This is a genomic window from Plantactinospora sp. GCM10030261 (assembly GCF_042666615.1).
Taxonomy (GTDB): Bacteria; Actinomycetota; Actinomycetes; order Mycobacteriales; family Micromonosporaceae; genus KBS50.
Genome location: NZ_JBHTDD010000001.1, coordinates 617,951 through 673,954 on the forward strand (window position 1 = coordinate 617,951; position 56,004 = coordinate 673,954).

The window sequence follows — 56,004 nt, forward strand, 5'->3', positions numbered from 1 at the left end:
CCGCCTCCCGCTGACCGGTCCCCACCCGCTCGACCGCCTCGGATACGGCCGCCAGGTAGCCGTCGGCGTCCAGGGTCATCGGTCCCTCCCCTTACTCCGGTACTCCAACAATCTGTGACACCATCCCAGGTCACCGGTTACGGGTGATCCAGTCGACCGCGAAGTCGACCGCCGCCCGCTGACGCATCAGCCGGCACGCCGCGTTACCGACCCGTCCCGTCCGGACGGCGCCGGTGCCGTCGAACTCCGCCCCGAGCCGCTCGAAGTCGCTCTCGTCCAGCACCACGTCGGTCCACCACACGAACTCCTGGCCACCACCGGCAGCGCGGACCGCCGACCCGACCCGCTCGGTCGGCGGCGCCGGCTGCCGGTATTCGGCGAGGTGCAACGAGGTGTTCGAGCCGTGACCGGCGCCGAGCAGGAGCACGTCCGCGTCCCGCTCGTAGAGCCGGGCCAGCGGTGACGTCTCGCCGAGCATGGCGGTGCGGGCGTGACCACCCACGATCGCCTCGGCGGCCGGGCCGAGGGCGGCGAACGACACCTGTGGGTGGTTGCTGCGCATCGCTCCTGGCCAGGTCCGGACCTGCTCGGCCAGGGCACCCATCCACCGGCTCGGGCTGATCACCGGGTCGAAGGGCGGCATCTGCTCGCGGATGGCCGGCCAGTGTCGCTCGAAGACCGGCGGGTTGATCCACGACGCCGGATCGGTGTTGTGCGGGGTGTGCGTCGGCACCACCAGGGTGCCGTCCGGCCCCAGCACGTCCAGCAGCGCCTCGACCACCGCTCGGCTGTCACCGAGCACCCGCCCCACCGACCGCAGGGTAGCGTGCACGAGCAGCGTCCCACCTGGTCGTACGCCCAGGTCGCGAAGGTCGACGGCGAGTGACGAGCGGGTGTGCGGCATGCCGACGGGTGCCGGCCGGTCGCCCGTCACCGGCCACCGACCCGGTCGAGGATGACCTCGGCGAGCGCCGCCGGTGCCTCGTCCGGGATCCAGTGCGAGACGCCGCGCAAGGCCACGAACCGGTAGTCCCCGGCGACCTGGGCGGCGCACGCCGTGGCGGCGGTGCGGCCGATCGCCACGTCTCCGTCGCTCCACACGTAGCTGGTCGGCACCCCCACCGGACCGCATCCGGCGAGGTCCCGGCGCGACATCGCCCGGTACCAGTTGAGCGCGGCGGTAAGCGTTTCGCGGTCGCGCATCGGTTCCGCGTAGTCGTCCACCCGGTCCCGGCCGACCCCGGCGAGCATCCGGCGCAGTGCCGCCGCGTTCAGCGCCAGCAACACCGACTCGGCCTTGCCGGGCCTGCGGAACAGCGAGATGTACGCGGAGCGCGCCTTCTGCCCCGGGTCGGTGTTGATCGCGTGCGCGAAGGCGGCCGGATGCGGGACCGAGACGGCGGTGAGCGTACGCACGCGGTCCGGCTGCCGTGCGGCGAGCTGCCAGGCCACCATGGCCCCCCAGTCGTGCCCCACGACGTGCGCCGCCGGCACACCGAGGGCGTCGAGCACCGCGGCCGCGTCCGCCACGCACTCGGCCATCCGATAGTCCTCGACGGCGAGGGGCCGGGCGCCGGGCGAGTAGCCCCGCTGGTCCAGCGCGTAACTGCGCAGCCCGGCCGCGTGCAACGCCGGCAGCACCGCCGACCATTCGCCGCTGTGCTGCGGGAACCCGTGCAGCAGGAGCACCGGTTCGCCATCGGCCGGGCCGCCCGCGTACACGTCGAAGGTGAGCCCGCGCACGTCGAGCCGGATGTCGGGTGGGGAATCGGGCCGCATCGCGGCAGCCTACCGAGCGCCGCTCGGCGCGGTGCTCCGGCGCCGGACCACGTGGTGTCCGGGAGCACACCGCTGGCCAGGCTATCGGCGACGGTGCTAGCGTCGGCGGAGAAAACTTCATATCCGACAGGGGAGCGCGCAGCGCTGAGAGTGCGGGCGGGAGTCCGCAGACCCTCGAACCTGATCTGGGTAATGCCAGCGCAGGGAGTTCGGTCGATCTCCAGCCGCGCCGTGATCCGGGCCAACCGGACGCGGCGTGCGTCTTCTCCTGGTTCGTCGATGAACTGGGAGGCAAGATCATGAACAACAGGTGGCGTACCGTCGACATCGTCGTCGCGGCCGTGCTCGGCGTCGGTTTCGGCGTCGTCTTCTGGGCCTGGGGCCTGCTCTGGAACGGACCGGCGGACGCCATCCCGCTGCCCTTCCGGGCGGTCCTCTACGGAATGTGGCTGGTTCCGGCGGTGGTCGGCGCCCTGGTCATCCGCAAGCCGGGCGCGGCGTTCTTCACCCTCACCGTCGCCGCCCTGGTGTCGGTCGCGCTCGGCTCGTCCTGGGGCTGGACCCTGGTGCTCCAGGGACCGCTGGAGGCGGCCGCCGCCGAACTCGTTTTCGCGATCTTCGGCTACCGGGTGTACCGGCTGCCGGTGGGGCTACTCGCCGCCGCGATGGCCGGGCTGGCGGCCGGCGTATACGACGCCATCGTCTGGTACAAGGAGTTCTCCTGGCTCGCCATCCGGCTGCCGTTCATCGCGATCACCGTGGCCAGCTCCGTGGTCATCGCCGGGTTCGGCGGGTACGCCCTGACCCGGGCGCTGGCCAACACCGGGGCGCTGGACCGCTTCCCGGCCGGCCGGGAGCGGGCCGCGGTCTGACCAGCCCGCCGACCCGACGAACCCACCCGACTCGATGAGCCTGGTCGAACTGCGCGGCTTCGGCTGGCGGCACGCCGGCCGGAGGGCCTGGGCGATCCGCGACGTCGACCTGCGCGTCGAGGCCGGCGAGCGGGTGCTGCTGCTCGGCCCGTCCGGCGCCGGCAAGAGCACCCTGCTCGCCGCGCTGGCCGGCCTGCTCGCCGACGACTCGGGCGAGCACGAGGGCGAGGTCCTGATCGACGGCCGCCGGGCGAACACCCGGCGGGACCGGGTCGGCATCGTGTTCCAGGACCCGGAAACCCAACTGGTGATGGCCCGGGCCGGCGACGATGTGGCGTTCGGGCTGGAGAACCGGGGCGTACCGGCCGGCGAGATCTGGCCCCGCGTGGACCGGACGCTGCGCCGGGTCGGCTTCCGGTATGACCGATGGCGACCCACGTCGGCGCTCTCCGGCGGGGAACAGCAGCGACTCGCCCTGGCCGGTGCGTTGGCCATGCGACCGGGACTGCTACTGCTCGACGAGCCGACCGCCAACCTCGACCCGGCCGGCGGAGCGTTGGTCCGGGACGCGGTGGCGGCGGCGCTCGACCCGACGACCACGCTGATCCTCGTGGAACACCGGGTCGCCGAGGCGCTGCCACTCGTGGACCGGGTGGTCGTGCTGGCCGCCGGGGGCGGCATCCGGGCCGACGGGCCGCCGGCGAAGGTCTTCGACCGGTACGGCGACGAACTCGCGGCCGACGGGGTCTGGGTGCCGGGCCGCCCGCTGCCGGTCCGCCGGGCTCGCGCGGGCACCGGCGAGGTGTTGCTCACCGCCGACCGGCTTGGCCTCTCGCCCCGGCTGACGCCGACAGATCTGACGGTACGCGCGGGCGAGGCGCTCGCCGTCGCGGGACCGAACGGCTCCGGCAAGTCCACGCTGGCGCTGCTGCTCGGCGGCCTCCTCGCCCCGGGCACCGGTCGGGTGACCGCCAGCGCGGAGCTGGCCGGTCGGGACTCACAAACCGCACCGCACCGGTGGCGAGCCCCGGCGCTCACCCGGCGGATCGGCTCCGTCTTCCAGGATCCCGAGCACCAGTTCGTCACCGGCCGGGTCGACGACGAGCTGGCCCTCGGGCCGCGTCGGGCCGGGCAGCCCGAGGCCGCGGTCCGCGCCACGGTGGATGACCTGCTCACCCGGCTGCGGCTGGACCGGTTGGCCGGCGCCAACCCGTACACCCTGTCGGGCGGCGAGGCGCGGCGGCTGAGTGTGGCGACGGCCCTGGCCACCGCGCCCCGGCTGCTGATCTGCGACGAACCCACGTTCGGCCAGGACCGGCGGACCTGGGCCGAGTTGGTCGACCTGTTCGCCGGCCTGCGCGACGCCGGCCACGGCATCGTCACCGTGACCCACGACGTCGACTTCGTCACCGCGCTGGCCGACCGGAGGTTCGACCTCGGCGGATCGGAAACGCCCCCGGCCGGCCCTGGCGATGGGCCGGGCCCAGGCGACGGCGGCGGACCATGCCGGGGCGACGGTGGCGGGCCGGACCGGGGCGACGGTGCGGTCAACGGCGGCGGTGCGAGCCGCGCCGTGGAGGCCCGCCGATGACGATGCCGACGATCGGGACCACCGCGTCCACCGCGCCGCTGGCCCGCCGCAACCCAGTGGCCAAGCTGGCCGCCGCGCTGCTCTTCACCGTCGCGCTGCTCGCCACCCTCGACCCAATCACCCCGGCCATCGCCATCGTGATCGAACTCGCCGTCCTGCCGCTGTTCGGGGTGCGGTACGCCGAGTTGGTCCGGCGCGCCTGGCCGTTGCTGGTCAGCGCGCTCGGTATCGCCGTAACGCTTGTGTTGTTCGCCGCCGAACGGTCCGGAACGATGCTGTTGGACTGGGGGCCGGTGGCGGTGACGACCGGCGTGCTGTCCACGGCGCTGGCGCTCTCGCTGCGGCTGATCGCCGTGGCCCTGCCGGGCGTGCTGGTCTTCGCGAGCACCGATCCGACCGACCTCGCCGATGCGTTGATCCAGAACGCCAAGGCACCGCCGCGATTCGCGATCGGCACCCTCGCGGCATTCCGGCTGGTGCCGTTGCTCGGCCAGGAGTGGCAGATGATCAGCATGGCCCGCCGCGCGCGGGGGGTGGACTCCGGTCGCAACCCGCTGGCGGCGGTAAGGGTGTTCGGCTCCACCGCCTTCGGGCTGCTGGTCGGCGCTATCCGGCGGGGTACCCGGTTGGCCACCGCGATGGACGCCCGCGGCTTCGACGCCGGCACGCCGCGCAGCAACGCCCGGAGGCAGCACTTCGGTTTCGCTGACGGGTTGCTCGTCGTGGGGGCGGTGCTGCTGGCGGGCGGAGCACTCGTGGTCAGCGTGCTGCTGGGCACGTTCCGGCCGCTGCTCGGCTGAACCTCGCGTATCCGGCTGGCGCTCCGCTGCGACACCGTGCCGCCGGATGCGGGCCACCGGTCGGTTGCGGCATGGCTCAACTCGCCCGCGGGCTCCAGGACAGGCTCGGCTCGCCGCCGGCCAACTCGGCGATCTCGCCGGCCGGTGACTGGGCCACGTGCCACAGGTCGTTACAGTGCCGCTCGGCGATTTCGGCACAGATCTCCGCCGCCCGGCGGCGCTGCGGGTCGTTGAGATCGGCGGCGCCCAGCGCCACCACCATCTTGTCGCGGAGTTCCCGCATGCCCACCCCCGTGTGGCGTCCGGTCCTCCCCCGATCCTAGGGACGCCGCGGCGATCACCGGCCGGTCCGGGAGACCGCCCCGGAAAGTCCGCGTCCGACCGGATACCGACCAGACGCGGACTTCCGACCGTTGGTGACGGTCCGATCAGCTACGCCGGAAGGCGTACCGCCGTCCGGGCGCGGCAGGCCGGCCGCGACCGACCCCACCGCCGCGGCCACCCCGCACTCCCGGACCGTTCCGGGGCGCCAGGGCCGGGGCCCGGTCGGTCGGTGGCTCCAGCGACGGTGTGGCGAACGCCGGCAGATCGACATCGGGTAGTTCGATCTTCTCGCGGTCAAGGTGCACGGCGGGGCCGTCGGAACGGGAAGTCTTGTCGGCAGGCATCTGCGTCTCCTCGCGGGTGGGCCGCGCCCGCGACCGGGTCGCGGCAGGCTGAAGAGGGACCACCCGGACGTCTGTCGACGAACGAAAGCGAGACATGTGGACGCCCGGGTCATCGGTCCGCGTGGTGGTGCGTCGGGTCGAGAGACCCGGGCCAGGCGGACCGGACAGGAGAAGAGGGCATCAGTACCGCATGCGGATCATGTTAGCCGGCCGGCCGGCCGACCGCACCGACTTTTTCGCGGGATCAATCAGACCGGCGCAACGGGGTTCGGCAGCGCACCGCCGAACCGCCGGTCCCGTTGGGCGTACAGCTCGCAGGCGTACCAGAGGTGCCGCCGGTCGAAGTCCGGCCAGAGCGTGTCCAGGACGACCAGTTCGGCGTACGCGGACTGCCAGAGCAGGAAGTTGGAGAGCCGCTGCTCCCCGGAGGGTCGAAGGAAGAGATCGACCTCGGGGACCTCGGGGTGGTAGAGGTAGCGGGCGATGGTCTTTTCGTTGATCTTGTCAGGATGGATCTTGCCGGCCGCCGCGTCCCGAGCGATCGCCGCGGCGGCGTCGGCGATCTCCGCCTGTCCCCCGTAGTTGACGCAGAACTGGAGGGTGAGCGTCGAGTTCCGCCGGGACATCTCCTCGGCCGTCTGCAACTCGGAGATCACGCTCTTCCACAGCCGGCCGGCCCGACCAGACCAGACCACCCGCACGCCGAGGTCCACGAGCTGGTCACGACGGCGCCGGATGACGTCCCGGTTGAAGCCCATCAGGAACCGCACCTCGTCCGGCGAACGCCGCCAGTTCTCGGTGGAGAAGGCGTACGCCGACAGGTACGGGATGCCCAGCTCGATGGCTCCCTCGATGGTGTCGAAGAGGGAGAACTCACCCTGCTCGTGCCCCTTGGTGCGGGGCAGTCCGCGGTCCTTGGCCCACCGGCCGTTGCCGTCCATCACGATGGCGACGTGCCGGGGCAGCGCCTCGGTCGGCAGTGCCGGCGGGCGGGCACCGGACGGGTGGGGGGTCGGCTGTGCCGGCTGACGCCGCGTCCTCGATCGGATCACCCTGTCGTCCCCTTCGTCGTCGGTCCGCCCGCACGTCCCGGATCACCCCGTCCAGGATCGGCCCCCGACCGGCCGCGTCCCGGGTCACCGGTGGGGCCACCCCGGTCCACCAGCGGCAGCGAGCGTAACCCGCGCTCCAGGTGCCACTGCAGGTGCGCCGCTACCAGACCGCTGCACTCCCGGCGTACCCCGGCCTCGGCGGCGTCCGCCACCCGCCAGTCGCCGGAGGTGAGCGCGGACATCAGGTCGATGGTGGCGGGGGCCGGATGGGCCGCACCGGGCGGCCGGCAGTCCGGACACACCGAGCCACCGGCCGGGACGGAGAACGCGCCGTGCCGACCCGGCGTACCGCACACCGCGCAGGCCACCAGGGCCGGCGACCAGCCGGCCAGCGCCATCCCGCGCAACAGGTACGCGTCGAGGACCAGCGTGCTGGCGTGACCGCCCTCGGCCAGCGACCGCAGCGCACCGAGGGTGAGCAGGAACAACCGCAACGCCGGCTCCCGCTCCACCGGGGTCAGTCGTTCCGCGGTCTCGGCGATCGCGCTGGCCGCGGTGTACCGCGGATAGTCGTCCAGGAACCGCTTGCCATACAGGTCGATGCCCTCTACCTGGCTCACGGTGTGCAACGAGCTGCCGATGTTGCCCTCCGGATCACCGGCCAGTTGGAGATCCACATGTCCGAACGGCTCCAGCCGGGCGCCGAACTTCGACATGGTCCGGCGTACCCCGCGGGCGACGGCCCGCAGTCGGCCGTGCCGGCGGGTCAGCAGGGTGATGATCCGGTCGGATTCCCCGAGCTTCTGCACGCGCAGCACCACCGCGTCGTCGCGGTAGAGCTGGCGGCGGTATCCGGGCACGCTCTCATTGTCCCCTCACCGCTCCTCGGGGTCCGTCGTCAGGGTCCCGTTCGGGGATGAGCCCTGGATAACCCGGATGCCCCCCGGGCGCACCGGCCCGTAACGTCACCCGACATGAGCACACCACGGTTGGCGACCGCCGGCTCGGCAGCGCTCGCCCTGATCGCCCTGGCCGGCTGCGCCCAGTTGTCGGAGAAGCGCCTCGAGTTCAGCCGGACGGAACAGAGCAGGGTGGACACCGTTGTCATCGAACCCGGTGCCGGTGACGTGGTTATCCGCACCGGCCAGGTCACCGAGGTGGCGATCAAGCGAGTGGTCCGGTACCACGGCGAGGCGCCGCCCGGCACCACCTACCGCGTCGACGGCCCGACCCTGGTGCTGGACACCGACTGCGGCCGACGGTGCGTCGTGTCGTACGACGTCACGCTTCCCACTGGCGTGCCGGTGCGGGGCGAGAACGGCTCCGGAGACATGGAACTGAGCCGGATGCGAGAGGTGGACGTCAAGCTGGGCTCTGGCGACCTCACCATCACCGATGTCGCGGGACCCGTCCGTGGCGAGGTCGGCTCCGGCAGCATCACCGTCACCGGAGGCGAGGGCGAGGTACGACTGACCGCCGGCTCGGGCGACATCAGCGGTCGCGGCCTCGGCGCCGGCGCCGTCCACGCGGAAACCGGGTCCGGAGACATCAACCTGGACCTCGACACGGCCAGTTCGGTGACAGCCAACGCGGACTCCGGCTCCGTGGAACTCGCTGTCGCGACCGGCCGGTACCAGGTAGCGGTGTCGACCGGCTCCGGGTCACGCACCGTTCAGGTTGCCGACGACCCCACGGCAAGCCTCCGCCTGGACGTCCGAACGGGCAGCGGTGACGTCACCATCAAGAGCTCCGGGCAGGGCTGATCCGCTCAGCGCCGCGACACCCGAGCGCTGGCCAGGGGCGAGTCGCGGCCGTCGCGCAGCAGGGCTGACAAGTCGGGGGAATCCTCGGCGACGGCGCGGGGTCGCGGAACACCGACGGTTCTCGGACCCGGCACTGTCTCGCCACCGGAGCGCACGACCGGCGACCGCGCCCGAGCGGTCCCACCGCCGGGCAGCAGGGCCGGCCGGCGCTGCGCCGCCAGGTCCTCCACCCAACCGAACAGGAGCACGGCCAGGATGACCAGGGCAACCACGAGGGACAGTTGCCGGATGGCTCCCGGCCAGGTGTTCAGGTCCCAACCGAGCCGGACGGCCACCATGGCGAGCCCGATCACGATCGGCATGTGCCACAGATAGACGGTGAGCGCCCGGCGGTTCACCACGGTGACGACGCGCCCGAACCAGGCGGACCGGTCCACCCACGCGGCGCTGGTCGGCGCGAGCCCGAGCGTCAGCAGGATGAAGCCGGCCGACCAGAGCCCGTTGCCGAGCGGGATGTCGTTGAGATCGAATCCCCGCGGGCCGGGATGTGTGTAGATCCAGCCGAGACCGCCAGCGGCCAGCGCCAGGGCGACCGGCACCAGCACCCGGCGCGACATCCGGTGCAGCATCCCGTCGTGATGGGCGAAGCCGAGCAGCCACGCTCCGAAGTAGAGGCCGAACGCCCGCAGGGCCGACGGAGCGCTGGGGTACCCGAACTCGACCACCACGAGCAGCACGTACGGCGCCAGCAGCGTCGGCACCGGCCACCGGCGGAACAGCCAGAGGGCCACCGGTGAGGCCAGCACGAACCACAGGTAGTCACGCAGGTACCAGATAGTGCTGGTGGCCAGCGCGCCCCAGCCGTTCGACGGCGGATCCGCCACCGGGACCAACCACAGCGCGAGCCGCCAGTTCACCGCGAGCCCGGTGAGGAGCATGGCCGGCACGAGCAACGCGGCGAACATCCAGAGCGACGGCAACAGCCGCCGGAGCCGGCGCTGCATCGCGGTGCCGGCCGCCCGCACCGGCTCCGGACCGCACCGGTCGAGTGAGGCCGCCATCAACGACCCGGCCAGCGCGAACATCACCGACATGGCCGGAAAGACGACGGACAGGAACGCCCACCCCAAGGTGTGGTAGACGACGACTCGAAGGATGGCCAGAAACCGAAGTAAGTCGATGTACCGGTTGCGCATGACCCTGATCTGTGGTGGAACCTGGCCCCGGACCCAGGTTGCGGACAACATCGGTCGAGCTTTCCCTACCCGAACCCGACCCTGCCACAAACCCGCCTGAGGATCCGCTCAGCGTGACCTGGTCCACAACCCCCGTGCGGGTCCGATCGGTGGTCGGCTGATCGGTCAGAAGCCGAGCTTGCGGAGCTGCTTCGGGTCCCGCTGCCAGTCCTTGGCGACCCGGACATGCAGGTCGAGATAGATCCGGCCGCCCAGCAACTCCTCGATCTGCCGCCGGGCCCGGATGCCGACGTCCTTGAGCCGGCTGGCCCGGGCGCCGATGACGATCGCCTTCTGGCTGGACCGCTCGACGTAGACATCGGCGTAGATCTTGATGAGGTCACCCTCGGGGATCATCTCCTCGACCACCACGGCGATGGAGTGCGGCAGCTCGTCCCGTACCCCCTCCAGGGCCGCCTCCCGGATCAGCTCGGCGACCAGCACCTGCTCGGGTTCGTCGGTGAGCATGTCGTCCGGGTAGAGCTGGGGGGACGGCGGCAGGTGGCCCGTCATCACCTCGACAAGCGTGTCGACCTGGTCCCCGGCGACCGCGCTGACCGGCACCACATCGGCGAAGTCGCCGAGCTGCGCGACCGCCTGCAACTGCTCCACGAGCCGGGCGCGGCCGACCAGGTCGGTCTTGGTGACCACCGCGACGACGGTCGCCTTGAGGCCGGCGATCTCGGCCGAGATGAACCGGTCGCCGCGTCCGATCGGCTCGTCGGCCGGGATGCACAGGCCGATCACGTCGACCTCGCTCCAGGTCTGCCGCACCAGGTCGTTCAGCCGCTCGCCGAGCAGCGTACGCGGGCGGTGCAGACCGGGCGTGTCGACCAGGACGAGCTGGGCGTCCGGCCGGTGCAGAACGGCCCGGATGACGTGCCGGGTGGTCTGCGGCTTGCTCGACGTGATCGCGATCTTCTGACCGACGATCGCGTTCGTCAGCGTCGACTTGCCGGCGTTGGGCCGCCCGACGAAACAGGCGAACCCGGCCCGGTACGTCGACTGGTCGCGGGCCTGACGCGCGCGTCCCCCGCCGGTCTGGTGCGCCCGCCGCTCCCCGTTCACCTGTTCCCGCCTCCACCGGCGAGACCCGCTGGCCTCGCCAAACTACTCGACTACCGTGCCGAGCAGGCTACCGTCCGGAGCAGCGAGGTGGATCGGCGCCTCCACCGCGAGGTCCCGCACCGCGGCCTGCCCGGCCGCGTCCAGCGTCGACGCCTCGGAGACGACAGCCGCCGCCTCGAGTCGACTCGCACCCGCGGCCACCGCCGAGGCCACCGCCAGTTGCAGGGCGGTGAGGGTGAGCGACGGCAGCGCGACACTGGCGGCGGCGTACGTCCGGCCGTCCTGGTCCCGGACCGCGGCGCCCTCCACCGCGCTCACCCGGGCACGCGCGCTCCGGGCCAACGTGACGAGTTTCGCGTCCTCGGCGGGCAGCGTCTCGGGTGAACCCACCACCGGAACGGCTTCTTCGGATGTGTCAGGCATCGGCGGGTTGTCTCTCCTCGGACGGGTCGGGCGAGGTGCGGTCGGACGAGGCGCGGGACGTCTCGGGATCGGGCCCGGTATCCCGCGTACCCGGCTCGGCGACCCGGCGCACCAGCACCGAGTCGATCCGGTTGCGTCGGCCGGTCGTCCCCTCGGCGATCAGGTGCAGGCCGGCCACCTCGGCCGTCGCACCCGGGATGGGCACCCGACCGAGGGCCTGGGCGAGCAGCCCACCGACCGTCTCCACCTCGTCGGCGGGCAACTCGGTGTCGAACAGTTCGCCGAGGTTCTCCACCGGCAGCCGGGCGGTCACCCGGATCACACCGTCGTCGAGCCGCTCGATCGGCGGACGTTCCACGTCGTACTCGTCGGTGATCTCGCCGACGATCTCCTCAAGGATGTCCTCGATGGTGACCAGGCCACCGGTCCCGCCGTACTCGTCGACCACCACGACCATGTGGGTCCGCGCCGCCTGCATCTCCGACAGCAGGTCGTCGACCGGCTTCGACTCGGGGACGAACGTGGCCTCCCGCATCAGCTCGGCCACCGCCAGGTCGCTGTCGCCGCCCTGAACGTGCCGGACCACGTCCTTGAGATAGAGCAGGCCGAGCACGTCGTCCACGCTCTCCCCCACCACGGGGATACGGGAGAAACCGGACCGCAGGAACAGGGCCAACGCCTGGGTGAGCTTCTTGCTCCCCTCGATCCACACCATCTCGGTACGCGGCACCATCACCTCGCGGGCGATCGTGTCACCGAGCGCGAACACCGAGTGGATCATCTGGCGTTCGCCGTGCTCGACCACCCCGCGCTGCTCGGCCAGATCGACAAGCTCGCGCAGCTCGACCTGGGTCGCGAACGGCCCCTCCCGGAAGCCGCGCCCCGGCGTCACGGCGTTGCCGACCAGGATCAGTAGGGAGGCCAGCGGGTTGAGCGCCCGTCCCAGCCAGCGGACCACGGGTGCGGTGACCCGACCAACCGGGTACGCGTGCTGCCGACCGATCGTGCGCGGCGCGACACCCACCACCACGAAGCTCACCACGGTCATCGCGCCGGCCGTGACCAGCGCAGCGCGCCAGCCGGCCCCGAACGTGTCGACGGCGACCAGCGCCACGAGCGTGGTCGCGGTCAGCTCGCTGAGCAGCCGCAGCAACAGCAACAGGTTCACGTGCCGGGCCGCGTCGGCGGCGACGATCTGGAGGGTACGGGCGCCGCGGACCCCCTCCCGGGCCAGTTCGCCCGCGCGGGCCGGGGAGACCGCGGCGAGGGCCGCCTCGGTCATCGCGAACAGCCCGGCGAGGACGACGAGCGCCGCCCCGAAGACCAGCAGGTGGGCGTCGGGCAGGCCGGCCGTGACGCCGGCGGCGGCTAAGTGGTCGGGCATCACTGCGCCCGAGCCGCGCGCCAGCTCGACAGCAGGCGCGCCTGGAGACCGAACATCTCGCGCTCCTCCTCCGGCTCGGCGTGGTCGTAGCCGAGCAGGTGCAACACCCCGTGCACGGTGAGCAGATGCAGCTCGTCGGCGGTGGAGTGCCCGGCCGCCGCGGCCTGTTTCGCGGCCACGTCGGGGCAGAGGACGATGTCGCCGAGCAGCCCCGGCTCGCCCCCGGTGGCCTCGCCCGGCCCGTGGTCGACACTGCCCTCGTCCATCGGGAAGGCGAGGACGTCGGTCGGCCCGTCACCGCCCATCCAGCGATGGTTGAGTTCGGTCATGTATTCGATGTCGACAAGCAGCACGGACAGCTCGGCGAGGGGGTTGACCCCCATCTCGTCGAGCGCGTGCCGGGCGACGGCGAGCACGGCGTCGGTGTCGACGTCGGCGCCCGACTCGTTGGCGATCTCGATGGACAACTGGTTCCCCTGCTCCTAGCGACGCCGTCCGGCGCGGCCACCGTGCGCGGTCCGGTCCGGTACGGCGTGCACGCCCTGCCCCGACTCCCGCTCGGCGTCCCACTTGGCGTACGCGTCCACGATGTTGCTGACCAGTCGGTGCCGGACGACGTCGGCGCTGCCGAGCTGGGAGAAGTGCACGTCGTCCACGCCCCGCAGGATGTCCCGCACCACCCGCAGGCCGCTGGTGGTGCCGCCCGGCAGGTCGACCTGGGTGATGTCACCCGTCACGACGATCTTGGACCCGAACCCGAGTCGGGTCAGGAACATCTTCATCTGCTCGGGCGTGGTGTTCTGCGCCTCGTCCAGGATGATGAACGCGTCGTTGAGGGTGTTGTGCGTGACCAGGAAGTGATCGGTGACATACAGCGAATCCTCCGCCGCCACCTGGATGCACATGGTCTCCTGCACGCCCGCCGGGACGATCGAGTCGATGAAACGCATCGGTCGGCCGGTCCCGTGTTCCTCGTAGCGCTGACGCTTGCGGGACAGGCGGAACGGCGGGACGCCGTCCGGCAGCCGGATCTCCACGACGTAGGCGTCGGCGCGGTATGGAACCGGGCGTCCGTTCGCCAGGCCGGGCCGGCGGCCCTCGGCCCGGCGAACGTGCCAGGACGCGACCCCGCCAAGCGACTGCACCAGGTAGATCACGTCGTCCCGGAGGCGGGCGGAGGTCGTCGAATACTGCACTCGGCAGGTGCGCTCCGGCTGGACGACCGGTCCCCCGTCCGTGTCCAGCAGCCCCTGGAGGACGGCCAGGCGGACGTCGACGCTGTTGACCTTGTAGGAGTCGGGGACGAACTTGGTCCCCGACGTGGTCCCGGCCAGGCCCAACTCGCGGATCGCCAGGGTCACCGGGTTGGCGACGATCACGCCGCCGCGATGGCCCTTGGCATGGCGGAGGACGTAGTCGTACTCGCCCTTGCGGACCAGCTCGATGTCGCTGAGCGCCGCTTCCATCGCGACAGCGAGTTCCTGGTCCGCCGTGCAGAATGTCGGCGTCGTTCTGGACGTGATGGATCCATCGCCGAGCAGCAGACCGAGCACGTACGGGTCGAGCGGAACTTCCTGGGACTCCATCTGCACGGGTGCCACGACCGGCAGCTCGTACCGCCGGGTGTGACCCCGCCACTCCTTGCCGATCATCTCCTGGGTCTCGATGGTGCGCTGGCGCCCCCGTCGCTTGTCCTCCGGCGTCGCGACGGTCCAGAGGTGCTCGCCGCAGCAGACGGTGGACGCCCCGTCCTGGGTGGTGACCCGATAGGCCTGCTTGGGCCCCTGCGGGTAGATGCCGATCACCGGTGTGGGCGTGCCGTTCGAACCGATGACCAGGTCTCCGACGCGAAGCGACCCGAACGGCCGGAATCCCTCCGGGGTCAGCACCCGGGCGTCATACGGCTGCGCGCGCCCCCTCATGTACGCCAGCGGCGCGACCTCGATCGTCCCGGCGGCCATCAGCTTCGGGATCGAATCGGGGTCGAGCATGTCGTGCAGCGCGTCGTAGAGCGGCCGCAGGTAGGGGTCGATCTTCTCGTACAGGGTGCCGGGCAGGAAGCCCAGCCGCTCCCCGGCCTCGACCGCCGGCCGGGTCAGGATGATCCGGTTGACCTGCTTGGCCTGCAGCGACTGCACGGCCTTGGCCATGGCCAGGTAGGTCTTTCCGGTGCCGGCGGGGCCGATGCCGAAGACGATCGTGTTCCCGTCGATCGCGTCGACGTAGTGCTTCTGGCCTAGCGTCTTGGGGCGGATGGTCCGGCCCCGGCGGGACAGGATGTTGAGGGTCAGCACGTCCGCGGGACGCTCGGCGCTGCCCTGCGCCAGCATCCCGGCGGTGCGCCGCACCGCGTCGGTGGTCAGCGTCTCGCCCTTCTCGATCAACTCAAGCAATTCGGTGAACAGGCGCTCCGCCACCGCGTTGTCGGCGGGGGCACCGGTGATCGTGATCTCATTGCCACGGACGTGCACGTCGCTGCCGACCGAGCGCTCGACGAGACGCAGGATCTCGTCACCTGCACCGAGCAGATTGACCATGATCTGCGAATCGGGAACCGTGATCCTGGTCTGCACCCGGGTCTGGCCGGGGGGTGGAGTACCGGTCATAGGTCGGGCCGAACGGCCCTGTGCCACCTGCTTCCGATCTCGGCGCCGCGCCCGGTGGCGCGACGTGCGGACGTCTGGGTCATCGTATCTGTTCAACGCGGCGACGACGCTGCCCATTTCCGTCCGTGAGTCACCCCCACCCACTCTCCGCGATCTTGCACTTTGGGCTGCCGGAACGCGGCTTTAGTCACCTTTTATCCGAGCCGAAACTGCAAGATCACCGGGGGTAGCCCGGGGGTCAGGCGCGGAAGTCGTATCCGTCGAAGGTTTCCTGAAGGCGGGTGAAGCGGTAGGTCGCCCAGTGCATCCGGACCACCGTGCCGTCCGTGTCCCGGGTGAGCCGCAGCACCTCGCCGACCTCCCGGCCAGACACCGTACGCAGGACGTCGGGGCGGTCCGGCAGCGGCGCGAACACCGCTGGCGGCTTCCCGGCCGGATCGTCCGCCCCCCGAGCGGTGAGCGCGCCGTCGTGCCAGCCGAAGACGTACTCGTTACCCTCGCCCCACCAGCGGCCGAGCAGGCCCCGGTACGCCTCGGGCGCCGGCTCCCCCGGACGCCACGGGACGATGTCGACCGGATCCTCCCGTACCGCCGTGGTCATCAGCTCGTGGGACAGATCCATGATCTCGCTGGCGGTGCCGGACGAGGCGAGCACCGCGCACCCCGTCGCGGCCGGCGTGCCGGAGCCGCCCCGCCGCCCGTACGCGGAGGCCAGGAAGCCGGGCATGGCGCCGTCGTGACCGACGTGCGTCACCCGGTCCCCCCGCGGCAGCAGGATAAGGCCGAGTCCGAAGCCGGCCGCCCAGGACGCCTCGTCGGTGACGGTACGCGGCCAGCGCATCTCCGCCAGCGTCTCCGGCCGCAGCACCGCGCCGGCCGGGTCGACGGACGCCGGGTCGACCAGGAACGCCGCCCACCGGGCCAGGTCACCGGCGGTCCCCCAGAGCTGGGCCGCCGGCCCCACCGCCCCGAAGTCGGTGGGCGGCTCGGGCCGCGCGTGGTCCGAGTACGCGTCGACCAGGTAGCCGGTCGCGGCCCGCTCGCCCGGCTCCACGCCGGTGTCGGTGAGCCCGAGCGGGCGGAGGATCCGGTCGGCCAGCACCTCCGCCCAGGTGCCGCCCCGGAGCCGGCCGACGGCGTGGCCGAGCAGCGCCACCCCGAGATTGGAGTAGTGGAACCGCCGGCCCGGCGGCAGCACCCGCTCGGCCCTGGCGAGGTCGGCCAGCAGTTGGTCGACATCCGGCACCCGCAGCGAGTCCCACACGTCGCCGTGCGGCTCCCGTTGCAGGCCAGCGGTGTGCGAGAGCAGCCGGGCCACGGTCAGCTCCCGGTGCTCCGGCAGGTCCAGGTGCTTGCCGATCGGGTCGTCCAGGTCGAGCAACCCGTCGTCGCGGCACTGCAGCACGAGGACGGCGGTGAAGGTCTTGGTGATCGAACCGATCCGGAACCTGGTATGCCCATCCAGAGGCGTGTCGTTGCCGGTCTGCCCCACCGCGCACGACCACAACGGTCGGTCGGCCCGGTGCAGGGCGGCGGCCAGCGCCGGCACCCGCGCCGACGCCTGGCGCTGGCGAACCAGCCGGTCGAGACGGCGGTTCACGTCGGTCACGGGGTGCCTCCAGGCGGGATTCGACGGACGTCGAGAGGGGCCGGTCCCCTACCGGAAGCGATGATAAGGGGCCCCGGGCTACGCCAGCATCGGGCCAAGGGGGGCACCGCCGAGCACGTGGGCGTGCGCGTGGGCGACCTCCTGCCCGCTGTCCGGTCCGGTGTTGAAGATCAACCGGAAGCCGTCGGCCGCCACTCCCTCGTGCTCCGCCACGATGGCGGCGGTGGCCATGACCTCGGCGGTCACCTCGGGATCGGCCTCGGCCATCGTGACCACGTCCACGAAGTGCTCCTTCGGGATCACCAGGACGTGCACCGGCGCCTTCGGCGCGATGTCGCGGAAGGCGAGCGTCTTGTCGGTCTCCCGGACCACGGTCGCCGGGATCTCGCCGGCCACGATCCGGCAGAAGAGGCAGTCGTCAGTTCCCACCCCCCGCATGGTAGGCGACGGGGAAGGGCACCCGGTACGCCTCGAACCCCGCTGCCGGCCCATCATCGGGGGCGGCCGTCCGCTTCGACTGCGCGCGTGGCAACCCCTACCTGCGCAGCTGATCGTCACCACTCAGCAACTTCCCAGCAATCCGCAGGTAGCCGGAGGGTCCGCGACGGGGTAACACCCTGCGACATGGCCGACACCGACACCGCTGCCAGCACCGACACCGCCGAAACCGGCACGAACGGCGACACCGCCACCGAGATCGACGCCCGCGCCGACGCCGACACCGGTCTGCTGGACCTCTTCGACGACTACCGGATCGCCGACGACCACGACGACGATCCCGTGCTGCTCTGCTCGGACGGCACTCCGGTGGACACCTGGCGCGAGGACTACCCGTACGACGAGCGGATGCCGCGCGAGGAGTACGACAGACACAAGCGGCTGCTGCAGATCGAGCTGCTGAAGCTCCAGGAGTGGGTGAAGGAGTCCGGCGAGCGGCTGGTGATCGTGTTCGAAGGGCGGGACGCGGCAGGCAAGGGCGGCACGATCAAGCGGTTCATGGAGCACCTCAACCCGCGGGGCGCCAAGGTGGTCGCGCTGCTCAAGCCCAACGAGCGGGAGTCCACCCAGTGGTACTTCCAGCGCTGGCTGGCGCACCTGCCGTCGGCCGGGGAGATCGTGCTGTTCGACCGGTCCTGGTACAACCGGGCCGGGGTGGAGCGGGTGATGGGCTTCTGCACCCGCAAGGAATACCTGGAGTTCCTGCGCCAGACCCCCGAACTGGAACGGATGCTGGTCCGCTCCGGCATTCGCCTGGTCAAGTTCTGGTTCTCGGTGTCCCAGAACGAGCAGCGCACCCGGTTCGCTATCCGGCAGGTCGACCCGGTGCGGCAGTGGAAGCTGTCACCGATGGACATCGCCTCGCTGGACAAGTGGGACGACTACACCGAGGCCAAGGAAGCGATGTTCTTCTACACCGACACCGCCGACGCGCCGTGGACGGTCGTCAAGAGCAACGACAAGAAGCGGGCCCGGATCGAGGCGATGCGACACGTACTGGCCCGGTTCGACTACACCGGCAAGGACGCCGAAGTGGTCGGGACGCCGGATCCGCTGATCGTCGGACCGGCCGGCCTCGACCTGAGGCCCGACGAGCAGACGGTGCACGTCTTCCCCAAGCTGTAGGACCGGGGTCCGCGACCGGCCGGGCCGGGCGCGGGTGGAGCGGCTGGCCGCCGGCACCAGACGGTCCCGGCGGCCACCCGCTCGCCCGCGACCCCCAGACGCCGTCTCACCAGCGGCCGAGCCTGGCCGAGAGCACCGCGAGCGCGGCCACCCCGGCGGTCGAGGTACGCAGCACGTCACCGCCCAACCGGACCGGACGTGCCCCGGCAGCGGCGAACGCCGCCAACTCGGACTCCGCCACGCCGCCCTCCGGCCCGACCACCAGGACGATGTCGCCAGCCGGTGGAAGCTCGGCCCTGGTCAGCCGGTCCGTCGCCGCCTCGTGCAGGACGAAACCGGCGGCTGCCGCCGCGAGCCGGCGGCTCACCCGGGTGGTCGACGCGTCCGGCTCCCCGGCAATCGTCGGCAGCCAGGCGCGGCGCGCCTGCTTGGCGGCCTCCCGCGCGGTCGCCACCCACTTCTCCCTGGCCCGGGCGCCGCGCTCACCACGCCACTGGACCACCGACCGGGCCGCCGCCCAGGGCACGACCTCGTCGACGCCGGTCTCCGTCATCGCCTGCACGGCCAGTTCACCGCGGTCACCCTTGGCGATGCCCTGGACGACCACCAGCCGCGGGTCCGCCGGTTCCGCGTACCCGCGGTCGGTGATCTCAAGTTCGAGCGTGCCTCGACCGACGGCGGCGACCACCGCGGTGGCCGTGCCGCCCCGGCCGTCGGCGAGCAGGAGGTTCTCGCCGACCCGCAGCCGTTGCACGGTGGCGGCGTGGTGTCCCTCGGCACCGTCGAGGGTGTGCCGGTTACCAGGAGGCAAGGCGTCGACCAGGAACAGCGGCGCGCTCACCGGTTCAGGCGTGGCCGTTGAACGCGTCCCGCATCCGGGAGAAGAAGCCGCCCTGCTTGGTCAACTCGGCCACCTCCTCGCCGCGGGTCTTCGCGAACTCCCGCAATATCCGTTCCTGCTCGGCGTCGATCTTGGTGGGGGTACGCACATCCAGGTGCACGAAAAGATCACCCCGCCCCGTTCCGCGAAGGTGCGGCACGCCGCGGGCGCGCAACCGGACCGTGCTGCCCGGCTGGGTGCCCGGCTTGACGTCGACCGGCTCCTCGCTGTCCAGCGTCTTGATGGTCAGCCGGGTGCCCAGGGCGGCGGCCGTCATCGGCACGGTGACCCGGCAGTGTAGGTCGTCACCCTTGCGGGAGTAGACGTCGTGCGGCCGTTCGTGGATCTCGACGTACAGGTCGCCAGCGGTGCCACCACCGGGTCCGACCTCACCCTGCTGGGCCAGCCGAATCCGCATGCCGTCCTCGACTCCAGCCGGAATCTTCACGGTGAGCGAGCGCCGGGTGCGCACCCGGCCGTCACCAGCGCAGGTGGGGCAGGGGTGTGGGATCACGGTGCCGTAGCCCTGGCACACCGTGCAGGGCCGGGACGAGACGACCTGGCCGAGGAAGGTGCGCTGCACCGACTGGATCTCGCCGCGCCCGCCGCAGGCCTCGCAGGTGGCCAGGTGCGTGCCGGCAGCCGTGCCCGCCCCGGAACAGGTGGTGCAGAGCACGGCGGTGTCGACCGTGATCGGCGCCTCCACCCCGAAGGCGGTCTCCTGAAGGTCCAGTTCGAGCCGGAGGATGGCGTCCGCGCCGGGCCGGGTCCGAGGACGGGGGCCGCGGGCGCCGCCACCACCGGCGGCTCCGAAGAACGCGTCCATGATGTCCTGGAAACCGACGAAAGGTCCGGCCCCAGCGGGGCCGGCGCCCGCACCCCCACCGCCCGGGGCGAGAGGGTCGCCGCCCAGATCGACGATCTGCCGCTTCTGGTCGTCGGAGAGCACCTCGTACGCGGCGTTGATCTCCTTGAACCGGTCGTGCGCCTTCGGGTCAGGGTTGACGTCCGGGTGGTACTGGCGCGCCAACTTGCGGTAGGCGCGCTTGATCTCATCATCCGAGGCGTCCCGGCTCACGCCGAGAATCCCGTAGTAATCCCTGGTCACTGCGTTCCGTGTCCCCATGTCGATTCCAGGTCGGCCGCCGGTCGGCAGGTCGGGTCAGTTCTGCGCCAAAAGGTCACCCACGTAGCGTGCCACGGCACGCACGGTGGCGATGGTGCCGGGGTAATCCATCCGGGTCGGCCCGAGGACGCCCAGTCCACCGACGATGGTGGCACCTGGACCGTAACCCGTGCTGACAACCGAGGCCGCCCGCAGATTGTCGATCTCGTTCTCGTCGCCGATGCGGACCCGAGGACCGCTCGGCTCCGCCTCACCGATCAGCTTGAGCAGGATGACCTCCTCCTCGAGCGCCTCCAGTATCGGTCGCAGCGAGCCCTGGAAGTCGAGCAGGCCGGCGCGGGTGAGGTTGGCCGTTCCGGCCAGCGCGATCCGCTCCTCGTGCCGCTCGACAAGGGTTTCCAGCAGCACCGAGGAGATCGTCGCCATCGCCGACCGGTGGTCCGGTGAGGTCTCCTCGACGAGCGCCTGGACCAGCGGCGGAGTCTCCGAGAGCCGGGTGCCGACCAGCTTCTCGTTCGCCCGCTGGCGCAGATCGAGCACGTCGTCGGCGGCGATCGGGCCGGGCAGTTCCACGAGCCGCTGCTCGACCCGTCCGGTGTCGGCGATCATCACCACCATCAGCCGGGTGGTCGAGATCGGCACCAGTTCCAGGTGGCGTACCGAGGACCGGGCCAGGCTCGGGTACTGCACGACGGCGACCTGCCGGGTGAGTTGTGCGAGCAGCCGCACCGTCCGGTGCACGACGTCGTCCAGGTCGACGGCGCCGACCAGGAAGCGTTCGATCGCCCGGCGCTCGGCCGGGCTGAGCGGCTTGACCCGGGACAGCCGGTCGACGAACAGCCGGTAGCCCCGGTCGGTGGGGACCCGGCCCGCGCTGGTGTGCGGCTGCCGGATGTAGCCCTCCTCCTCGAGCACGGCCATGTCGTTGCGCACGGTGGCCGGGGAGACCCCGAGCTGATGGCGCTCGACAAGCGCCCGGCTGCCCACCGGCTCCTGGGTGGCGACGTAGTCCTCCACGATCGCCCGGAGGACGTCGAGCTTGCGCTCGTCGAGACCCATGCTCACCTCCCATCGGCCTCATCCGAAAGGACTGGCACTCGACTGTAGCGAGTGCCAGTCTACGACGGCGACGGCGAATCGCGCGATGATCACGGACCGCCCTCCCTTCGGCTACTGGCGCGGGTGGATGTCGGGTCCTACCGTGACGTCATGACCGAACCACCTCGCCCTCCCGGAGCAGGTGATCCGGATCCGGCCTCGTCGGACCCAACCGCTCCGCTGCCGCCCGCGACACCGCCGCCCCCATCGGGAGACGTAACCCCCGGCTCGCCGCCGGGCCCGTATCCGCCCGCCGGCCCCCCGCCAGGCAGTCCGCAACCGGGCGGCCCGGCCTCGGCCGGACCGAGCGGCTTCCCTCCGCCGACCAGCGCTGGCGGACCTGACTACCCACCGGGAAGCGGCGGGCCGGGCTACCCACCGGGCGGTTACGGCGCCGGGCCGGCTCCGGCCGGATACGGCAGCAACGACGACCGGACCTGGGCACTGCTCGCGCACGGCCTGGGCGCGGCCGGCGTCATCGTCGGCGGCGGGCTGCTGGGCTGGGTGGCACCGCTGATCGCCATGGTGGCGCGGGGCCAACAGTCGCCCACCGTGCGGGCGCATGCCGTGTCGGCTCTCAACTTCCAGATCACCTGGGCCGTCGTCTACGTCATCACCTGGATCGCGACGTTCGTCACGTGCGGGGTGCTGTTCTTCCTGCCGATGATCGTCTGGGTGGTTCCGGTCATCTTCGGCATCATCGGGGCGGTCAAGGCCAACGAGGGCGTGGTCTACCGCTACCCGATGTCCTACCCGTTCGTGAAGCGCTGACCGACGCTCCGCCGGGTGCCGTCGCGGCACCCGGCGGACCGCCCGCGATCCACCCGAGGTGCGGGATACCGCGGAGTTGCGTCGTCCCCCACCACCCGACATGCCGCACATCGAGTCGATCGGACGACAGCGACGGTCCGGCGTCGGCGGCTCAGGGCAGCAGGTCGCGGACGACCGCGTCGGCGAGCAGCCGGCCGCGCAGCGTGAGCACCGCCCGGCCCGCCGGGTACGCCGCCGGGTCCAGCAGCCCGTCCGCCAGCGCCCGGTCGGCCGCCGCCCGTCCGGCCTCGTCCAGCACGCTCAACGGCAGCCCGTCGGCCAGCCGCAGTCGCAGCATCACATCCTCGGTCCGCCGGTCCGCCTCGGTGAGTAGCTCCCGACCGTGTCCCGGTGACCGACCCTCGGCCAGCCGACGCGCGTACCCGGTCGGGTGCTTGACGTTCCACCAGCGCACGCCGCCGACGTGGCTGTGTGCCCCCGGGCCGAGGCCCCACCAGTCGCCGCCGGTCCAGTAGAGCAGGTTGTGCCGGCACCGGGCGGCCGGCGACGTGGCCCAGTTCGACACCTCGTACCAGGAGAAGCCGGCGGCGCCCAGCGCGGCCTCCGCCGCCAGGTAACGGTCCGCGGCCTCGTCGTCCGACGGGTACGGCAACTCGCCGCGACGCATCCTCGCCGCCAGCCGGGTGCCGTCCTCCACGATCAGGGCGTACGCGCTGACGTGGTCCACCCCGGCGGCCGTGACCTCGGCCAGCGAGGCCGCGAAGTCCTCCGGCCGCTCCCCCGGCGTACCGTAGATCAGGTCCAGGTTGACGTGCTCGAACCCGGCGTCCCGGGCCTCGGCGGCGGCGGCCGCCGCCCGACCCGGGCGGTGCCGCCGGTCCAGCACCGCCAGCACCCCCGGCGCGGCCGACTGCATGCCGAGCGAGATCCGGGTGTAACCGGCGGCTCGCAACGCCGCCAGGGACTCCGGCGTCACCGACTCCGGGTTCGCCTCGGTGGTCACCTCCACGTCGTCGGCCAGCCCCCAGGTGCGGTCGATGCCGGCCAGGATCCGGCCCAGGTCGGCGGCCGGCAGCAGGGTCGGCGTGCCACCGCCGACGAAGACGGTGTCCACCCGGGCCGGCGGCGTCCCGTCCAGCACCCGGGCCGCCAGGTCCAGCTCGGCGAGGACCGCGTCGGCGTACGTCTCCCGGCTCGCCCCGCCGCCGAGTTCGCTCGCGGTGTACGTGTTGAAGTCGCAGTAGCCGCACCGGCTCGCGCAGAACGGCACATGCACGTACACGCCGAACCCGCGGGTGCCGACGGCGGCCCGCGCGGCGGGCGGCAGCGATCCGTCGGCGGGCACGGCTTCGCCGTCTGGGAGGACGCCAGGCATCCGACTATTGTGCGCCCATGACTGCCGCCACCGACCCGCTCGTCCGGGTGTCCACCTCGGCCGGGGTGACCACCCTCACGCTGGACAGCCCGGCCAACCGCAACGCGTTGTCCACCCAGCTGATGACCGAACTGCTGGCCGGCCTGACGGCCGCCGTCGCGGACGACGCGGTGCGGGCCGTGGTGCTGTCCCACACCGGCCCGGTCTTCTGCTCCGGTGCCGACCTCAAGGAGACCGCCGCCGCTTACGCCAGCGGCACGGTCCCCGCCGGCATGCTCGGCGACGTACTGGCCGCCGTGTGGGAGTGCCCGAAGCCGGTGGTGGCCCGGGTCGGCGGTCCGGCGCGGGCCGGTGGCCTGGGGTTGATCGCGGCCGCCGACATCGCGGTCTGCGCCCGGGAGGCCACCTTCGCCTTCACCGAGGTGCGGATCGGTGTCATCCCGGCGGTCATCTCCGCCACCGTGCTCCGGCGGTTGGCTCCCCGGGCCGCCGCCGACCTGTACCTGACCGGCGAGACCTTCGACGGTGACCGGGCCGAACGGGTGGGGCTCGTCACCGCGGCCGTGCCGGCCGCCGACCTGGACGCGGCGGTCGACCGGTACTGCGCGGCCCTGGTCCGCGGCGCCCCCGGCGCCCTCGCCGGCGCCAAGGAGCTGCTGCGCCGGCCGGCCGGCACCGGGCTGCGGGCCGAGTTGGCCGAGTTGTCGACGCTCTCCACCGGGTACTTCCTCTCCGCGGAGGGCCGGGAGGGGGTGCTGGCGTTCCGGGAGAAGCGGCCGGCGAGCTGGGTGCCGGCCGCGGACTGACCGTTCGTGCAATCGGCCTGGCCGTCCGCTTCGGCGTAGGCTGGGCGGACTGTTGTCGGGCAGGGGGTATGGGTGCGGGCTCGGACGATGGTGGCGGCGTCGGCCGCTCTCCTGGTGCTGATCACGGTTGCGGCCGTGGTGATGGCGGACCGGTTCGGCGGGCAGCTGTCGTTGCCGCGGGCGCTCGGCTGCGTGGTCCGGGCCGACGGCGAGGTGACCCTGGATCCCGAACAGATGGCGAACGCGGCCACCATCTCCGCCGTGGGAATCCGGCGCGGCATGCCGGCGCAGGCCGTCGTGGTGGCGCTCGCCACCGCCTACCAGGAGTCGGGGCTGCGGAATCTGGCCGGGGGCGACCGTGACTCGGTGGGGCTGTTCCAGCAACGACCGAGCCAGGGCTGGGGCACTCCCGAGCAGATCCGCGATCCCCGGTACGCCGCGAACCGGTTCTACGCCGCGCTGGTGAAGGTGCGGGGCTGGGAACGCATGCGGGTGACCGACGCCGCGCAGCGGGTCCAGCGGTCGGCCTTCCCCGAGGCGTACCAGAAGTGGGCGGACGAGGCGGGCGTGCTCAGCCGGGCCCTGGTGGGCGAGGCCACCGGCGCGGTGTCCTGCACCGTGCCCCGGGATCCGGTGCTGCGCGGCGCCGCCGCGGCGACCGAGCTGAGCAGCCGGCTGAGCCGGGACTGGGGCTCGGTCCGGACGGCTGAGCTGGCCGAGCTGCTCGGCCTCAGCCTGGTGGCGACCGACCAGCAGGCCGGTTGGCAGTACGCGCACTGGCTGGTCGCGCACGCCGACAGCAACGGGGTGAAGCGGGTCCGGTTCGCCGGTCTGCAGTGGACGGCGAAGGCCGGCACCTGGTCGGAGGTAGCGGACGAGACGCTTGCCGCCGACCGCGTCATCGCCGAGGTCTTCGGCGACGCCTGACCGCCACCGGTCGCGGTCGGGGAGCCGATAAACTTCCATCGGTCGATGGTTGGGTGCCGGCCGAGTGTTCGCCCGCCCGTCCGTCGGAGTCGGAGGTCGTGTCCTCACTGGAGACAGGAGTACGGGGTGTACCGCTTTCCAGCACGGATCTTCAACGACATCGCCACCCAGCGGCCGCCCGAGGACAGCACGGTCCTGCTGGGCCGCGCCGCTGTACTCGGCGGCAGCATCGCCGGCCTGCTGGCCGCCCGGGTCCTCGCCGAGTACGCCGAGCGGGTGGTGATCGTGGAGCGCGACGACGTCACCGAGGTCACCGACGCCCGACCGGGTGTGCCCCAGGGAAACCAGGTCCACCTACTGCTGCCGGCGGGGCACCTCCAGATCGAGCGATGGTTTCCGGGACTCACCGAGCAGGCCCTGGAGTTGGGGGCGTGCCTGGCCACTCCCGACGCCCGACACACCTACCTGGACGGTCGACGCAAGGTGCGCGGCGTCGACCTGGACATGCTCTCGGCGAGCCGGCCGTTCATCGAAGATCTGCTCCGCCGACGGCTGCGCGACCTGCCCAACGTCTCCTCAGTCCGGGGGCGGGCCACCGACCTGCGCTTCGACGGCACGGCGGTCACCGGCGTTCGGTACGAGACGCCGGACGGGCCGGCCCCGGGCGGTGCGGGTGGCCCGGCAACCGACACGCTCGACGCCGATCTCGTGGTGGACGCCATGGGACGGGCCAGCCGGCTCAACGACTGGCTGGAGCGGCACGGTTGGGACCGGGCGCCGCTCACCCGGTTGGTCGTCAACATCAACTACTCGACCGCGGTGTTCCGGCGCACCGAGGCCAAGCCCGATCCGGTCTCCGTACTCGTCGGCAGCAGCCCCGCACGCGGATCGGAGATCTCCGGCGCCGGCCTGACGGCGGTGGAGGACGATCGATGGATGATCATGCTGGCCGGGTACGGCGACTGCCGTCCGGGTCACGACGCCGAGGACATGGTGCGCCGGTGCCGCACCGAGTTCCCTCCCGAGTTCGGCCGGGTGGTCGAGGGCGAGATGCTCTTCCCGGTCCGCAGCTTCCACCACGCCGACAGCCGGCGCCGCGACTTCCACAGGTGCCGCCGGCTGCCGGCCGGGCTGGTCAGCGTGGGTGACGCGGTGGCCTCGTTCAACCCGATCTACGGCCAGGGCATGTCCTCGGCCGCGCTGCACGCCTCGTGCCTGTCCATGTACCTGCGACGCCGGCCCGACCTGCGGACGCCGGCCCGGGACTTCTTCGCCCTGCAGAAGGTGGTGGTGGACGCGGCCTGGGGGATGACCGCCGCCGCGGACCTGGCCCGGCCGTCGGTGCCGGGTCCCCGCCCCCGCGGCCACCGGTTGACCTCCTGGGTGGCGGATCAGATCGTCGAGGCCACCGTCAGCGACGAAACACTCAACCGCCGGCTCGACGAGGTCACCTTCATGCTCCGGCACCCGAACGCCCTGGCCACCCCCGGCACGCTGATCAGGGCGCTGAACGTCAACCGACGGAACCGGCGCCGGTCCGCGGTGTCGTCCCGGGAGCCGTGACGAGCCACTGTCATGAGCGCCCTGTCGGGAGAGCCCTCCGACGCGAAAGCGACAGGAAGGGACCCTGCTCAACCCTTCACGGCACCCGAGGTCAGACCGGCGACCATCCGCCGCTGCACCAGCACGAAAAAGATCATCACGGGCAGCGTGAGCACCGTGGAGGCGGCCATCACCATCCCCCAGGCGGTGTCGTCCCGGCCGAAGAAGAACGTCAACCCGACCGGCGCGGTGTACCGGTCCTCGGAGCTGATGAACGTCAACGCGAAGATGAGTTCGTTCCAGGCCGTGATGAACGAGAAGATGCTTGTCGCCACGAGTCCCGGCGCGACAAGCGGAAACAGGATCCGCCAGAAGATCTGCGCACGGTTCGCGCCGTCGATCGCCGCCGCCTCCTCCAGGTCCTTCGGCACCGCCGCGACGAAACCACGCAGCATCCAGATCGCGAACGGCAGCGAGAAGCCCAGGTAGACCAGGATGAGGCTGGGCAGGGTGTTATACATACCCAGCCTCCGGATGATCAGGAAGAGCGGGATGACAAGCGCCTCCAACGGGATCATCTGCACGATCAGCAGCAGCACCAGCACCGACGTGCGCAGCCGGAACCGGAACCGGGCCACCGCGGTCGCCCCGAGCAGCGCCACCACGCCGCTGAGCAGCACCGTGGCCGCCGCCACCAGGGCGCTGTTGAGCAGGAAGTCGCCGAAGCTGGCACCCGGGATGATCTGCCCACCGAAGATGTCCCGATAGTGCTCCAACGTGGGTTGGTGCGGCAGCGGCTGGGGCGTGCTGGAGAAGATCTCCCGGTTCGGCTTGAGCGACGTCGAGATCATCCAGAACACCGGGAACGCCGCGAAGGCGGCCACCGCGAGCCCGGCGACGTTTGCCGCCCACCGCCCCGCGCGGGGACGCCGCCGGTCGGTCATGTCTCCTCCTGGCGCAGGATCAGTCGTACGTAGACGCCGGTGACCGCGAGCAGGATGAGCGTGAGAACCACCGCGATCGCGGCGCCGAGCCCGTACTTCGGCGGCGGCGAGAACGCCTCCGCGTACGAGTAGATGGCGAGCATGAAGGTCGACCGGTCCTGGGTGCCGCCGGCCAGCACGAACTGCTGGGTGAAGACCTTGAAGTCCCAGATCGTCGAGAGCACCACAAGCACTCCGAAGAGCGGTCGCAGCAGCGGGAAGGTGACCGACCAGAAGACCCGCCACGGCCCGGCGCCGTCGACCCGGGCCGCCTCGTGCAGCTCCCCCGGAACGCTCTTCAACCCGGCCAGCACGCTCACCGCGACGAACGGGAACGAGTGCCAGACCACCACGAGGGTGAGCACGGTGAAGAAGGTAAGCGGCGAGTTGAACCAGCCGTACCCGGTCCACTCGGCGCGACCGAACAGCGCGCTGGACAGACCGTCCGGAAGCTCGTTGAGAAACCAGGTGACCAGCCCGCTGGTGTCGTCGAAGATCCACTTCCAGACGATGGCGCCGGTCAGCGCCGGCGTCGCCCAGGCGAGCATCACCGCCGCACCGACGAACCCGGCCATCCGCTTGCCCAGCCGGTTGAGCAGCAGTCCGACCAGGGTGCCGAGCACCATCGTGAGCGCCACGTTGGCCGCGGCGAACAGCACCGTGTTGCGCAGCACCGTGCGGAAGAACGGGTCACTCAGGATCTGGGTGTAGTTCTCCAGGCCGACGAAGGACCACGGCCGGTCCCCCCGCAATTCGCGGATCCCCATCTCGTGCAGGGACATCACCGCCACCTGGCCGAGCGGCCAGAGCAGCAGCACGCCGATCACGAGCAGGGTGGGCGCCAGGAGCAGGTACGGGACGCCCGTACCGGGCCGCCGGGGACGGCGGGCGGGGAGGTCCCGCCCGCGCGTCCTCCGGGTCCCGGGTTCGCGGGTCAGGGTGCTCACTTGGCGTTGAGGATCTGTTCCATCTCGGTGGCGGCCTGGCTGACCGCCTGGTCGAGCGGGGTACCCTTCATGATCGAGCTGTTCATCGTCTGGGTGACCGTCTTGCTGCGGCTCACCTCGACCCACTTCGGGGTGATCGGGGTCAGCTTGGTGTCCTGGAGCACGGTGGCGAAGGTCCCCATGACCGGGTCGTTCGCGTACTCGTCGGGCGAGGTCAGGTCCTTGTAGACGGGGAAGAACTTGAGGCTCTTGGCCCACTCCTGCGAGTTCTGCTTGTTCAGCAGGATGGTCACGTAGTCCCAGGCCAGGTCCTGCTTCTTGCTGTCCTGCCAGATGCCGATGTCCGACCCGCCGGCGAAGGCCGGGGCGGGCTTGCCGTCCGGGCCCGGGATCGGGAACGTACCCCACACCTTCGCGAGGTCCGGATTGTCCTTCAGCATCGCGGTCTGCGGCCAACTGCCGGCCACGGCCATCGCCGCCTGACCGGTGGCGAACTGCTTCTGCGCGTCCAGCTCGTTCCACCCGGCGGCGGCGGGCGGCGCCACCTTGTGCGTGGTGACGAGGTCGGTCCAGAATTTGACCGCCTGCTTCGCCTCCGGAGTGTCGTAACCGGACTTCCAGCTGTCCCCGTCCTTGGTGGCGATCTCCGCGCCGGTCGACCAGAGGAAGGAGTAGAACGGCAGCTCCGAGTTGCCGGGCAGGGCGAAGCCGTACTTGCCCGGGTTCTGCTGCTGCACCGTCTTGGCCACGGTCACCAGTTCGTCCCAGGTCTTCGGCGGCTGAAGCCCGGCCTTGGCGAACCAGTCGGTGCGGTAGTAGACCGCCCGCACCCCGGCGTACCACGGCACCCCGTACTGCTTTCCGTCGAGCTGGGCGTTGGACAGCAGATCGGGCAGGATGTCCTTGCCCTCGGCCCAGCCGTCCATCCGGTCGCTCACGTCGGCCAGCGCCTCCTGTGCGGCCCAGCCCTGCGTCTCGGTGTTGCCCAGCTCGGTCACGTCCGGCCCGTCGCCGCCGGCCAGCGCGGTCTGGAACTTCTTCGGCGCCTCCAGCCAGGGGACGTACTGGACCACGACGTCGGTGTCCGGGTGCTTCTCCTTGAATGTCGCCTCGACGCCGTCCAGGAACGCGGTCTGCGCCTCGCTGCCGGCGCCCATCATCCAGACCGTCAGTTTGCTGGTGTCGACCGCCTCGTCCGCACCACCACCGCACCCGGTGAGCAGCATCGCGGTCGCGGCCGCGGCGGCGGTGACCGGCCGGAACCCTCTCCACCTCTTCACCACAACGTCTCCCTCGCACTGGTCCCACGCACTGGTGGCACAAATCTTCTCTGCGGCACCCTAGTAGGAAAATTTCCTTTACGACAGGGGTGCGCGGTGGCCGCGGCGGAGACAGCGTAAGGGGCGCCCAGCCTCTCGGCTGGGCGCCCCTTGGGGTACGCGGGTGCGCAGGTCAGTAGCGGCTCACCCGGCGGCGACCACCGACCCCGGCGACCACCGCGACGGCGATGGCCGCGAGGACGACCTGGATCGCCAGCTCACGCCAGTCGATGCCAGCGGTCTCCGTGGCGATACCGGCGGCCCGGGCGATCACGGTGCCCAGCAGGGCAGCGCCAACGCCGATCACCATGTGCAGCCACATCGGCATGTTCTGCTTGCCCGGAACGATCAGACGACCGAGCGCGCCGACGATGAGACCGACGACGAGCGCCATAATGATTCCCCAGAGCGTCATGTCGCCCTCCTCCTCAGGTATGTGCATGTCTTGGTTCTTGCCGTGGTGCACACGTAATTCCCGAGGGCTCAGAAATCCAAACCGACCTAACGACAAACTTGTCGCGCGGCGTCCGCAACGGCCCGATCCATGGTGGCGAAGGCCAAAGGGGGAGGTTTCGCCAGATCGAACCAGGTCATCTCGGATGCCTCCGCGGCGTTGAGGCGCACCGGCCCCGCGAGTGTGGCCAGGTAGAACGTGTCCAGCACCGGGAGTGTCTCGCTCTGGTACTCGTAGCTGCCGACGTACATCCCGATGAACCGGCCAAGAGTGATCGCGGCGCCGAGTTCCTCACGGGCCTCACGCAGCGCGGCGTCGGCCGGATGTTCCCAGCCGTCGCAGAAGCCGCCGGGCAGTTCCCAGAGACCGGCTCGCGGCGGCACCACCCGACGCACCGCCAGGAACCGCCGCCCGTCCAGGACGATCAGGCCAACCGTCGGCCGGGCGTTGACGAAGAGCCGGTAGCCGCAGGCGGCGCAGGCGCACGGCGGTGGACCGGGCAGCGCCGCGGCGCAGCGTGGGCAGTACGCGGCACCGGGACCATGGCCGCGCACGGCACTCTCCGACCGCGCCTGCCCGGTCACTTCTTCCCGCCGGCCGCCTTGCCGCCCGCGTCGCCCGAGTCCGACGTGGACAGGGCGGCGATGAACGCCTCCTGCGGCACCTCGACCCGGCCGACCATCTTCATCCGCTTCTTGCCTTCCTTCTGCTTCTCCAGCAGCTTGCGCTTCCGGGAGATGTCCCCGCCGTAGCATTTGGCCAGCACATCCTTGCGGATGGCGCGGATCGTCTCCCGCGCGATCACCCGACTGCCGATCGCCGCCTGGATCGGCACCTCGAACTGCTGGCGCGGGATCAATGCGCGCAGTTTGGCCGCGATATTGGTGCCGTAGGAGTACGCCTTGTCCTTGTGCACGATGGCGCTGAACGCGTCGACCGGCTCGCCGTGCAGCAGGATGTCCACCTTCACCAGGTCGGACTTCTGCTCGCCGGACGGCTCGTAGTCGAGGCTCGCGTACCCCTTCGTGCGGCTCTTGAGCTGGTCGAAGAAGTCGAAGATGATTTCGGCGAGGGGCAGCGTGTAGCGTAGCTCCACCCGCTCGGTGGACAGGTAGTCCATGCCCAGCAGGTTGCCCCGACGGCCCTGACACAGCTCCATCACCGCGCCGACGTAGTCACTCGGGGTGAGCACCGTTGCCCGCACCACCGGCTCGTACACCTCGGCGATCTTGCCGGTCGGATACTCACTCGGGTTCGTCACCACGACCTCGGTGCCGTCCTCCAGCACCGCCCGGTAGACCACGTTCGGGGCGGTGGAGATGAGGTCCAGGCCGAACTCCCGCTCCAGCCGCTCCCGGATGATCTCCAGGTGCAGCAGGCCGAGGAACCCACACCGGAAGCCGAAGCCCAGCGCACCGGAGGTCTCCGGCTCGTAGCTGAGCGCCGCGTCGTTGAGCTTCAGCTTGTCCAGCGCCTCGCGCAGCGCCGGATAGTCGGAGCCGTCGATCGGATAGAGACCCGAATAGACCATCGGCTTCGGGTCCTTGTAGCCGCCGAGCGCCTCGCTCGCCGGCTTCGAATTGATCGTGACGGTGTCGCCGACCCGGGACTGGCGGACGTCCTTCACGCCGGTGATGAGGTAACCCACCTCACCCACTCCGAGCGCGGCGGCCTTCTGCATCTCCGGGGAGATGACACCGATCTCCAGCAGCTCGTGGACGGCTCCGGTGGACATCATCTTGATCCGGTCCCGGGCCTCGATCCGCCCGTCGATGACCCGGACGTAGGTCACCACGCCCCGGTAGACGTCGTACACGGAGTCGAAGATCATCGCACGGGCGGCTGCCGTGGCGTCACCGACCGGCGGCTGGAACTGCCGGACGATCTCGTCGAGCAGGTACGGCACGCCCTCACCGGTCTTACCGGAGACCCGGATGCAGTCGGCCGGGTCCCCACCGATCAGATGAGCCAGTTCCTCGGCGTACTTGTCCGGCTGGGCGGCCGGAAGGTCGATCTTGTTGAGCACCGGGATGATGTGCAGGTCGTTCTCCAACGCCAGGTAGAGGTTCGCCAGCGTCTGGGCCTCGATCCCCTGCGCGGCGTCGACAAGCAGCACCGCGCCCTCGCAGGCGGCCAGCGACCGGGACACCTCGTACGTGAAATCCACGTGCCCCGGCGTGTCGATCATGTTGAGCACCGCGGCCTCGCCCTGCCGCTCGCCCTCCCGGATCGCCCACGGCATGCGGACCGCCTGGCTCTTGATGGTGATGCCGCGTTCCCGCTCGATGTCCATCCGATCGAGGTACTGGGCGCGCATCTGCCGCTCGTCGACCACGCCGGTCAACTGCAGCATCCGGTCCGCCAACGTCGACTTCCCGTGGTCGATGTGGGCGATGATGCAGAAGTTCCGGATGGCACCGGCATCGGTGGCACCGGGAACGTTCAGGCCGGGGTCGAGCTTCGGTGGCACGGACGGTCCGTTCTGATCGACTGGCAGGTCTGCCTCCTATGCTCCCACGCCGACCGGAGTACACGATCGCCGCAGCCGGTCCTCACTCCGGCGGCTGGCCCCGCGTCGCGGCGGCCGCCCCACGTCGCCCTGGCCAGACCCCGCGTCGTGGCGGCCCCTCACTCCAGCGGCGGCTCCCCGAACAGCTCCGCGAGCCGGGGCATCCGACGGCGCACCTCGTCCGCGTCGTCGAAGTCCCAGAAGTCGTCCGACTCCACCCGCTCGGCGGGGTCCACCGCGGGCGGCAGCTCGGTCGCCGTCGCCTTGGCGTACGCCCGCTGGCCGATCTCCAACATGTCGGCCGACCCGAACTCCTCCCCGGTGGTCGCCGCCTGCCGGACCGCGGGAAGGTCGGCCAGGGAGTCCGGGTCGGCGACAGCGCGGGCGAACACCTGCCGGCCCTGGGCGATCAGCCAGCCCCGAAAGTTGTCGAAGTCGTCGGCCGAGCAGCCGCCATTGATCAGATATGCCGCTCCCCAGAGATCCGCCTGCTGCGAGGCGGTAAGCACCCGACCCAGGTGCCGGTGCCAGTCGGCTATCTGGTCCGGCTCCCCGTCGGCCAGCTCCGCGGCTGCCCGGGCGGCGATCGCGGGAGCGGCGCCGTCGTCGCCCGCCCGGGCCTGCTCGATCACGGCCCAGAAGTCGTCGGTCCTCATGGCCGACAAGTCTGTCACTCACCACCGACACCTCTGGCCCGCCGGTGCGTCGCGCCGGACCAACCGGTGCGTCACCCGGCCCAGCCGTGCGTCGCGCCGGCTCAGCCGGTCACCGATCGGGATTTCGGCCATCCGCCGCGGGGCAATAGGACTCCACGCTCAGCCCTTATCCCCGAGGATGGCAGCCATGCAGCCGGTCCCGCCGCCCCCCGTCCCGTACGCGACGCCCACCGTCCGACCCGGTTGGGCGGACCTGCCGGCGGAGCTGCGGATGGCCATCGAGGAGCGGCTTGGTGAGCCGGTCCGGGCCGACCAGGGCGCCGCCGGCGGCTTCACGGGCGGCGTCGCCACCGTGCTGGAGACCGCGAGCGGCCGGGTCTTCGTGAAGGCGGCCCCCACCACCGGACAACCACACATGGCTGACTGGTACGCCCGGGAGGCGGCGGTGACCGCGGCGCTGCCCGCCGACGTACCCGCGCCCCGACCGCGCTGGACGATGAGCGCCGCCGGGCACGCGGTGCTGTGCCTGGACGCCGTGGACGGCCACTCGCCCGCTCTGCCCTGGCAGACCGACGAACTCACCGCGTCGCTTACCGCGTACGCCCGGGCGGCGGCCGCGCTCGCCGATCCACCCGCCGAACTGACCGCTGTCGGGCTACCCCGACTAGCCGATCTCGCCCGCAGCGACCTGTCCTGGTGGCGGGAGGTGGCCAGCGGACGGGAGCCGGCGCCCCCACTGCCGCCGGCCGCGCGAGACCGGGTGAGCGAACTCGCCGACCTGGAGGCACTCCTCCCGGAGTACGCGGACACCGGCGGCGTCATCCACTGCGACCTACGGGCCGACAATGTTCTCGTCGACCGGGCCGGCTCGGCCTGGTTCTGCGACTGGACCTGGGCCTGCCACGGACCGGCCTGGTTCGACCTGGCCGGTCTGCTCGTCGGCGGCTACGCCAGCGGTCTGCCCGTGGATGAGATCTTCGCCTCCCATCCGGTGGGCCGGGACGTTCCCCCGCAGGCCCTCGATGCCACCCTGGCCGCCCTGTCCGGCTATCTCCTGACCGGGGCCAATCCGGCCTCCGCCGCTCCGGCTGCGCTGCGGGCACACCGGCGGTGGAGCGGCGGCACCACGCTGGACTGGTTGATCCGGCGTCGCGACTGGCGCTGAACCGGGACTGGTTGACCCGGCGTAGCCCCTGGCCCCGAACGAGCGCCCGTTTTGGCCCGTGGCCAGCCGGCCTGGTAGCCTGGCTCCTCGCGCATGGCGACGGACGGTCGCCCGCGCGATCTTCCAGACCAACCAGAATCATCGAGCTACCAGGACGAGGCTGTCGCGTGGCGAACATCAAGTCCCAGATCAAGCGCAACCGGCAGAACGAGAAGCGCCGGCTGCGTAACAAGTCGGTCAAGTCGTCGCTGAAGACCGCCATCCGCAAGTTCCACGAGGCGACCGAGGCCGGAGACACCGCGAAGGCGACCGAGCTGATGCGGTCCGCCTCGAAGCAGCTGGACAAGGCGGTCAGCAAGGGCGTGATCCACCGCAACCAGGCCGCGAACCGCAAGTCGTCGATCGCCAAGCGGCTGAGTTCGCTCTCCGCCTGAGCGGTCGCGGCTCAGCGCCGATTCACCCCCGAGCGCCACGCGGCGCCGGGGGTGTTTGTCGTGCCTGCCGGACACGATCCACCACGAACGGCGGCCCGACCGGGCCAGAAACGGCGGCATCGGGGGCGACGGACCGCCGGGGTCGAGACGGCGGAGACGGCGGCACGATCCGCCGGGACGGCGGGCGGTCGACTGCCACCGGAAGTGCCGGTATGACGCTTGTCGCACGGTGATCGGCGGGCGGGTGATCGGCGGGCAGCGTCCGCCGGGGCACGGCGGCCCGACCCACCGCCGGCGCCATCTGTCGACGGAATCGTTCGCGTTCCTTCTGCGGTACCCGGGCCGCGGACCGGGCCACCGCCGCCGCCACCTCGTCGTTGAGCTTGACCAGTGCGGCCACCGTGGCCGGCAGCACCAGAACGGTCCACCAACTCACCAACTCGGCCAGCGCCAGCAGCAGGGCAAGAATGATCGAGCCCTCGAAGAACATGAAGCAGAGCACGGCGCCCGGGTCCACGTGGCGAAGCCCGAGCGTCCGCGAATAGAGCGGACGCTGCCGCTCCTGCTCCCGGGACAGGGCCATCCGGCGGACGCCGGGGATCTCCCATGACGGCCGGTCGTCTCCGCTCATGCCCACGCCCCTCGGCTCACGCCCACATCCGTCGGCTCACGCTCCGGAGCGGCCGGAGCCGCCCCGACCCGTGCCAGATCGACCAGTAGCGGACCGACTGCCGCCGGAGCGTCCGCTCACCGACCGGTCCGTCGTTCCCGGGGCCGCCCCGCCGCCGCGAGTCAGCCCGACCGGTGCGGCGGACCCGCCCACGGTGTCTCGTGCCCCGGCGACGGCGAAGACCGCCCGTTCCAGCGCGTACCCCCGGTCGTCGGCACCGCCCTTGACGGCGGCGTTGCACTCGGCGGCGGCCCGCATGGCGGTTGCCAGCCCCTCGGCGGTCCATCCCCGACCCTGTTTCTGCGCGCGCTCCACCTTCCACGGCGGCAGGCCGAGCCCGCTTGCCAACTGGTACGGGCTGCCTCGCCCGGCGGATGCCACCCGGGCCACGGTCCGGATCCCGTCGGCGATGGCGTCCGCGATGGGCACCGGGTCCACACCCACATGCAGCGCCCACCGCAATGCCTCCAGCGCCCCCGGCACGTCGCCCACCATCGCCGCGTCGGCCACGGTGAAACCGCTCACCTCCGCCCGGCCCCGGTAGTAGCGGGCCACGGTCGAGGCGTCGATCCGGCCGTCGGTGTCGGCCACCAGTTGCGAGCAGGCGGAGGCGAGTTCCCGCAGGTCGTTGCCGACCGCGGCGAGCAGCGCCTCGGCGGCGTCATCGGAGCACCGGGCGCCGGTGCGACGGAACTCCTCCCGGACGAAGGCGACCCGGTCCCGGTGACCCTTCAGCTTGGCGGCCGGGATCACCGTCGCACCCGCCGACCGGAGGCCGTCCGCGAACGCCTTTCCCTTCGCCCCACCCGCGTGTACCACGACGAGGTGGACCTCGGGGTCCGGATTGGCGGCGTAGCCGAGGAGTGCGGCGGCCAGGTCCTTGCGGACGTCCTGGCCGGCGCGCAGGATCAGCACCCGCCGACCGCCGAACAGCGACGGACTCACCATCTCGGCCACCTCGCCGGGAGTCAGCGTGCCAGCGGCGTACTCCCGCACATCCACATCCGGGTCGAGCCGCCGAGCCGTCTCGATCGCCTCCGCGACCGCCCTGCTGGCAAGGAGTTCCTCATCGCCGAGGACGAGAATGACGGGGGGCAGGCTGGCGCTGGTCACCGCGCCATACTCGCACGTGCGCGCGGCACATCAACCCTGGTCAGGCCATTCTCCACAGTGCTCCCGCAATTAGCGCATATCCCGGCATTTGCCGCCATTGACGCGACATCGATCGCGACGGTGGGCCCATCACAGGCCCGAACCGCGAATCCCCGACCCGCACGGACCGGAGCATCCCTCGTTGGCCGGTAGACGCCGGACTACAGCAGATGCATCGGGCCTGACCTGCAATCAGTCTCGCGGCGCGCGGTGCTCGATGATCCATTGCTCGACGTCCCGCCGTCGCCAAACCTTCCCCATGCGGAGAACGGCGACTGGATCGGGGAACCCTTTGGATGTCGTGATCACGTTGGCGCGCTGCCGGCTGTGCTCGCTGGATGGCCGCGCACCGCGACGGCGAGGCGACCTCCCTTGACCAGCACCGCGAGGTCCCCGCCTCGATCGGTGCGCAGCACTCGGCTGCCGCCCTGGACGAGCCTGGCCAGCAGCACATCGCTCGGGTGCCCGTACTCGTTGTCCACTCCGACCGAGACGAGCGCCACCGTCGGATCGACCCGGTCCAGGAACTCCGGCTCCTGGTACGCCGAACCGTGGTGCGCCACCTTCAGCACGTCGGCCCGCAGGCCGTCAGGGCCGATCAGGTCCAGCAACGCCCGCTGTTGCTCGCTCTCGGCGTCGCCGGCCAGCAGCAGGCGCAACCCGTTGCTGCGAACGCCGAGGACGAGAGAGTTGTTGTTGGGGTCGGACCTGGTGCCGCGGGCCGGATGCGCCGGACCCAGCACGGTCAGTTCGGCGCCGCCGACCCGAAGCACCCGGCCGGCGGTCGCCGATTCGAGGTGCAGCCCGGCTGTCGCGGCCACCCGCTCGACGAGACGCCGGCCCTCGCCCGGCTCCGGCCAGCGCGGAGTCAGCAGGCCGCCGACCCGGCGACCGCGGAACACCCCGGCCACGCCGCCCACATGATCGGCGTGGAAGTGGCTGACGATCAGCAACGGGACCGATCGGACACCGAGCCGTCGCAGGCACCGGTCGACCGCCACCGGTTCGGGTCCCGCGTCCACCACCACCGCCTGGTCTGGGCCGACCGCCAACACCAGGGCGTCGCCCTGCCCGACATCGCAGGCGACCGCGATCCACCCGGACGGCGGCCAGCCCGTCGCGACGATCCGGATCGGCGCCGCACCGACGACGGCGGCGGTCGCCATCACGACCATCAGCCGCCGCACCACAGTCGACCGGGCGGCCAGCATCAACAGCAGGGTCAGACCGGCCAGGAGCAGACCCCCGCCGGCTCCCCCGGGCCACGGCAGGGTGCCGGCGGGCAGTTGGGCTCCGTACCGGGCCACCAGCACCAGCCACCACGCCGGCCAGCCGGCCAGCCAGGCCGCGAACTCCGCCGCCCCGGCCCAGACCGGGGACACCGTCGCGGCGACCACACCGAGCACGGTGGCCGGCGCGACCGCGGGAACGGCCAGCAGGTTGGCCGGCACCGCCACCAGGCTCACGGTCCCGGACAGCCCGGCGATCACCGGCGTACAGGCCAACTGCGCCGCCGCCGGCACGGCCAGCGACTCGGCCAGTCCGGCCGGTACGCCGCGCCGCCGCAGCCCGTCCCGCCAGCGCGGCGCGAGCAGCAACAAGCCGCTGGTGGCCAGCACGGACAGCGCGAAGCCGGGATCACCGGCGAGATCCGGGTCCAGCACCACCAGTACGGTGACGGCGGTACACAGCGCGGGCAGGGCCGCCCGCGTTCGGCCGGTGGCCAGGGCCAGCAGCGCGACCGCGCCCATCGCCGCCGCCCGCAGCACGCTTGGCGACGGGCGGGCCAGGACGACGAAACCGACGAGCGCCACCGCGCACAGGCCGGCGGAGAGCCAGGGTCCGGCCCGGGCCCAGCGAGCCAGCAGCAGCACGAGCCCGACGACAATTGCCACGTTGGAACCCGAAACCGCCGTCAGATGGGTCATCCCGGTCGTCCGAAAGTCCTCCTCGACCGCGGGATCGAGCCGGCTTGTGTCCCCGACCACCAGCCCCGGCAGCAGCCCACCCGGCTCGTCCGGCAGCGGACCGGCCGCCGTCTGGAGACCGGAGCGCAACCGACCGGCGGCCCGTTGCGCCCAGGACGGCTCGCCGAGCAGCGCCGGCGCGGTGTTCACCGACAGGACGGCCGCGGTGAGGTCGCCGCCGTTCGGGACGCCGAGCCGGGCGGTCACCAGCACCCGCTGCCCGGGCAGCACCGATCGCCATGCCGGCCCGGTGGCCAGCACCAGGACGCGGGCCGGCGCCCGCACCGGGCGGGCGTCCGGGGCGTGGGCCCGCAGCCACACCAACGCGGCCGGCACCAGATAGCTGGCCGGGCGACCGGAGGCGCCGCGCAGGGCGTGCGGGTCGTCGCGGACCATCAACTCGGCGGTGACCCGGACTTCGGCGCTCACCGGACCGGCCAGCGCCGGAGCGTCGCGCACCACGATCCGCGCCGCCGTAGCGGCCGATCCGCACACCACGCCGAGCAGCACCGCAACCACCGGCCACCGCCAGCCCGTCCCTCGCCACCGCGCGCTGAAAGCCGCCCACCGGCGGCCGACCACCGTTGAGGAGCGCCGGGGTATCCGCCAGCCCCAGGATCTGGCCGCCGGCACGACGGCGGCGAGTACCGCCGCGCCGCCGCCGATGGCGAGGCTGACCGGCAGCGCGGTCCGCAGGGCCAGCAATGCCGACAGCCAGGTGGCCACCGCGAGGCCGGCGAGCCGCAGGTCGGGTGGCTCGCGCTCCGGGGTCGGATCGCCCGTCGACCGCCGCCGGGCCCCGCCGCGCGGAGCGCTCACACCGTCACCATGTCCTTCAGGTCTTCGTAGCGGGCCTCGCCGATGCCGTCTACCTGCCGGAGGTCGCTGACCGCCTTGAACGGGCCGTGCCGCTGCCGGTGGTCGAGAATGCGCTGAGCCAGGACCGGCCCCACACCGGGCAGACCGTCGAGGTCCGCCAGGGTGGCCGTGTTCAGGTTGATTGGGCCACCCGACCCACCCGGCACGGCGCCCGGTGGCGCAGCACCCGCCGCCGGTTGCCCCACCGCGCCAGGCGGCGGCGTCACCTCGACGGCGATCAGTTCTCCGTCGGTCAGCCGCCGGGCCGGGTTGAGCATCGCCACGTCCACTCCGGGCAGCGCGCCGCCGGCCGCCTCGATCGCGTCGGCGAGGCGTGCCCCGGCCGGCAGCCGCACCAGCCCGGGACGGTGGACCTTGCCGGCAACCGTTACCACGACCTCCGCGACGGGTGTGCCGCCGTCGGCCGCGGGGCGGTCCTCGGCACCGGCCGCGGAGTTCGCCGGCGCGGCACTGGTGGTGACCGTCCCGACGCTCCCTACCTGCTCGGTGGCCGGTCGGGCGCGCCACGCCCAGAGTGCCGCGCCGACGGCCACCACCAGGGCCACCACCGCGAGGGCCCGTACGCCTCGACGGCCCGGATCGAAGGCGCCGCCCAGCCGGTCGAGCCGGCCGGTGTCCATCGGAAGCCGACCCCCGGAGACCGGATCGACCTGGTCGGCCGGTGAAAGGTCGGCGGACGGGTCGGGCATCGTCGCGCTGACCGTCACGTCGTCGGGCGACGAGCGCGGTAGGCCCCGAGCGGCCGACTCGGTCCCCGGCCACTCGGGCGGCCCCGCCGACGGCGCCCGGTCGTCGAACAGCCTCCCGAGGCGGCGCTGCACGGAGATCTCGTCATCGGTCACGGCGGGGACGCTAACCAGGGCCGGCGGGCAGCGGGCCGGTCCGAGAATGATCTGGGGATAACTGGGACGGCTGTGGAAAAGCGCCTGATCAAGCAGACGTGTGTTACGAGGGCCGCCGCGCCGCCCTGGTGATCACATGGGACCGGTGTGGCGGCGGTTCATCACGATGGCCCGTCCCACCAGGCCAAGGCCGAACATGGCCAGGCCCACGAGCACCGACTGCCAGGGCAGGGTGGCGACCAGAACCAGGCAACCGCCGGCGCCGAGCAGGTTGAGCCCGCGCGGCCAGCGTCGCTGGTCGGCCGGCTGCGTGTACGCGGCGGCGTTGGCGATCGCGTAGTAGACCAGCACCCCGAAGGACGAGAAGCCGATCACCCCGCGCAGGTCCATGGTGGCGACAAGCACGCCGACCACCACCGCGATCGCGATCTCCGCGCGGTGCGGCACCCCGTACCGCGGGTGGACGGCAGCCAGCCAGCGCGGGAGGTCGCGGTGGCGGGCCATGGCCAGGCTGGTGCGGCCGATACCGGCGATCAGGGCCAGCAGGGCGCCGAGGGAGGCGAGCGCGGCCCCGATGCGCACGACAGGGGCCACCGGAGCCGCGCCAGCGGCCTGCACGGCGGTGGTCAGCGGCGCCACGGCGGTGGCGAGTCGATGGGGTCCCGCCGCCCACAGGGCGGCGACCGCCACCACCAGATAGACGGCCGCCGTGATGAACAGGGCGAGCGGAATGGCTCGCGGGATGGTCCGTCGGGGATCGCGGACCTCTTCGCCCATGGTGGCGATGCGGGCGTACCCGGCGAAGGCGAAGAACAGCAGGCCGGCGGCCTGCAGGATGCCGTACGCGCCGCCAGCGCCAAGATCTGACCAGTCGCCCAGGTTCGCCGTCCTGGCCCGACCACCGACCGCGATGGCGACCACCACGACGGTCAGCGCGGTCAGGCTCGTCGCGACCAGCACGCGGGTCAGCATCGCGGTCCTGGTGACGCCCCGATAGTTGAGCGCCGCCAGGGCCACCACGGCCACCACGGCCACCGCGCGTCGCAGCCACCACGGGCCGGGTACGGCATAGGCGGCGAAGGTGAGCGCCATGGCCGCGCAGGAGGCGGTCTTGCCCACGACGAAGCCCCAGCCCGCCGTGAAGCCCCACAAGTGGCCGAGGCGTTCCCGCCCGTAGATGTAGGTGCCGCCGGAGGTCGGGTAGGTCGCCGCCAACTGGGCGGAGGCCACCGCGTTGCAGTACGCGATCACGACGGCGATCAGCAGTCCGATGAGGAGGCCGGTGCCGGCCGCACCGGCCGCGGGGCCGAACGCGACGAAGATTCCCGCCCCGATCATCGACCCCAACCCGATCAATACCGCGTCGGTGGTGCCCAGCCGCCGAGCCAGCGAACCCGGGACGGGATTCTGGCCGGGTTCCGCCGTGCCCCGCGTCGAACTCGGCGCGTCCCGCGACTGCCTCTCGCGGTCCACCGTCAGCGCCCTCCCGTAAGTCCATCAAATCGACTTGATGTATCGGCCACGCCGGCATATCTTCCGATGGTGGCCCCATCCAGTCAAGCGGTCCCCACATTCCTCCGCCTGGCGGCTCATCCGCTGCGGTGGCGGCTCCTGTCCGTTCTGGCGACAAGCGACTATCGGGTCCGCGAACTGGTGACACTTGTGGGCGAGCCGCAGAACCTGGTCTCGTACCACCTGCGACTGTTGCGGGATGGTGGGCTCGTCACCGTCGGGCGGAGCAGTCACGACGGCCGCGACAGCTACTACCACCTGAGACTGGACCGCTGCGCGCGGGCGCTTACCGATATCGGCCCAGCGCTACATCCGGCGCTACGCGCCACACACGACGCGGAAGCGACGCCCCGGCCGAGCCTACGACGTTCACCCGCGCTCAGCGTGCTGTTCGTCTGCACCGGCAACAGCGCCCGTTCCCCGATCGCCGAGGCCCTGCTCCGGCACCGGACCGGTGGACAGGTCGAGGTGGCGAGCGCGGGGAGCCGGCCCAAGCCCCACCTCCACCCGAAGGCCGTACGAGTGCTGCGCGAGACGTTCGACCTTGAAATCGCCGAGCAGCGACCTCGTCACTGGGACACCCTGACCGGACGTCGGTTCGACTACGTCGTCAGCCTCTGCGACAAGGCTCGCGAGGTGTGCCCCGACTTCCCCGGCCACCCGCGGCGCGTGCACTGGAGCATCCCCGACCCCGCCGGGTCCGGCGCCGGGCCGGGCCAGGTCGACGGCGACCCCGCCCCCACCGGATATCCCGCCTTCCAGCGCGCCGCGGAGGACATTCACACCCGCGTCCGACATCTGCTGGCCGTGCTCGGCGCCAGCCGAACCTGAAGGAGACAGTCATGACAACGCCCGACCGGTATGCCAGCGTGCGCTACATCGTCGACGACGTCCCAGCCGCCATCGACTTCTACACCAACCACCTGGGCTTCACGCTGAACGCCAGCGCCGCACCCGCCTTCGCCGACGTCGTACGCGGCCCGCTGCGGCTGCTGCTCTCCGGACCCACCAGTTCCGGCGCCCGTGCCACCCCGGGCGACGCCAGCGGCCCCGGACGCAACCGCGTCCACCTCGTCGTCGACGACCTTGATGCCGAGATCGAGCGGCTGCGCGGCGCCGGTCTGTCGCTGCGCGGTGACGTTGTCGCCGGCCCCGGTGGTCGACAGATCCTCCTCACCGACCCAGCCGGCAACCTCGTCGAACTGTTCCAAGCCGCGCGTCGGCCGGACACCCCCTGACCGGATCGGTCTCCGGCCGGCGAGCACTCCCCCACTCCAGAGCAGGTCCACCGTTCGAGGCGACGGTGGTTACGCACCGTCCTCCCGGCGATGCACCACCACGCAGGCCAGGCCCGGTCCGGCGTGGGCCGCCACGACGGCTCCGGCCTCGGTCAGGTACCTGTCGCACAACCGGTCGCCGAACCGGCCGACGAGCGCGTCGAGCAACTCGCCGGCCCGCTCCGGCGCCGCCATGTGGTGCACCGCGACGTCCACCGGGGAGTCGCCGGCCGCCTCCACCGCGAGATCGACAAGCCTCGCCAGGGCCCGGCTCGTGGTGCGCACCCGGTCCCGCAACACAAGCGTTCCTTCCGCCACGTGCAGGATCGGCTTCACCGCGAGCGCGGTGCCGAGCAGCGCGGAGGCCGCGTTGATCCGGCCGCCCCGGCGGAGGAACTCCAGGGTGTCCACGTAGAAGAAGGTGCGGGTGCGGTCGATGGCGGCCAGCGCCGCCGCGCGTACCGCGGCCGGATCGGCGCCCCGCGCGGCGGCGGCGCCGGCGGCGAGCGCGGGGAAGCCGAGGCCCATGCCGGTCGACCGGGAGTCCACCACCGTGACCAGCCCGTCGAACTCGGCGGCGGCCAACGTCGCCGCCTCGGCGGTTCCGGACAGTTTCGCCGACAGGTGCACCGAGACGATCGCGCTCGCGCCGCCGTCGAGCAGCCGGCGGTAGACCCGGGCGAACTCGGCAGGCGCCGGCCGGGAGGTGGTCACGGTCACCCGCCGCTCGCCCAGCGCCCGGGCCACGTCGGCGGGCGAGACCTCGGCACCCTCCCGACCGGCCGCACCGTTGATCACCACGGCCAGCGGCACGATCGTGAGCGGATGCGGCAACTCGGCCGGCAGGTACGCGGTGGAATCGGTGACGACCGCGACGGACATGCCGGAACGCTACCGGATCACCGCCGGTCGCGCCCATGTCCCGGTACGGCGTCAACGGCGCCGACATCGACCGTCAGAGCGGCGGCGGCGTGGCGCCCTGGTCGATCAGGCCCACGTTGTGCGCGCGCAACTGCCAGCCGCGGGCGTCGTGCCGCAGCTCGGTCCAGTGGCAGTTCTGCAACGGGCCGACCGCGCGCAGCACCTCGGGGGCCCAGCCGAGCAACTGGCCGCAACCCTGTCGGGACGCCCCACCGTGGGTGGCCACCACGATGGTCCCGCCGGGGACGGCGTCCGCGGCCTCCTGCAACGCGGCGCCGACCCGCTTGCCCAGGTCGTCGAGGCTCTCCAGCTCGCAGCCCGGATCCGGATCGCCGGCCCGCCAGGCCGCGTACTCGGCCGGGAACCGCTGCGCGACGTCGGTAAGCAGCATCCCCTGCCACCGGCCGAAGTAGCGCTCCCGCAGCCGGGCATCAAGGTGGACCGGCAGTCCGGTGAGCGCCGCCAACGCGTCGGCGGTGTGTCGAGCACGGCTCAGGTCGCTGGCGACGATGGCATCCGGGCGGAGCGCCGCGAGCAGCGGCGCCGCACCGGCCGCCTGCTGCCGGCCGAGATCGTTGAGCCCGACATCGGTCTGCCCCTGCACCCGGGAGGAGCCGTTCCAGTCGGTGTTGCCGTGCCGCCAGACGATCAGGCGGGTCATTCGGCGGCGCCCGCCTCGGCCTCGACGAGGTCACGGTCGACGAACGGGATGGTCGGGCAGTCCTTCCACAGCCGGTCCAGCGCGTAGAACTCGCGCTCCTCGGCGTGCTGGACATGCACCACCACGTCGACGTAGTCGAGCAGCACCCAACGGCCGGCCCGCTCCCCCTCGCGGCGGGCGGGCTTGGCCTTCTCCGGAAGGTCGACCAGCCGCTCCTCGATCGCGTCGACGATCGCCTGCACCTGGCGCTCATTCGGCGCCGACGCGATCACGAACGCGTCGGTGATGGCGAACTTGTCGGTCACGTCGATGATGACGATGTCCTGCGCCTTCTTGTCGGCGGCGGCCTGGGCTGCGGCCAGGGCCAGCTCGTGAGCGCGAGCGGATGCTGCCACCTTGCTCCTTCGATCGGCTGTACGAGGAGTCAAGCGTCTCATACACCCCCGGCAGATGCCGCCTCGGTTTCCCGCGAAAAGGGACGATCAGCACCGATACAGGCGCCGCTTGGCGATGTACTGCACCACACCTTCGGGTACGAGGTACCAGATCGGCTTGCCCGCGGCCACCCGGGCCCGGCAGTCGGTCGACGAGATGGCCATGGCCGGCACCTGGACCAGGCTTACCGCGTCGGCGGGCAGGTGAGCGGCGGACAGCTCGAAACCGGGCCGGGTCACCCCGATGAAGTGCGCCAGCTCGAACATCTGCTCGGCGTCCTTCCAGGAGAGGATCTTCTCCAGGGCGTCCGCGCCGGTAATGAAGAACAACTGCGCCTTCGGGCCGTATTCGAGCCGGATGTCCCGAAGCGTGTCAACTGTGTACGTCGGTCCGCTCCGGTCGACGTCCGCCCGGCTGACCTGGAAGGTCGGGTTCGACGCGGTCGCGATGACCGTCATCAGATAGCGATCCTCGGCCGGCGTGACGGTTTCGTCCGCCTTCTGCCACGGCTGGCCGGTCGGCACGAAGACCACCTCGTCCAGCCCGAACCGGTCCGCCACCTCGCTCGCGGCGACCAGGTGGCCGTTGTGGATCGGATCGAAGGTGCCACCCATGATCCCGACCCGCCGAGTGTCCTCCTCCACACAGTTGATCGTAAGCCGGTCGCGAGACCGACTCGGCCGCGGGCCGATCCCCAGCCCGGCGATCCTGGGCTAGCGGATCTTCCGCGTCACCTGCTCCGCGCTACGAGGGCCCGCCGCAGATCGTCGGCCCGGTCGACGACCGACCGCCGGGCGGTGGGCGGCAGGTCGTCGCGGGCGAGCAGCGCCGCCGCCAGCTCCCGGGTCCGCGGTCGCACCGCGTACGCCGGGAAGGCGACCTGGGCCACCTTCTCGACCACGTACGGGGTCCGCAGCTTCGCCATCCGCGGACTGTCGGCGAAGTACCGCTCCACGTACGCCTCCGTCAGCTCGTCCTGCTCGGGCTGCCAGAACCCGTTCGCGGTGGCCAGAACCTGCCGGTTGGACAGGGTCTCGTCGGTGCTGATCAGCTCCCACGCGCGGCGCTTCGCCTCCGGGTCAGGCAGCGCGGCCCGGCAGTACGCGGCGCGTTCCTCCCCGGCGGCGCTGCGATCGACGGCCAACTCCCGGGCGATCTCCGGCTCCCCGGCCGCGCCGAGCACCACCAGCCGCCCCAGCACCAACCAGCGCAGATCCCGGTCGACGGCGAGCCCCGCGGGCACCGCCGCCCCGGTCAGCAGGCCGGTCAGCTCGCCGGTGTCCCGGGTGGCTCGGACCAGGCCACGCGTCGCCGCCAACTGCATCGTGCTTCCCGGCTCGACCACCCCCAGCAGTCGACGGCACGCGCCGGCGATCTCGTCCAGCGCGACCAGCCGATCCGACTCGGGCAGGTAGCAGTCGACCAGCCGAGCGGTGATGCCGAGCATCTCCTCGGCCAGGATCACGTTGGTTTCGACCGGCAGCGCGACAGCGAGCAGCGTCACCAGATCGCCGACCGGCCGTTCGGCGTCGGCCACCGCGTCGGCCACGGCCGACCAGAGGACCGCCCGGGCCACCGGATCCGGCAGGGTGGGCAGCATCGCGGGCACCGCCGCGGCGGAGGCGTCGTCCAGCCGAACCTTGGCGAAGGTCAGGTCACCGTCGTTGGGCAGCAGCAGCCCGGCCACCGGCTCACCGGCCAGCTCCCGCACCACGGCGCGCCCACCGTCCGCGTCCGGTGCCAGGTCGACGGCCACCCGGCGGCGCAGGGTCGTGGCGCCACCCACCGAGTCGTACAGCCCAAGCCCCATCCGGTGCGGTCGCAGCGTCGGATGCTCCGGCGGCGCTGTCTGGGTCACGGCGACCTCGGCGTACCGGCCGTCGGCGGTGGTCGTGGCCGACACCCGCAACGTGTTGACCTGCGACCGGCGCAGCCACACCTCACCCCAGGCCGCCAGGTCACGATCACTTGCGGTCTTCCCGCTGCTCGCGACTGCGGGGCTCGCAAGCTCACTCCTCGCGCTCGCGGCCTCGAGCGCGGAGAGCAGGTCGGCCAGGGTGGCGTTGCCGAACCGGTGGGTGGCGAAGTGCGCCCGCAGTCCGGCCAGGAACGCGTCGTCGCCGAGCCAGGCGACGAGTTGGCGCAGCACCGAGGCACCCTTGGCGTACGAGATGCCGTCGAGGTTGGTCAGCGCCTGCGCGACGTCGGGAACATCCTCCGGCGCCACCGGGTGGGTGGACGGCCGCTGGTCGGCCGCGTACCCGCTGCGCTTGCGCTGCACCGCGAAACTGGCCCAGGCATCGGTGAAGCGGGTGACGGACGCGGTGACCCGGTAGCCGAAGTAGTCGGCGAACGACTCGTTCAACCACAGGTCGTCCCACCAGCGCATGGTGACCAGGTTCCCGAACCACATGTGGGCCATCTCGTGCGCGATCACGACGGCCCGCCACTCCCGCTCGGACTCGGTGACCGCCGACCGGAACAGGTAGTCGTCCCGGAAGGTGACCAGGCCCGGATTCTCCATCGCCCCCATGTTGAACTCCGGCATGAACGCCTGGTCGTACTTGCCGAACGGGTACCGCACGCCGAACATCCGGTGGTACTCGTCGAACGACTGCCGGGTGACGGTGAAAATCTCATCGGCCTCGGCGTCCAACTGCTCGGCCAGCGAGCGGCGGGCGTAGATAGCCAGCGGGATGCCGTCGTGCTCGTCGTGTCGGCTGTGGAAGGCCCCACCGATCAGCGAGAAGAGGTACGTGGACAAGGGCGCGGTCGGCACGAACTCCCACCGGCCCGGTGCCGGGTTGCCAGCCAGCGCACCGTTCGCGGCGACCACCCAGTTCGGCGGCGCGGTCACTGACAGGCCGATGGTGGCCTTCAGGTCCGGCTGGTCGAACGCCGCGAAGATCCGCTGGGCCTCGTCCAGGGCGGAGGTGGCGTAGACGTACGTCTCACCGTCGGCCGGATCGACGAAGTGGTGCAGCGCCTCGCCCGTGTTGGTGTACGCCATTGTCGCCTCGACCGTGAGCACATTGCGTTCCCGCAGGCCGGTGAGCGGCAGTCGGTTGTCGTCCAGCAGGGCCGGATCCAGGTCGGCGTCGTTGAGCCGTACCCGATCCAGCGTGACCGGCTTGACCTCGACGAACGTCGCCGAATCGGCGGCGGCCGAGAACCGGATCGTGACGGCGGACCGGAAGGTGCCGTCCGTCCCGGTCAGATCGAGATCGATCTCGTACGACTCCACATCGACCAGATCGGCACGCTGGACCGCTTCGGCGCGGGTGAGGCTGGGCATCCGCCTATCCTGCACCATGGAGTCGGATCCGTTCGACGGACATTGTCTCGTGATGGAGGCCGGAGATGGCGGCACAACCGGTGCAGCACCCCAAGGGCGACTTCGATCTCAGTCGCGCTGTCTGGCAGCGGGCCGACGGCGACCCGGCGGACGAGGCCGTCGAGATCGCCTTCGTGGACGACCTGATCGGCATGCGGAACTCGACGGACCCAGACGGGCCGGTGCTGGTCTTCACCCGGGCCGAATGGGACGCCTTCGTGGCAGGCGCCCAGGACGGCGAGTTCGACCTGGACTAGGGAAGGGCCCGCTGACACCCGGACCCTTCCCGCGCGGGGTCAGCGGCGACGGGCCACCAGGACGGCGTCGTGCACCGTGACCGCCCGGCCCTCCCGGTCCTTCGAGGTCCGCGGTCGCGCCTGCGCGACCAGCACCTCCCATCCGGCCGGATCGAGACGCTCGGCCACCTGGTCGGCGGTGAACATCGCCTCCGGGAAGTGCATCCGACCCACCCGGGTACGCAGGTCGGAGGGGTCGTGCCCGACGATCAACAAGGTGCCGCCCCGGGTGACGGCGGCGGCGAGCCGGTCGAACAACGGCCACTGCTCCTCCGCTGGCAGATGGAGGAAGTGCGACGACACCAGGTCGTAGGTGCCCTGGGTGGGCGGCTCGACGGCCAGGTCCACGTGGCGGAACTCGACCCGGTCGGCGAGGTCAGCACCGAGGGTCGCGGCGTGCGCGATGGCCCGTTCCACGGCCGTTGCGGAGAGGTCCACGGCGGTCACCCGCCAGCCACGCTCGGCCAGCCAGATGGCGTCGGCGCCCTCGCCACACCCCGCGTCCAGCGCCCGACCGGCGGGCAGGTCGGCGGCCTCGGTCACCAGGACCGGGTTCGGCTGCCCGCTCCACACCGCCGGGCGGGACCGGTACCGCTCCTCCCAGGCGTCCTCGGTGAACATGGTGGCCAGCCGGTGCCGGTGTTCGTCGACGGCCTTCCGGGTGTCCTCGGCGACCAGGTCCGCGTTGATCGCCGCCCCGGCGGTCAACCCGCCGGCGGCTGCCACGAGCACCTGGGCGCGTACGTCTGTCACGTTGCCGGCCACCCACACCCCCGGCGCCTCGGTGGCCCCGTTCTGGTCGCCGGGCACCCGCATCCCGATGACCTGCCCGCTCACTTCCACCTCCACTGGGCGCAGTCCGAGCGACTCCAGCAGCTCGGCGCGGGCGGTGAGCCGGGTTCCGACCACAAGCGCGTCCAGCTCGACGATCTCGCCCGAGGCGAGCCGTACCCCGGTCAACCGGTCGTCCGCGACAGTGACCTCCGCTACCGGCCCGGGCACGACGGTGATGCTTCGGGCGGCGAGCCGCTCGGCCTCCTCCCCCGCCGGCGGTGCGGCACCGTGGGTCAGCAGCAGCACGTCGTGGCTCCACTGCCGCCACAGGTTCGCCTGGTGCACCGCCAGCGGCCCGGTGGCCAGCACGCCGACGCGCCGGTCACGCACCTCCCAACCGTGGCAGTTCGGGCAGTGCAGCACGTCCCGACCCCAGCGCTCGGCGAGCCCCGGCAGCTCGGGCAGTTCGTCGATCAGGCCGGTGGTGACGAGCAGCCGCCGGGCCCCGACCGTCCGCCCGTCGTCCAGCGTCACCGTGAAACCGTCGCCGTGCCGCTTCGCCGCCTCGGCCCGGCCGGTGACGAGGTGTGCGCCGTACCGGGTCGCCTCCTCGCGGCCGATCGTGACCAGGTCGGCCGGCGGTGTTCCGTCCCTTGTCAAATAGTTGTGTACGGATCCGGACGGGGCGTTGCGCGGTTCCCCGGCGTCGACCACCAGCACCGATCGCCGGGCCCGGCCCAGCGCCTGGGCGCCGGCCAACCCGGCGGCACCACCGCCCACCACGACCACGTCGTACGTCTCGTCCATCTGGCCTCCGCTCGTCGTCGCGTCCACGGTGCGCCGACGCCCCGGATTCGGCAAGTATATTTGCCGGTATGGCAAACGACGACGATGTCGTGCTGAACGCCGTGGGCCCGCGACTGCGGGACCTGCGCAACCGGCGCGGCACGACGCTGGCGCAGCTCTCCGAGATCACCGGCATCTCGGTAAGCACCCTGTCCCGGCTCGAATCGGGAGATCGGCGACCCACCCTGGAACTGCTGCTGCCGCTCGCCCGGGCCCACCAGGTGCCGCTCGACGAACTGGTCGCGGCGCCGGAAACCGGCGACCCTCGGGTGCACGCCCGACCGATCGTCCGCCACGGCGTCACGTACCTTCCGCTCACCCGCCGGCCGGGCGGCATCCGGGCCTTCAAGTCGATCATTCCGCCGCGCGCCCCCGACGACACGACACTGCGCACCCACGAGGGCTACGAGTGGCTGTACGTGCTGTCCGGCCGGATCCGGCTGCAACTCGGCGAGCGCGACCTCACGCTCAGCCCCGGCGAGGTGGCCGAGTTCGACACCCGCGTCCCGCACCGCATCTCCAACCCCGGACCCGACCCCGCGGAGGTGATCCACCTGTTCGGTCCGCAGGGCGAGAAGATCCATGTCCGGGCCCGCCCAGCGGCGGCACCCGAACAGGCGTGAGGCGATCGACACCCGGCGAGGCACGAACAACGCGTCGCCGATCGCCCGGCGGCCACCGCGGGGGTCCGTTCGCTGCTACCGTGGAGGGCGTGCGGATGACCATCAACCTGTGGTGGCTGCCCTGACGGGCGGCCCGCATCCGCGTACCCGAACAAACCTCGGCCGCCCGGTTCCCCGGGCGGCCGTTCTCGTTCCCGGCTCCCGGGTGCCGGACGGCCCTCGCATCACCGAGGAGCCACCCATGACCACGCCCGGCACCGCACTTACCGCTCCGCCCGCCGCCAGCCTCCGGCGGATCAGCGGCTTCACCCCGACCGGCCGGTTGCACCTGGGCAACCTGCTCGGCGCGATGGTGCCCACCGTGGCCGGACAGGACACCCCCGGCACCGTCGTGTTCCTGTCCGACCTGCACGCATTCACCGTCGAACACAACCCGGCGACGACCCGGGCGACCACCATCGAGCAGGCGACCCTGCTGCTCGCCGCGGGCGTCGACCCGGACCGGTCGCTGTTCTACCTGCAGTCCCAGGTGCCCGCCCACACCGAGCTGCACTACCTGTTGGAATGCGCCACCGGCGTCGGCGAGGCACAACGCATGATCCAGTTCAAGGAGAAGTCCGCTGCGCAGCACCAGGTGCGGTTGAGCCTGCTCACCTATCCGGTGCTGATGGCCGCCGACATCCTGCTGCACCAGTCCGCGGAGGTGCCGGTCGGCGACGACCAGGACCAGCACGTAGAGCTGGCCCGCGACGTGGCCACCCGGTTCAACGCCCGATACGGCGCGACCTTCGTGGTGCCGCGGGCGGTGCATCCACCCACCGCCGCCAGGGTGATGGACCTGGCCGACCCGAGCCGCAAGATGAGCAAGTCGGCGCCGTCCGGCGGCGGCACGTTGTTCCTGCTCGACGCCCCGGACGTGTTGCGTCGCAAGGTGTTCCGCGCGGTCACCGACTCGGCGTCCGACGTCCGCTACGACCCGGCCGCGCGGCCGGGAGTGGCAAACCTGCTGGAAATCCTCTCGGCCTGCGTCGGCCGGTCCCCCGGGGACCTAGCCGACGATTTCGACTCGTACGGCCCGCTCAAGGCCGCGGTCGCCGACGCCGTCATCGACAGGGTACGCCCGATCCAACGCCGGTACGCGGACCTGGCCGCCGACCCGGCGTACGTGCGCGCGATCCTGCGGGACGGTGCCGAGCGGGCCCGGATCGCGACCGCCGACACGATTCACCGTGCCCGGACGGCAATCGGCCTACTGTGATGGAGCGGAGGGCCCCTGACCGTCGCTTCCCGCGGCGGAAGGGGGCCCCTCGTCAACCCAGTTCAGGCGCCGGGACCGGGAGGCGCTTCTCGTAACACCGGCTGTACGGGTTGTCGACGTACTCGCCGTAGACCGGAATCTCGGCGTACCCGGCCGACACGTAGAGCCGGATCGCCGCAGGCAGGTAGCTGCCGGTCTCCAGGCGCAGCACGGTGTACCCGTGCTGGCGGGCCAACTCCTCCAACGCGGTGAGCACCTGCCGCGCCAGCCCTCGGCCGCGAAACGCGGGCTGGACGTACATCCGCTTGATCTCGGTGGTGTCGCCGTCGAGTTCCTGGATCGCCCCGCAGGCGACCACACGACCGTCGATGACGCCGACCAGGAAGTGGATGTCGTCGTGGAGCGGGTAGACCTGCCCGTCGAGCCCACCGTCGGTTTCCCGCAACTCGCGCTGCTGGGCGACGAGGAGCGAAGCGAGTTCCGGATCGGTGGCGGGACGAGGCTCGATCATCACTGCCGCATGGTAGGTCGCGAGGGTTTCCGGCGGATTTCCTACCAGAGGCCGGTCCAGGTTGCCTAGGGCCTCGAATCGGCGTCGCCCGCGCCACCACCGGAAGCCGAGCCACCACCGGACGAGCCGCTGCCGGAAGCCGAGTCCGCGGTGGAACCCGAGTCGGCCGTGGCGCCACCGATGGTGGGCGGGCCGTCGGGGTCGGCACCGGCAGCCGGCGGCTCGACCTCGTCGGCCGGCCGTTGCCGGCGCGCCTTCCGGGCCGCCAGTCGTTCGGCCGCCGTGGTCCGCGCCGGCCGATCGGACAACCGCTCGTCGCTGCCCCGCACCCCGGGAACGAACTCCGCACCCGCGTACGTCGTGGGTTGCCAGTCGAACTCCCGGTCGCCGATCCGGACCAGGTCGCCGGGCTGCGCCCCGGCCTTGGCCAGCTGGTCCTCGACACCGAGCCGGGCCAACCGGTCGGCCAGATAACCGACCGCCTCCTCGTTGTCGAAGTTCGTCTGCAGAACCCAGCGTTCCGGCCGCGATCCGCGCACCACGTACCCGCCGTCACCGGTCGGTTCGACCGTGAAACCGGCGTCGTCCACGGCGGGCGGCCGGATGACGATGCGGGTCGGTTCCGGAGTCGGCGCAGCGGCCCTCGCCTGCTCCACCAGCTCCGCCATCGCGTACGTCAGCTCGCGCAGCCCTTCCCGGGTGACCGCCGACACCTCGTGGATCGGGTAGCCCCGAGTCTCCAGGTCGGGTCGGACGATCTCGGCGAGGTCCCGGCCGTCCGGCACGTCGATCTTGTTGAGCACCACGAGCCGGGGGCGGTCGGTCAACCCGCCGTAAGCGGCAAGTTCGGCCTCGATGGCGTCGATGTCGGCCAATGGATCACGGCCCGGCTCCAGCGTGGCGGTGTCGATCACGTGGACCAGCACCGCGCACCGCTCGATGTGCCGGAGGAAGTCCAGCCCCAGCCCCTTGCCTGCGGCCGCACCGGGGATCAGGCCCGGTACGTCGGCGATCGTGAAGGTGTGGTCGTCCACCCGCACCACGCCGAGGTTGGGCACGAGGGTGGTGAACGGGTAGTCGGCGATCTTCGGCTTGGCCGCCGAAAGCACCGAGATCAGCGACGACTTGCCGGCGGACGGGAACCCCACCAGGCCGACATCGGCGACGCTCTTGAGTTCCACCACGACGTCGAGACGGTCACCCGGCTCGCCCAGCTCAGCGAAGCCGGGAGCCCTGCGCTTGGCGTTGGCCAGCGAGGCGTTGCCCCGGCCGCCCCGGCCGCCGCGGGCCGCCTCGAACGTCGTGCCAGCGCCCACGAGGTCGGCGAGGACCTGCCCGTCCATGGTGCTGACCACGGTGCCGTCCGGCACCTTCAGCACCAGGTCGGTGCCCCTCGCCCCGTCCCGGTTCGAGCCGGCGCCGCCCTTGCCGTTCTCGGCCTTGACGTGCGGCCGGAAGTGGAAGTCGAGCAGGGTGTGGACCTGGGGATCGACAACGAGGGAGATGCTGCCGCCGTGTCCACCGTTCCCACCATCGGGGCCTCCGAACGGTTTGAACTTCTCCCGGTGGATCGAGACACAGCCGTGCCCGCCGTCGCCGGCCTGCAGATGCAGGACGACCCGGTCAACGAACGTCGTCACGCCGACAATCCTTCCACCACCGGAGACCCGCGACCCGGACCACCACGAAACGGACGGACCCGCCGTGAGCGGGTCGCCATGAAACGGCGGAGCGGGCCGGGACTCGAGGTCCCCGGCCCGCTCCGCCGACGATTACCTACTGCTGGGCCGCCGGTACGATGCTGACGACCTTGCGACCGCGCCGGGTGCCGAACTGGACGGCACCGGCGGCGAGGGCGAACAACGTGTCGTCGCCGCCCCGGCCGACCAGGTCACCCGGGTGGAACTTGGTGCCCCGCTGGCGGATGATGATCTCGCCGGCGTTGACGACCTGGCCACCGAACCGCTTCACGCCGAGCCGCTGCGCCGCGGAGTCACGGCCGTTGCGCGAGCTGGACGCACCCTTTTTGTGAGCCATCTGAGAACGACCTTACTTTCCGCTGGAGATGCCGGTCACCTTGATCTGGGTCAGCGGCTGACGGTGACCCTGACGCTTGTGGTAGCCGGTCTTGTTCTTGAACTTGTGGATCCGGATCTTCGGGCCCTTGGTGTGCGCGGCGATTTCGACGGCCACCGAAGCCTTGGCAAGCTTGGCCGCGTCGGTCACCAGGTCATCACCGTCGACGAGGAGGACCGGGGTCAGCGTCACCGCGTCGCCGGGCTGCCCGGCGAGCTTCTCGACCTCGATCACGTCGCCCTCGGCGACCTTGTACTGCTTGCCGCCGGTCTTGACGATCGCGTACATCGGACGCGGACTCCCTGTCGTTGAGGCTGCTCGGAACGTTGCTCACGGCGACTGCGCCGCGAACGGCTGCGGGCACGCGAGAACTCGGCGCCCAAAAGTGCGCCGTAGGCAAGCGTACGCCATCCGCGGCCGTAGCCCCAAACCGGGTGGCCTGGGGAAGAACTGTGGGGCACCGGACCGGCGGTCGCCGATCCGGCGCGGCCAGCCGCCACCCGTG

At 71.7% G+C, this 56,004-nt stretch carries 55 protein-coding genes, 4 pseudogenes and 1 riboswitch (1 of these 60 running past the window's edge); of the genes and pseudogenes, 16 read left to right on the forward strand and 43 right to left on the reverse strand.

What is annotated here, in order from left to right; genetic code table 11:
- The 3 genes in view from ACFQUZ_RS03095 to ACFQUZ_RS03105 are tightly spaced (at most 51 nt apart) and all read right to left on the reverse strand, a layout consistent with a single transcriptional unit that may run on beyond the window.
- Positions 1-79 carry the start of a sugar isomerase domain-containing protein gene (locus tag ACFQUZ_RS03095; RefSeq protein WP_377437340.1) on the reverse strand. The gene continues 671 nt to the left of window position 1, outside the view, so only the first 79 of its 750 coding nucleotides appear in the window; its start codon is at positions 77-79; its stop codon lies beyond the left edge, outside the window.
- A 51-nt stretch (positions 80-130) separates the two neighbouring features.
- Positions 131-934, reverse strand: a complete 804-nt coding sequence (locus tag ACFQUZ_RS03100) for an aminoglycoside N(3)-acetyltransferase (protein WP_377437341.1) — start codon at positions 932-934, stop codon at positions 131-133.
- Positions 931-1,755, reverse strand: a complete 825-nt coding sequence (locus ACFQUZ_RS03105; RefSeq protein WP_377437500.1) for an alpha/beta fold hydrolase — start codon at positions 1,753-1,755, stop codon at positions 931-933. Before ACFQUZ_RS03105 ends, ACFQUZ_RS03100 begins: the two co-directional genes overlap by 4 nt.
- A gap of 142 nt (positions 1,756-1,897) precedes the next feature.
- Positions 1,898-2,004, forward strand: a riboswitch (TPP riboswitch).
- 74 nt (positions 2,005-2,078) lie between these two features.
- Between ACFQUZ_RS03105 and ACFQUZ_RS03110 the strand changes: the two genes are divergently transcribed.
- Genes ACFQUZ_RS03110 through ACFQUZ_RS03120 form a run of 3 tightly spaced genes read left to right on the forward strand, consistent with a single transcriptional unit; the run spans position 2,079 to position 5,042 of the window.
- A complete protein-coding gene (locus ACFQUZ_RS03110) occupies positions 2,079-2,651 on the forward strand; it encodes an ECF transporter S component (RefSeq protein ID WP_377437343.1) in 573 nt (190 codons plus the stop codon).
- 34 nt (positions 2,652-2,685) lie between these two features.
- Positions 2,686-4,242 (forward strand): ABC transporter ATP-binding protein, encoded by a 1,557-nt coding sequence (locus ACFQUZ_RS03115; protein WP_377437345.1) that lies wholly within the window; start codon positions 2,686-2,688, stop codon positions 4,240-4,242.
- A gap of 2 nt (positions 4,243-4,244) precedes the next feature.
- On the forward strand, positions 4,245-5,042 hold the full coding sequence (locus ACFQUZ_RS03120; RefSeq protein WP_377437502.1) for an energy-coupling factor transporter transmembrane component T family protein: 798 nt from the start codon (positions 4,245-4,247) through the stop codon (positions 5,040-5,042).
- Positions 5,043-5,118: 76 nt separating this feature from the next.
- Here ACFQUZ_RS03120 and ACFQUZ_RS03125 read toward each other — a convergent pair whose 3' ends face one another.
- The 4 genes from ACFQUZ_RS03125 to recO form a co-directional block, all read right to left on the reverse strand.
- On the reverse strand, positions 5,119-5,325 hold the full coding sequence (locus ACFQUZ_RS03125; RefSeq protein WP_377437347.1) for a thioredoxin reductase: 207 nt from the start codon (positions 5,323-5,325) through the stop codon (positions 5,119-5,121).
- Positions 5,326-5,470: 145 nt separating this feature from the next.
- The gene (locus ACFQUZ_RS03130; protein ID WP_377437348.1) at positions 5,471-5,710 is read right to left on the reverse strand and encodes a hypothetical protein; all 240 of its coding nucleotides are present in this window, start codon (positions 5,708-5,710) and stop codon (positions 5,471-5,473) included.
- A 248-nt stretch (positions 5,711-5,958) separates the two neighbouring features.
- Complete coding sequence (locus ACFQUZ_RS03135; protein WP_377437349.1) at positions 5,959-6,762, reverse strand: isoprenyl transferase; 804 nt, start codon at positions 6,760-6,762, stop codon at positions 5,959-5,961.
- Entirely contained in the window at positions 6,759-7,622 is an 864-nt protein-coding gene (gene recO / locus ACFQUZ_RS03140) for a DNA repair protein RecO (protein WP_377437351.1), read from the reverse strand. The genes ACFQUZ_RS03135 and recO overlap by 4 nt, the downstream gene beginning before the upstream one ends.
- A gap of 114 nt (positions 7,623-7,736) precedes the next feature.
- Here recO and ACFQUZ_RS03145 point away from each other — a divergent pair, with 114 nt between their 5' ends.
- Entirely contained in the window at positions 7,737-8,525 is a 789-nt protein-coding gene (locus ACFQUZ_RS03145) for a DUF4097 domain-containing protein (protein ID WP_377437353.1), read from the forward strand.
- Positions 8,526-8,530: 5 nt separating this feature from the next.
- Here ACFQUZ_RS03145 and ACFQUZ_RS03150 read toward each other — a convergent pair whose 3' ends face one another.
- The 10 genes and pseudogenes from ACFQUZ_RS03150 to ACFQUZ_RS03195 form a co-directional block, all read right to left on the reverse strand.
- Entirely contained in the window at positions 8,531-9,721 is a 1,191-nt protein-coding gene (locus tag ACFQUZ_RS03150) for an acyltransferase (protein ID WP_377437355.1), read from the reverse strand.
- A 165-nt stretch (positions 9,722-9,886) separates the two neighbouring features.
- Positions 9,887-10,828: a GTPase Era gene (gene era, locus ACFQUZ_RS03155; RefSeq protein WP_377437357.1), complete on the reverse strand. Its 942-nt coding sequence runs from the start codon at positions 10,826-10,828 to the stop codon at positions 9,887-9,889.
- A gap of 42 nt (positions 10,829-10,870) precedes the next feature.
- Positions 10,871-11,251, reverse strand: coding sequence for a cytidine deaminase (locus ACFQUZ_RS03160; RefSeq protein ID WP_377437358.1), 381 nt, complete (start codon positions 11,249-11,251; stop codon positions 10,871-10,873).
- The gene (locus tag ACFQUZ_RS03165) at positions 11,244-12,635 is read right to left on the reverse strand and encodes a hemolysin family protein (protein ID WP_377437359.1); all 1,392 of its coding nucleotides are present in this window, start codon (positions 12,633-12,635) and stop codon (positions 11,244-11,246) included. Before ACFQUZ_RS03165 ends, ACFQUZ_RS03160 begins: the two co-directional genes overlap by 8 nt.
- On the reverse strand, positions 12,635-13,102 hold the full coding sequence (ybeY, locus tag ACFQUZ_RS03170) for an rRNA maturation RNase YbeY (protein ID WP_377437360.1): 468 nt from the start codon (positions 13,100-13,102) through the stop codon (positions 12,635-12,637). The genes ACFQUZ_RS03165 and ybeY overlap by 1 nt, the downstream gene beginning before the upstream one ends.
- A gap of 15 nt (positions 13,103-13,117) precedes the next feature.
- The gene (locus tag ACFQUZ_RS03175; RefSeq protein ID WP_377437504.1) at positions 13,118-13,585 is read right to left on the reverse strand and encodes a PhoH family protein; all 468 of its coding nucleotides are present in this window, start codon (positions 13,583-13,585) and stop codon (positions 13,118-13,120) included.
- A 150-nt stretch (positions 13,586-13,735) separates the two neighbouring features.
- Positions 13,736-14,557 (reverse strand): annotated as a pseudogene (locus ACFQUZ_RS03180) (LAGLIDADG family homing endonuclease); the annotation flags it as partial.
- Positions 14,546-15,241, reverse strand: a pseudogene (locus ACFQUZ_RS03185) (PhoH family protein); the annotation flags it as partial. The pseudogenes ACFQUZ_RS03185 and ACFQUZ_RS03180, both read right to left, overlap by 12 nt.
- A gap of 238 nt (positions 15,242-15,479) precedes the next feature.
- Positions 15,480-16,850 carry a serine hydrolase domain-containing protein gene (locus ACFQUZ_RS03190; RefSeq protein ID WP_377437361.1) on the reverse strand — a complete coding sequence of 457 codons (1,371 nt, stop codon included), beginning with the start codon at positions 16,848-16,850 and terminating at the stop codon, positions 15,480-15,482.
- 78 nt (positions 16,851-16,928) lie between these two features.
- Positions 16,929-17,279: a histidine triad nucleotide-binding protein gene (locus tag ACFQUZ_RS03195; RefSeq protein ID WP_377437362.1), complete on the reverse strand. Its 351-nt coding sequence runs from the start codon at positions 17,277-17,279 to the stop codon at positions 16,929-16,931.
- A 195-nt stretch (positions 17,280-17,474) separates the two neighbouring features.
- On the opposite strand from ACFQUZ_RS03195, the gene ppk2 reads away from it, so the two are divergent.
- Positions 17,475-18,473 carry a polyphosphate kinase 2 gene (gene ppk2 / locus ACFQUZ_RS03200; RefSeq protein WP_377437364.1) on the forward strand — a complete coding sequence of 333 codons (999 nt, stop codon included), beginning with the start codon at positions 17,475-17,477 and terminating at the stop codon, positions 18,471-18,473.
- A 106-nt stretch (positions 18,474-18,579) separates the two neighbouring features.
- On the opposite strand, the gene ACFQUZ_RS03205 is transcribed toward ppk2, so the two are convergent.
- From ACFQUZ_RS03205 to hrcA, 3 genes are read right to left on the reverse strand one after another with little or no spacing between them, the layout of a single operon-like run.
- Positions 18,580-19,314 (reverse strand): 16S rRNA (uracil(1498)-N(3))-methyltransferase, encoded by a 735-nt coding sequence (locus tag ACFQUZ_RS03205; protein WP_377437366.1) that lies wholly within the window; start codon positions 19,312-19,314, stop codon positions 18,580-18,582.
- A 4-nt stretch (positions 19,315-19,318) separates the two neighbouring features.
- Entirely contained in the window at positions 19,319-20,461 is a 1,143-nt protein-coding gene (dnaJ, locus tag ACFQUZ_RS03210) for a molecular chaperone DnaJ (protein WP_377437367.1), read from the reverse strand.
- 54 nt (positions 20,462-20,515) lie between these two features.
- Positions 20,516-21,538 carry a heat-inducible transcriptional repressor HrcA gene (gene hrcA, locus ACFQUZ_RS03215; RefSeq protein WP_377437369.1) on the reverse strand — a complete coding sequence of 341 codons (1,023 nt, stop codon included), beginning with the start codon at positions 21,536-21,538 and terminating at the stop codon, positions 20,516-20,518.
- Between the two features lie 150 nt (positions 21,539-21,688).
- On the opposite strand from hrcA, the gene ACFQUZ_RS03220 reads away from it, so the two are divergent.
- Positions 21,689-22,348, forward strand: a complete 660-nt coding sequence (locus ACFQUZ_RS03220) for a DUF4870 domain-containing protein (protein WP_377437370.1) — start codon at positions 21,689-21,691, stop codon at positions 22,346-22,348.
- A 151-nt stretch (positions 22,349-22,499) separates the two neighbouring features.
- Here the strand turns inward: ACFQUZ_RS03220 and hemW are convergent, their stop codons facing one another.
- Positions 22,500-23,723: a radical SAM family heme chaperone HemW gene (gene hemW / locus ACFQUZ_RS03225; RefSeq protein WP_377437372.1), complete on the reverse strand. Its 1,224-nt coding sequence runs from the start codon at positions 23,721-23,723 to the stop codon at positions 22,500-22,502.
- 17 nt (positions 23,724-23,740) lie between these two features.
- Between hemW and ACFQUZ_RS03230 the strand changes: the two genes are divergently transcribed.
- The 3 genes from ACFQUZ_RS03230 (at position 23,741) to ACFQUZ_RS03240 (ending at position 27,019) form a co-directional block, all read left to right on the forward strand.
- On the forward strand, positions 23,741-24,529 hold the full coding sequence (locus ACFQUZ_RS03230; RefSeq protein WP_377437373.1) for an enoyl-CoA hydratase-related protein: 789 nt from the start codon (positions 23,741-23,743) through the stop codon (positions 24,527-24,529).
- A gap of 87 nt (positions 24,530-24,616) precedes the next feature.
- On the forward strand, positions 24,617-25,456 hold the full coding sequence (locus ACFQUZ_RS03235) for a hypothetical protein (RefSeq protein WP_377437505.1): 840 nt from the start codon (positions 24,617-24,619) through the stop codon (positions 25,454-25,456).
- Between the two features lie 126 nt (positions 25,457-25,582).
- Positions 25,583-27,019, forward strand: a complete 1,437-nt coding sequence (locus ACFQUZ_RS03240) for an FAD-dependent monooxygenase (RefSeq protein ID WP_377437374.1) — start codon at positions 25,583-25,585, stop codon at positions 27,017-27,019.
- Between the two features lie 68 nt (positions 27,020-27,087).
- Here the strand turns inward: ACFQUZ_RS03240 and ACFQUZ_RS03245 are convergent, their stop codons facing one another.
- From ACFQUZ_RS03245 to ACFQUZ_RS03275, 7 genes are all read right to left on the reverse strand, one after another.
- Entirely contained in the window at positions 27,088-27,942 is an 855-nt protein-coding gene (locus tag ACFQUZ_RS03245; RefSeq protein WP_377437375.1) for a carbohydrate ABC transporter permease, read from the reverse strand.
- Entirely contained in the window at positions 27,939-28,928 is a 990-nt protein-coding gene (locus ACFQUZ_RS03250) for a carbohydrate ABC transporter permease (protein WP_377437376.1), read from the reverse strand. The genes ACFQUZ_RS03245 and ACFQUZ_RS03250 overlap by 4 nt, the downstream gene beginning before the upstream one ends.
- Positions 28,925-30,208, reverse strand: a complete 1,284-nt coding sequence (locus ACFQUZ_RS03255; protein WP_377437377.1) for a sugar ABC transporter substrate-binding protein — start codon at positions 30,206-30,208, stop codon at positions 28,925-28,927. Before ACFQUZ_RS03255 ends, ACFQUZ_RS03250 begins: the two co-directional genes overlap by 4 nt.
- A gap of 172 nt (positions 30,209-30,380) precedes the next feature.
- Positions 30,381-30,689: a GlsB/YeaQ/YmgE family stress response membrane protein gene (locus ACFQUZ_RS03260; RefSeq protein ID WP_377437378.1), complete on the reverse strand. Its 309-nt coding sequence runs from the start codon at positions 30,687-30,689 to the stop codon at positions 30,381-30,383.
- Between the two features lie 59 nt (positions 30,690-30,748).
- Complete coding sequence (locus ACFQUZ_RS03265) at positions 30,749-31,255, reverse strand: NUDIX domain-containing protein (RefSeq protein WP_377437380.1); 507 nt, start codon at positions 31,253-31,255, stop codon at positions 30,749-30,751.
- 26 nt (positions 31,256-31,281) lie between these two features.
- A complete protein-coding gene (lepA, locus tag ACFQUZ_RS03270) occupies positions 31,282-33,171 on the reverse strand; it encodes a translation elongation factor 4 (protein WP_377437381.1) in 1,890 nt (629 codons plus the stop codon).
- A 158-nt stretch (positions 33,172-33,329) separates the two neighbouring features.
- A complete protein-coding gene (locus tag ACFQUZ_RS03275) occupies positions 33,330-33,866 on the reverse strand; it encodes a DUF4240 domain-containing protein (protein WP_377437383.1) in 537 nt (178 codons plus the stop codon).
- A gap of 187 nt (positions 33,867-34,053) precedes the next feature.
- Between ACFQUZ_RS03275 and ACFQUZ_RS03280 the strand changes: the two genes are divergently transcribed.
- Both ACFQUZ_RS03280 and rpsT read left to right on the forward strand, forming a co-directional pair.
- Positions 34,054-35,031, forward strand: a complete 978-nt coding sequence (locus ACFQUZ_RS03280) for a phosphotransferase (protein ID WP_377437385.1) — start codon at positions 34,054-34,056, stop codon at positions 35,029-35,031.
- Positions 35,032-35,198: 167 nt separating this feature from the next.
- Positions 35,199-35,465 carry a 30S ribosomal protein S20 gene (gene rpsT, locus ACFQUZ_RS03285; protein WP_377437387.1) on the forward strand — a complete coding sequence of 89 codons (267 nt, stop codon included), beginning with the start codon at positions 35,199-35,201 and terminating at the stop codon, positions 35,463-35,465.
- Between the two features lie 22 nt (positions 35,466-35,487).
- Here rpsT and ACFQUZ_RS03290 read toward each other — a convergent pair whose 3' ends face one another.
- The 5 genes and pseudogenes from ACFQUZ_RS03290 to ACFQUZ_RS03310 form a co-directional block, all read right to left on the reverse strand.
- On the reverse strand, positions 35,488-36,048 hold the full coding sequence (locus ACFQUZ_RS03290; RefSeq protein ID WP_377437506.1) for a hypothetical protein: 561 nt from the start codon (positions 36,046-36,048) through the stop codon (positions 35,488-35,490).
- A 246-nt stretch (positions 36,049-36,294) separates the two neighbouring features.
- Positions 36,295-37,248 (reverse strand): annotated as a pseudogene (gene holA / locus ACFQUZ_RS03295) (DNA polymerase III subunit delta); the annotation flags it as partial.
- A gap of 344 nt (positions 37,249-37,592) precedes the next feature.
- Positions 37,593-40,073: a ComEC/Rec2 family competence protein gene (locus ACFQUZ_RS03300; protein WP_377437389.1), complete on the reverse strand. Its 2,481-nt coding sequence runs from the start codon at positions 40,071-40,073 to the stop codon at positions 37,593-37,595.
- Positions 40,070-40,975 carry a helix-hairpin-helix domain-containing protein gene (locus ACFQUZ_RS03305; protein WP_377437391.1) on the reverse strand — a complete coding sequence of 302 codons (906 nt, stop codon included), beginning with the start codon at positions 40,973-40,975 and terminating at the stop codon, positions 40,070-40,072. The genes ACFQUZ_RS03300 and ACFQUZ_RS03305 overlap by 4 nt, the downstream gene beginning before the upstream one ends.
- A 132-nt stretch (positions 40,976-41,107) precedes the next feature.
- A complete protein-coding gene (locus ACFQUZ_RS03310; RefSeq protein WP_377437508.1) occupies positions 41,108-42,364 on the reverse strand; it encodes an APC family permease in 1,257 nt (418 codons plus the stop codon).
- Positions 42,365-42,517: 153 nt separating this feature from the next.
- On the opposite strand from ACFQUZ_RS03310, the gene ACFQUZ_RS03315 reads away from it, so the two are divergent.
- Both ACFQUZ_RS03315 and ACFQUZ_RS03320 read left to right on the forward strand, forming a co-directional pair.
- Positions 42,518-43,318 carry an ArsR family transcriptional regulator gene (locus ACFQUZ_RS03315; RefSeq protein ID WP_377437393.1) on the forward strand — a complete coding sequence of 267 codons (801 nt, stop codon included), beginning with the start codon at positions 42,518-42,520 and terminating at the stop codon, positions 43,316-43,318.
- Between the two features lie 11 nt (positions 43,319-43,329).
- Positions 43,330-43,725 (forward strand): VOC family protein, encoded by a 396-nt coding sequence (locus ACFQUZ_RS03320; protein WP_377437395.1) that lies wholly within the window; start codon positions 43,330-43,332, stop codon positions 43,723-43,725.
- 69 nt (positions 43,726-43,794) lie between these two features.
- Here the strand turns inward: ACFQUZ_RS03320 and ACFQUZ_RS03325 are convergent, their stop codons facing one another.
- From ACFQUZ_RS03325 to pepN, 5 genes are all read right to left on the reverse strand, one after another.
- Complete coding sequence (locus ACFQUZ_RS03325; protein WP_377437397.1) at positions 43,795-44,646, reverse strand: DegV family protein; 852 nt, start codon at positions 44,644-44,646, stop codon at positions 43,795-43,797.
- Between the two features lie 73 nt (positions 44,647-44,719).
- Positions 44,720-45,346 (reverse strand): histidine phosphatase family protein, encoded by a 627-nt coding sequence (locus tag ACFQUZ_RS03330; RefSeq protein WP_377437399.1) that lies wholly within the window; start codon positions 45,344-45,346, stop codon positions 44,720-44,722.
- Positions 45,343-45,741, reverse strand: coding sequence for a ribosome silencing factor (gene rsfS / locus ACFQUZ_RS03335; RefSeq protein ID WP_377437400.1), 399 nt, complete (start codon positions 45,739-45,741; stop codon positions 45,343-45,345). The genes ACFQUZ_RS03330 and rsfS overlap by 4 nt, the downstream gene beginning before the upstream one ends.
- 87 nt (positions 45,742-45,828) lie before the next feature.
- Positions 45,829-46,425: a nicotinate-nucleotide adenylyltransferase gene (gene nadD / locus ACFQUZ_RS03340; RefSeq protein ID WP_377437402.1), complete on the reverse strand. Its 597-nt coding sequence runs from the start codon at positions 46,423-46,425 to the stop codon at positions 45,829-45,831.
- Positions 46,426-46,511: 86 nt separating this feature from the next.
- The gene (gene pepN, locus ACFQUZ_RS03345) at positions 46,512-49,076 is read right to left on the reverse strand and encodes an aminopeptidase N (RefSeq protein WP_377437404.1); all 2,565 of its coding nucleotides are present in this window, start codon (positions 49,074-49,076) and stop codon (positions 46,512-46,514) included.
- Positions 49,077-49,141: 65 nt separating this feature from the next.
- On the opposite strand from pepN, the gene ACFQUZ_RS03350 reads away from it, so the two are divergent.
- Positions 49,142-49,372 carry a DUF397 domain-containing protein gene (locus tag ACFQUZ_RS03350; RefSeq protein ID WP_377437406.1) on the forward strand — a complete coding sequence of 77 codons (231 nt, stop codon included), beginning with the start codon at positions 49,142-49,144 and terminating at the stop codon, positions 49,370-49,372.
- A gap of 39 nt (positions 49,373-49,411) precedes the next feature.
- On the opposite strand, the gene ACFQUZ_RS03355 is transcribed toward ACFQUZ_RS03350, so the two are convergent.
- Positions 49,412-50,992 (reverse strand): FAD-dependent oxidoreductase, encoded by a 1,581-nt coding sequence (locus ACFQUZ_RS03355; protein ID WP_377437408.1) that lies wholly within the window; start codon positions 50,990-50,992, stop codon positions 49,412-49,414.
- A 68-nt stretch (positions 50,993-51,060) separates the two neighbouring features.
- Here ACFQUZ_RS03355 and ACFQUZ_RS03360 point away from each other — a divergent pair, with 68 nt between their 5' ends.
- Entirely contained in the window at positions 51,061-51,654 is a 594-nt protein-coding gene (locus ACFQUZ_RS03360; protein ID WP_377437410.1) for a helix-turn-helix domain-containing protein, read from the forward strand.
- 241 nt (positions 51,655-51,895) lie between these two features.
- Complete coding sequence (gene trpS / locus ACFQUZ_RS03365) at positions 51,896-52,912, forward strand: tryptophan--tRNA ligase (protein ID WP_377437412.1); 1,017 nt, start codon at positions 51,896-51,898, stop codon at positions 52,910-52,912.
- A gap of 52 nt (positions 52,913-52,964) precedes the next feature.
- Here the strand turns inward: trpS and ACFQUZ_RS03370 are convergent, their stop codons facing one another.
- From ACFQUZ_RS03370 to rplU, 4 genes and pseudogenes are all read right to left on the reverse strand, one after another.
- Positions 52,965-53,426 (reverse strand): GNAT family N-acetyltransferase, encoded by a 462-nt coding sequence (locus ACFQUZ_RS03370; protein ID WP_377437414.1) that lies wholly within the window; start codon positions 53,424-53,426, stop codon positions 52,965-52,967.
- 218 nt (positions 53,427-53,644) lie between these two features.
- Positions 53,645-55,063: pseudogene (gene obgE / locus ACFQUZ_RS03375) on the reverse strand (GTPase ObgE); the annotation flags it as partial.
- A gap of 136 nt (positions 55,064-55,199) precedes the next feature.
- Positions 55,200-55,460, reverse strand: a complete 261-nt coding sequence (gene rpmA, locus ACFQUZ_RS03380) for a 50S ribosomal protein L27 (protein WP_377437416.1) — start codon at positions 55,458-55,460, stop codon at positions 55,200-55,202.
- 12 nt (positions 55,461-55,472) lie between these two features.
- Positions 55,473-55,787: a 50S ribosomal protein L21 gene (rplU, locus tag ACFQUZ_RS03385; protein WP_377437418.1), complete on the reverse strand. Its 315-nt coding sequence runs from the start codon at positions 55,785-55,787 to the stop codon at positions 55,473-55,475.
- Positions 55,788-56,004 lie beyond the last annotated feature (217 nt).

Coding starts and splice junctions, on each gene's coding strand:
- ACFQUZ_RS03110 (WP_377437343.1), top strand. CDS start 2,079: ATGAACAACAGGTGGCGTACCGTCGACATCGTCGTCGCGGCCGTGCTC.
- ACFQUZ_RS03115 (WP_377437345.1), top strand. CDS start 2,686: ATGAGCCTGGTCGAACTGCGCGGCTTCGGCTGGCGGCACGCCGGCCGG.
- ACFQUZ_RS03120 (WP_377437502.1), top strand. CDS start 4,245: ATGCCGACGATCGGGACCACCGCGTCCACCGCGCCGCTGGCCCGCCGC.
- ACFQUZ_RS03125 (WP_377437347.1), bottom strand. CDS start 5,325: ATGCGGGAACTCCGCGACAAGATGGTGGTGGCGCTGGGCGCCGCCGAT.
- ACFQUZ_RS03130 (WP_377437348.1), bottom strand. CDS start 5,710: ATGCCTGCCGACAAGACTTCCCGTTCCGACGGCCCCGCCGTGCACCTT.
- ACFQUZ_RS03145 (WP_377437353.1), top strand. CDS start 7,737: ATGAGCACACCACGGTTGGCGACCGCCGGCTCGGCAGCGCTCGCCCTG.
- ACFQUZ_RS03150 (WP_377437355.1), bottom strand. CDS start 9,721: ATGCGCAACCGGTACATCGACTTACTTCGGTTTCTGGCCATCCTTCGA.
- ACFQUZ_RS03160 (WP_377437358.1), bottom strand. CDS start 11,251: ATGCCTGACACATCCGAAGAAGCCGTTCCGGTGGTGGGTTCACCCGAG.
- ACFQUZ_RS03165 (WP_377437359.1), bottom strand. CDS start 12,635: ATGCCCGACCACTTAGCCGCCGCCGGCGTCACGGCCGGCCTGCCCGAC.
- ACFQUZ_RS03175 (WP_377437504.1), bottom strand. CDS start 13,585: ATGCGTTTCATCGACTCGATCGTCCCGGCGGGCGTGCAGGAGACCATG.
- ppk2 (WP_377437364.1), top strand. CDS start 17,475: ATGGCCGACACCGACACCGCTGCCAGCACCGACACCGCCGAAACCGGC.
- hrcA (WP_377437369.1), bottom strand. CDS start 21,538: ATGGGTCTCGACGAGCGCAAGCTCGACGTCCTCCGGGCGATCGTGGAG.
- ACFQUZ_RS03220 (WP_377437370.1), top strand. CDS start 21,689: ATGACCGAACCACCTCGCCCTCCCGGAGCAGGTGATCCGGATCCGGCC.
- hemW (WP_377437372.1), bottom strand. CDS start 23,723: ATGCCTGGCGTCCTCCCAGACGGCGAAGCCGTGCCCGCCGACGGATCG.
- ACFQUZ_RS03230 (WP_377437373.1), top strand. CDS start 23,741: ATGACTGCCGCCACCGACCCGCTCGTCCGGGTGTCCACCTCGGCCGGG.
- ACFQUZ_RS03235 (WP_377437505.1), top strand. CDS start 24,617: ATGGTGGCGGCGTCGGCCGCTCTCCTGGTGCTGATCACGGTTGCGGCC.
- ACFQUZ_RS03245 (WP_377437375.1), bottom strand. CDS start 27,942: ATGACCGACCGGCGGCGTCCCCGCGCGGGGCGGTGGGCGGCAAACGTC.
- ACFQUZ_RS03260 (WP_377437378.1), bottom strand. CDS start 30,689: ATGCACATACCTGAGGAGGAGGGCGACATGACGCTCTGGGGAATCATT.
- ACFQUZ_RS03275 (WP_377437383.1), bottom strand. CDS start 33,866: ATGAGGACCGACGACTTCTGGGCCGTGATCGAGCAGGCCCGGGCGGGC.
- ACFQUZ_RS03280 (WP_377437385.1), top strand. CDS start 34,054: ATGCAGCCGGTCCCGCCGCCCCCCGTCCCGTACGCGACGCCCACCGTC.
- ACFQUZ_RS03290 (WP_377437506.1), bottom strand. CDS start 36,048: ATGGCCCTGTCCCGGGAGCAGGAGCGGCAGCGTCCGCTCTATTCGCGG.
- ACFQUZ_RS03320 (WP_377437395.1), top strand. CDS start 43,330: ATGACAACGCCCGACCGGTATGCCAGCGTGCGCTACATCGTCGACGAC.
- ACFQUZ_RS03325 (WP_377437397.1), bottom strand. CDS start 44,646: ATGTCCGTCGCGGTCGTCACCGATTCCACCGCGTACCTGCCGGCCGAG.
- ACFQUZ_RS03330 (WP_377437399.1), bottom strand. CDS start 45,346: ATGACCCGCCTGATCGTCTGGCGGCACGGCAACACCGACTGGAACGGC.
- pepN (WP_377437404.1), bottom strand. CDS start 49,076: ATGCCCAGCCTCACCCGCGCCGAAGCGGTCCAGCGTGCCGATCTGGTC.
- ACFQUZ_RS03350 (WP_377437406.1), top strand. CDS start 49,142: ATGGCGGCACAACCGGTGCAGCACCCCAAGGGCGACTTCGATCTCAGT.
- ACFQUZ_RS03355 (WP_377437408.1), bottom strand. CDS start 50,992: ATGGACGAGACGTACGACGTGGTCGTGGTGGGCGGTGGTGCCGCCGGG.
- ACFQUZ_RS03360 (WP_377437410.1), top strand. CDS start 51,061: ATGGCAAACGACGACGATGTCGTGCTGAACGCCGTGGGCCCGCGACTG.
- trpS (WP_377437412.1), top strand. CDS start 51,896: ATGACCACGCCCGGCACCGCACTTACCGCTCCGCCCGCCGCCAGCCTC.
- rpmA (WP_377437416.1), bottom strand. CDS start 55,460: ATGGCTCACAAAAAGGGTGCGTCCAGCTCGCGCAACGGCCGTGACTCC.
- rplU (WP_377437418.1), bottom strand. CDS start 55,787: ATGTACGCGATCGTCAAGACCGGCGGCAAGCAGTACAAGGTCGCCGAG.